The 56780-nt window shown below is 70.9% G+C and carries 51 protein-coding genes and 3 pseudogenes (2 of these 54 cut by a window edge); 26 read left to right on the forward strand and 28 right to left on the reverse strand.

All coding sequences use genetic code 11. From position 1 onward, the window contains the following. On the forward strand, positions 1 to 173 hold the end of the coding sequence (locus PUR26_RS05435) for an alpha/beta hydrolase (RefSeq protein ID WP_329869836.1). 865 nt of this gene lie to the left of the window's left edge; only the last 173 of its 1038 coding nucleotides appear in the window; its start codon lies off the left edge, out of view; it ends in the stop codon at positions 171 to 173. A gap of 318 nt (positions 174 to 491) precedes the next feature. On the opposite strand, the gene PUR26_RS05440 is transcribed toward PUR26_RS05435, so the two are convergent. The 4 genes from PUR26_RS05440 to PUR26_RS05455 form a co-directional block, all read right to left on the reverse strand. Continuing rightward, entirely contained in the window at positions 492 to 1559 is a 1068-nt protein-coding gene (locus tag PUR26_RS05440; protein ID WP_329869728.1) for a BTAD domain-containing putative transcriptional regulator, read from the reverse strand. A gap of 442 nt (positions 1560 to 2001) precedes the next feature. Then, a complete protein-coding gene (locus PUR26_RS05445) occupies positions 2002 to 3549 on the reverse strand; it encodes a serine/threonine-protein kinase (protein ID WP_329869729.1) in 1548 nt (515 codons plus the stop codon). Between the two features lie 24 nt (positions 3550 to 3573). Beyond that, positions 3574 to 4347, reverse strand: a complete 774-nt coding sequence (locus PUR26_RS05450; protein WP_329869731.1) for a serine/threonine protein kinase — start codon at positions 4345 to 4347, stop codon at positions 3574 to 3576. 205 nt (positions 4348 to 4552) lie between these two features. Then, positions 4553 to 4894 carry a YkvA family protein gene (locus PUR26_RS05455; RefSeq protein WP_329869733.1) on the reverse strand — a complete coding sequence of 114 codons (342 nt, stop codon included), beginning with the start codon at positions 4892 to 4894 and terminating at the stop codon, positions 4553 to 4555. Positions 4895 to 5149: 255 nt separating this feature from the next. Between PUR26_RS05455 and PUR26_RS05460 the strand changes: the two genes are divergently transcribed. The 3 genes from PUR26_RS05460 to PUR26_RS05470 all read left to right on the forward strand — a co-directional run bounded on the left by PUR26_RS05460 (position 5150) and on the right by PUR26_RS05470 (position 7430). Then, a complete protein-coding gene (locus PUR26_RS05460; protein WP_329869735.1) occupies positions 5150 to 5779 on the forward strand; it encodes a hypothetical protein in 630 nt (209 codons plus the stop codon). A gap of 203 nt (positions 5780 to 5982) precedes the next feature. Beyond that, complete coding sequence (locus PUR26_RS05465; RefSeq protein ID WP_329869736.1) at positions 5983 to 6561, forward strand: hypothetical protein; 579 nt, start codon at positions 5983 to 5985, stop codon at positions 6559 to 6561. 182 nt (positions 6562 to 6743) lie between these two features. After that, positions 6744 to 7430, forward strand: coding sequence for a DUF4230 domain-containing protein (locus PUR26_RS05470; RefSeq protein ID WP_329869737.1), 687 nt, complete (start codon positions 6744 to 6746; stop codon positions 7428 to 7430). Positions 7431 to 7572: 142 nt separating this feature from the next. Here PUR26_RS05470 and PUR26_RS05475 read toward each other — a convergent pair whose 3' ends face one another. Continuing rightward, positions 7573 to 8649, reverse strand: coding sequence for a lytic polysaccharide monooxygenase auxiliary activity family 9 protein (locus PUR26_RS05475; RefSeq protein WP_329869739.1), 1077 nt, complete (start codon positions 8647 to 8649; stop codon positions 7573 to 7575). Positions 8650 to 8792: 143 nt separating this feature from the next. Then, positions 8793 to 9914 (reverse strand): GH12 family glycosyl hydrolase domain-containing protein, encoded by a 1122-nt coding sequence (locus PUR26_RS05480; RefSeq protein ID WP_329869741.1) that lies wholly within the window; start codon positions 9912 to 9914, stop codon positions 8793 to 8795. Positions 9915 to 10290: 376 nt separating this feature from the next. Between PUR26_RS05480 and PUR26_RS05485 the strand changes: the two genes are divergently transcribed. After that, positions 10291 to 12531 (forward strand): glycoside hydrolase family 9 protein, encoded by a 2241-nt coding sequence (locus tag PUR26_RS05485; protein WP_329869743.1) that lies wholly within the window; start codon positions 10291 to 10293, stop codon positions 12529 to 12531. A 305-nt stretch (positions 12532 to 12836) separates the two neighbouring features. On the opposite strand, the gene PUR26_RS05490 is transcribed toward PUR26_RS05485, so the two are convergent. Together PUR26_RS05490 and PUR26_RS05495 are read right to left on the reverse strand one after the other, a co-directional pair. Further along, complete coding sequence (locus PUR26_RS05490; RefSeq protein WP_329869744.1) at positions 12837 to 13259, reverse strand: hypothetical protein; 423 nt, start codon at positions 13257 to 13259, stop codon at positions 12837 to 12839. A 146-nt stretch (positions 13260 to 13405) separates the two neighbouring features. After that, the gene (locus PUR26_RS05495) at positions 13406 to 14956 is read right to left on the reverse strand and encodes a non-reducing end alpha-L-arabinofuranosidase family hydrolase (protein WP_329869746.1); all 1551 of its coding nucleotides are present in this window, start codon (positions 14954 to 14956) and stop codon (positions 13406 to 13408) included. 1723 nt (positions 14957 to 16679) lie between these two features. On the opposite strand from PUR26_RS05495, the gene PUR26_RS34600 reads away from it, so the two are divergent. Beyond that, positions 16680 to 16982 (forward strand): peptidase inhibitor family I36 protein, encoded by a 303-nt coding sequence (locus tag PUR26_RS34600; RefSeq protein ID WP_443076979.1) that lies wholly within the window; start codon positions 16680 to 16682, stop codon positions 16980 to 16982. A gap of 350 nt (positions 16983 to 17332) precedes the next feature. On the opposite strand, the gene PUR26_RS05505 is transcribed toward PUR26_RS34600, so the two are convergent. The 3 genes from PUR26_RS05505 to PUR26_RS05515 form a co-directional block, all read right to left on the reverse strand. Further along, the gene (locus PUR26_RS05505; RefSeq protein WP_329869748.1) at positions 17333 to 18040 is read right to left on the reverse strand and encodes a class I SAM-dependent methyltransferase; all 708 of its coding nucleotides are present in this window, start codon (positions 18038 to 18040) and stop codon (positions 17333 to 17335) included. 331 nt (positions 18041 to 18371) lie between these two features. After that, positions 18372 to 19025: a response regulator transcription factor gene (locus tag PUR26_RS05510; RefSeq protein ID WP_329869750.1), complete on the reverse strand. Its 654-nt coding sequence runs from the start codon at positions 19023 to 19025 to the stop codon at positions 18372 to 18374. After that, positions 19022 to 20215: a sensor histidine kinase gene (locus PUR26_RS05515; protein ID WP_329869751.1), complete on the reverse strand. Its 1194-nt coding sequence runs from the start codon at positions 20213 to 20215 to the stop codon at positions 19022 to 19024. The genes PUR26_RS05510 and PUR26_RS05515 overlap by 4 nt, the downstream gene beginning before the upstream one ends. Positions 20216 to 20511: 296 nt before the next feature. On the opposite strand from PUR26_RS05515, the gene PUR26_RS05520 reads away from it, so the two are divergent. The 6 genes from PUR26_RS05520 to PUR26_RS05545 all read left to right on the forward strand — a co-directional run bounded on the left by PUR26_RS05520 (position 20512) and on the right by PUR26_RS05545 (position 27822). Beyond that, positions 20512 to 21312: an SDR family NAD(P)-dependent oxidoreductase gene (locus tag PUR26_RS05520; RefSeq protein WP_329869752.1), complete on the forward strand. Its 801-nt coding sequence runs from the start codon at positions 20512 to 20514 to the stop codon at positions 21310 to 21312. Between the two features lie 462 nt (positions 21313 to 21774). Continuing rightward, positions 21775 to 22665: a hypothetical protein gene (locus PUR26_RS05525; RefSeq protein ID WP_329869754.1), complete on the forward strand. Its 891-nt coding sequence runs from the start codon at positions 21775 to 21777 to the stop codon at positions 22663 to 22665. A gap of 397 nt (positions 22666 to 23062) precedes the next feature. Continuing rightward, a complete protein-coding gene (locus PUR26_RS05530) occupies positions 23063 to 23551 on the forward strand; it encodes a MarR family winged helix-turn-helix transcriptional regulator (RefSeq protein ID WP_329869756.1) in 489 nt (162 codons plus the stop codon). Between the two features lie 86 nt (positions 23552 to 23637). Next, positions 23638 to 25143, forward strand: a complete 1506-nt coding sequence (locus PUR26_RS05535) for an MFS transporter (protein ID WP_329869758.1) — start codon at positions 23638 to 23640, stop codon at positions 25141 to 25143. 42 nt (positions 25144 to 25185) lie between these two features. Further along, positions 25186 to 25614, forward strand: a complete 429-nt coding sequence (locus PUR26_RS05540; RefSeq protein WP_329869760.1) for a pyridoxamine 5'-phosphate oxidase family protein — start codon at positions 25186 to 25188, stop codon at positions 25612 to 25614. A gap of 1044 nt (positions 25615 to 26658) precedes the next feature. Next, positions 26659 to 27822, forward strand: coding sequence for a S8 family peptidase (locus PUR26_RS05545; RefSeq protein ID WP_329869761.1), 1164 nt, complete (start codon positions 26659 to 26661; stop codon positions 27820 to 27822). 414 nt (positions 27823 to 28236) lie between these two features. Here PUR26_RS05545 and PUR26_RS05550 read toward each other — a convergent pair whose 3' ends face one another. Beyond that, on the reverse strand, positions 28237 to 28839 hold the full coding sequence (locus PUR26_RS05550; RefSeq protein ID WP_329869763.1) for a TetR/AcrR family transcriptional regulator: 603 nt from the start codon (positions 28837 to 28839) through the stop codon (positions 28237 to 28239). A 76-nt stretch (positions 28840 to 28915) separates the two neighbouring features. On the opposite strand from PUR26_RS05550, the gene PUR26_RS05555 reads away from it, so the two are divergent. Beyond that, positions 28916 to 29365 carry a VOC family protein gene (locus tag PUR26_RS05555; protein WP_329869765.1) on the forward strand — a complete coding sequence of 150 codons (450 nt, stop codon included), beginning with the start codon at positions 28916 to 28918 and terminating at the stop codon, positions 29363 to 29365. A gap of 194 nt (positions 29366 to 29559) precedes the next feature. On the opposite strand, the gene PUR26_RS05560 is transcribed toward PUR26_RS05555, so the two are convergent. The 3 genes from PUR26_RS05560 to PUR26_RS05570 all read right to left on the reverse strand — a co-directional run bounded on the left by PUR26_RS05560 (position 29560) and on the right by PUR26_RS05570 (position 32149). After that, entirely contained in the window at positions 29560 to 30186 is a 627-nt protein-coding gene (locus PUR26_RS05560) for an SMI1/KNR4 family protein (protein WP_329869767.1), read from the reverse strand. Positions 30187 to 30256: 70 nt separating this feature from the next. Further along, positions 30257 to 30421, reverse strand: coding sequence for a hypothetical protein (locus PUR26_RS05565; RefSeq protein WP_329869769.1), 165 nt, complete (start codon positions 30419 to 30421; stop codon positions 30257 to 30259). A 324-nt stretch (positions 30422 to 30745) separates the two neighbouring features. Continuing rightward, positions 30746 to 32149, reverse strand: a complete 1404-nt coding sequence (locus tag PUR26_RS05570) for an FAD-dependent oxidoreductase (RefSeq protein WP_329869770.1) — start codon at positions 32147 to 32149, stop codon at positions 30746 to 30748. A 318-nt stretch (positions 32150 to 32467) separates the two neighbouring features. On the opposite strand from PUR26_RS05570, the gene PUR26_RS05575 reads away from it, so the two are divergent. Both PUR26_RS05575 and PUR26_RS05580 read left to right on the forward strand, forming a co-directional pair. Beyond that, positions 32468 to 32842 carry an ArsR/SmtB family transcription factor gene (locus PUR26_RS05575; RefSeq protein ID WP_329869771.1) on the forward strand — a complete coding sequence of 125 codons (375 nt, stop codon included), beginning with the start codon at positions 32468 to 32470 and terminating at the stop codon, positions 32840 to 32842. Between the two features lie 77 nt (positions 32843 to 32919). Continuing rightward, a pseudogene (locus PUR26_RS05580) lies at positions 32920 to 33390 on the forward strand (GNAT family N-acetyltransferase). On the opposite strand, the gene PUR26_RS05585 reads toward PUR26_RS05580, so the two are convergent. From PUR26_RS05585 to PUR26_RS05595, 3 genes are read right to left on the reverse strand one after another with little or no spacing between them, the layout of a single operon-like run. Further along, positions 33374 to 34432 (reverse strand): ArsO family NAD(P)H-dependent flavin-containing monooxygenase, encoded by a 1059-nt coding sequence (locus PUR26_RS05585; protein WP_329869773.1) that lies wholly within the window; start codon positions 34430 to 34432, stop codon positions 33374 to 33376. The pseudogene PUR26_RS05580 and the gene PUR26_RS05585 overlap by 17 nt on opposite strands. After that, complete coding sequence (arsB, locus tag PUR26_RS05590) at positions 34429 to 35544, reverse strand: ACR3 family arsenite efflux transporter (RefSeq protein WP_329869775.1); 1116 nt, start codon at positions 35542 to 35544, stop codon at positions 34429 to 34431. Before arsB ends, PUR26_RS05585 begins: the two co-directional genes overlap by 4 nt. After that, positions 35541 to 35849: an ArsR/SmtB family transcription factor gene (locus PUR26_RS05595; protein ID WP_329869777.1), complete on the reverse strand. Its 309-nt coding sequence runs from the start codon at positions 35847 to 35849 to the stop codon at positions 35541 to 35543. Before PUR26_RS05595 ends, arsB begins: the two co-directional genes overlap by 4 nt. Before the next feature lie 95 nt (positions 35850 to 35944). On the opposite strand from PUR26_RS05595, the gene PUR26_RS05600 reads away from it, so the two are divergent. The 6 genes from PUR26_RS05600 to PUR26_RS05625 all read left to right on the forward strand — a co-directional run bounded on the left by PUR26_RS05600 (position 35945) and on the right by PUR26_RS05625 (position 42613). Beyond that, a complete protein-coding gene (locus tag PUR26_RS05600; protein ID WP_329869838.1) occupies positions 35945 to 36367 on the forward strand; it encodes an arsenate reductase ArsC in 423 nt (140 codons plus the stop codon). A gap of 1047 nt (positions 36368 to 37414) precedes the next feature. After that, positions 37415 to 38056 carry a Crp/Fnr family transcriptional regulator gene (locus PUR26_RS05605; protein WP_329869779.1) on the forward strand — a complete coding sequence of 214 codons (642 nt, stop codon included), beginning with the start codon at positions 37415 to 37417 and terminating at the stop codon, positions 38054 to 38056. Between the two features lie 129 nt (positions 38057 to 38185). Further along, a complete protein-coding gene (locus tag PUR26_RS05610) occupies positions 38186 to 39085 on the forward strand; it encodes a hypothetical protein (protein ID WP_329869781.1) in 900 nt (299 codons plus the stop codon). Continuing rightward, a complete protein-coding gene (locus PUR26_RS05615; RefSeq protein WP_329869783.1) occupies positions 39082 to 41154 on the forward strand; it encodes a hypothetical protein in 2073 nt (690 codons plus the stop codon). Before PUR26_RS05610 ends, PUR26_RS05615 begins: the two co-directional genes overlap by 4 nt. Continuing rightward, positions 41151 to 42074: a hypothetical protein gene (locus PUR26_RS05620; protein WP_329869784.1), complete on the forward strand. Its 924-nt coding sequence runs from the start codon at positions 41151 to 41153 to the stop codon at positions 42072 to 42074. The genes PUR26_RS05615 and PUR26_RS05620 overlap by 4 nt, the downstream gene beginning before the upstream one ends. Beyond that, on the forward strand, positions 42074 to 42613 hold the full coding sequence (locus PUR26_RS05625; RefSeq protein ID WP_329869840.1) for a Pycsar system effector family protein: 540 nt from the start codon (positions 42074 to 42076) through the stop codon (positions 42611 to 42613). Before PUR26_RS05620 ends, PUR26_RS05625 begins: the two co-directional genes overlap by 1 nt. A gap of 150 nt (positions 42614 to 42763) precedes the next feature. On the opposite strand, the pseudogene PUR26_RS05630 reads toward PUR26_RS05625, so the two are convergent. From PUR26_RS05630 to PUR26_RS05660, 7 genes and pseudogenes are all read right to left on the reverse strand, one after another. Continuing rightward, positions 42764 to 42997 (reverse strand): annotated as a pseudogene (locus tag PUR26_RS05630) (response regulator); the annotation flags it as partial. A gap of 69 nt (positions 42998 to 43066) precedes the next feature. Next, the gene (locus PUR26_RS05635) at positions 43067 to 43747 is read right to left on the reverse strand and encodes a potassium-transporting ATPase subunit C (protein ID WP_329869786.1); all 681 of its coding nucleotides are present in this window, start codon (positions 43745 to 43747) and stop codon (positions 43067 to 43069) included. 6 nt (positions 43748 to 43753) lie between these two features. After that, positions 43754 to 45889: a potassium-transporting ATPase subunit KdpB gene (kdpB, locus tag PUR26_RS05640; RefSeq protein WP_329869788.1), complete on the reverse strand. Its 2136-nt coding sequence runs from the start codon at positions 45887 to 45889 to the stop codon at positions 43754 to 43756. After that, positions 45886 to 47550, reverse strand: coding sequence for a potassium-transporting ATPase subunit KdpA (gene kdpA, locus PUR26_RS05645; RefSeq protein WP_329869790.1), 1665 nt, complete (start codon positions 47548 to 47550; stop codon positions 45886 to 45888). The genes kdpB and kdpA overlap by 4 nt, the downstream gene beginning before the upstream one ends. Positions 47551 to 47558: 8 nt before the next feature. After that, a complete protein-coding gene (kdpF, locus tag PUR26_RS05650) occupies positions 47559 to 47648 on the reverse strand; it encodes a K(+)-transporting ATPase subunit F (RefSeq protein ID WP_329869792.1) in 90 nt (29 codons plus the stop codon). A gap of 284 nt (positions 47649 to 47932) precedes the next feature. Next, entirely contained in the window at positions 47933 to 48448 is a 516-nt protein-coding gene (locus PUR26_RS05655; protein WP_329869841.1) for a recombinase family protein, read from the reverse strand. Between the two features lie 591 nt (positions 48449 to 49039). Beyond that, complete coding sequence (locus PUR26_RS05660; RefSeq protein WP_443076980.1) at positions 49040 to 49240, reverse strand: hypothetical protein; 201 nt, start codon at positions 49238 to 49240, stop codon at positions 49040 to 49042. A gap of 948 nt (positions 49241 to 50188) precedes the next feature. Here PUR26_RS05660 and PUR26_RS05665 point away from each other — a divergent pair. Further along, positions 50189 to 51244, forward strand: a complete 1056-nt coding sequence (locus PUR26_RS05665) for a helix-turn-helix domain-containing protein (RefSeq protein WP_329869794.1) — start codon at positions 50189 to 50191, stop codon at positions 51242 to 51244. Between the two features lie 103 nt (positions 51245 to 51347). Here the strand turns inward: PUR26_RS05665 and PUR26_RS05670 are convergent. The 3 genes and pseudogenes from PUR26_RS05670 to PUR26_RS05680 form a co-directional block, all read right to left on the reverse strand. Next, a pseudogene (locus PUR26_RS05670) lies at positions 51348 to 51626 on the reverse strand (Tn3 family transposase); the annotation flags it as partial. Between the two features lie 48 nt (positions 51627 to 51674). Further along, positions 51675 to 52043 (reverse strand): VOC family protein, encoded by a 369-nt coding sequence (locus PUR26_RS05675; protein ID WP_329869796.1) that lies wholly within the window; start codon positions 52041 to 52043, stop codon positions 51675 to 51677. Positions 52044 to 52098: 55 nt separating this feature from the next. Then, a complete protein-coding gene (locus PUR26_RS05680; RefSeq protein ID WP_329869798.1) occupies positions 52099 to 52272 on the reverse strand; it encodes a hypothetical protein in 174 nt (57 codons plus the stop codon). Between the two features lie 1036 nt (positions 52273 to 53308). On the opposite strand from PUR26_RS05680, the gene PUR26_RS05685 reads away from it, so the two are divergent. The 4 genes from PUR26_RS05685 to PUR26_RS05700 all read left to right on the forward strand — a co-directional run. Continuing rightward, the gene (locus PUR26_RS05685) at positions 53309 to 54064 is read left to right on the forward strand and encodes a (5-formylfuran-3-yl)methyl phosphate synthase (protein WP_329869799.1); all 756 of its coding nucleotides are present in this window, start codon (positions 53309 to 53311) and stop codon (positions 54062 to 54064) included. Between the two features lie 8 nt (positions 54065 to 54072). Continuing rightward, complete coding sequence (locus PUR26_RS05690; protein ID WP_329869801.1) at positions 54073 to 55476, forward strand: aldehyde dehydrogenase family protein; 1404 nt, start codon at positions 54073 to 54075, stop codon at positions 55474 to 55476. 2 nt (positions 55477 to 55478) lie between these two features. Further along, positions 55479 to 56585 carry an NAD(P)-dependent alcohol dehydrogenase gene (locus PUR26_RS05695; protein WP_329869803.1) on the forward strand — a complete coding sequence of 369 codons (1107 nt, stop codon included), beginning with the start codon at positions 55479 to 55481 and terminating at the stop codon, positions 56583 to 56585. Between the two features lie 80 nt (positions 56586 to 56665). Continuing rightward, a protein-coding gene (locus PUR26_RS05700; protein WP_329869804.1) for a class I SAM-dependent methyltransferase crosses the window boundary here: on the forward strand, positions 56666 to 56780 show its beginning. It continues 791 nt past the right edge of the window; only the first 115 of its 906 coding nucleotides appear in the window; it begins with the start codon at positions 56666 to 56668; its stop codon lies off the right edge, out of view.

The raw sequence follows: 56780 nt of genomic DNA on the forward strand, positions 1-56780 counted from the left end.
CGGCCAAGAACGTCAAGGCCCGCATGGACGCTCTGGGCATGCCCTACTACTACGTCAACTACGGCGACGGCGCAGGCTGGGGCACCCGGTGCACCGGCGGCCACACCGCCGGCTGCTGGGAGCAGGATCTCAGGGACCTGATTCCCCGGCTGGAGAGGGCCTTCACCTCCTGACCGTCCCGGAGCGGTCAGAGGCGGTGGCGGCATCCGGCCGGCCCGGCCATGACACTCCGGCCGCCGCACGTCGGACCGCTTCGCCCCGCCGGCCCCCGCCGCCCGGGCCCTCGTGGCGCAGTGGCCCCGACGGCACCGGCGGCACCGGCGGCGGGCTCCGCGCGATGGACCCCGGTCATGCCTGAGCGGCGGCCGGAGGCCTGGCCGCAGGGGGTCGTTCCGGCACGGGGCGGTGGACGTGACGGCTTGCGGGGCATCCGGCTGCTCCGCAAGCCGGTCGTCCTTGTCGCCCGCCGGGCACACCCCGCGTCGGTCCCGTCAGCGGGCTGCCCCGGTGAGGCCGAGGCCGGCTTCGTCCCCGCTCAGAATCATCTGGTGCGTCCGCCGCAGCATCCGGCTCGGAGGAACCCCGAGGTCGTCGGCGAGACGGCGGCGGGCACGGTCGAACACGGTCAGTGCGTCGGCCTGCCGGCCGCTGCGGTACAGCGCCCGCATCAGCATCGCGGCCACCGGCTCGTTCAGGGGGTGCGCCGCGAGCAGGGCGAACAACTCGGCGATCGCTTCGGAGTACTGGCCGAGCCTCAGCTGGTGCTCCAGCTTCCGCTGCACGATGGCCATCCTGCGCTCCGTGAGCCGCAGCCGTTCCATTTCGGCGAGCGGACCGGGCAGGCCGGCCAGGAGCTCCCCGCGAAAGAGGTCCAGGGCCCGGGAACACAGGCGGATCACCTCTGCGGGCTCGCCTGCTCGATCCGCTGTCCCGATGTCGGTGACCAGTTCCTCCATGCGTGCGGCGTCCACGTCGACCGCGCCGGACACCAGCCGGTAGCCGCGCCGGTCGTGCTCGATGACCGGGTCCGGGCCGTCCCCGGCGTGCAGCGTCTTGCGTAATCGGTAGATGTACACCGGCACCACGTTCGCGACCGGCGGCTCCGCGCCCCACACCCCGTCGAGCAGTTCCTGGGGACTGAGCGTCCGTCCCGCGCACAGTGCCAGCGCCGCCAGTACGGCTTGCTGGCGAAGATGCCCCAGGCGCAGCGGCCGCCCGCCCTGCCAAGCCTGCAGCGGCCCGAGCAGGGAGATCCGCACCGTCGCTCCGGCGCCTCGGCCGGCGGTCAGCGGCACCGGGCCCACCGGCCGGGCGCGGGGGCCGCACCCGGGGACGACAAGGCCGCAGTCGAAGGCGTGGACGACGGCGGCGGCCCGGTCGCGCAGACCGAGCTTCACGAGGATCCGCGCCAGGTGTTCGGCCACGGAGTCCTGGGGGACGGCGAGGGCGGCCGCGATCTCGTCGTCCCGCAGGCCGCAGCCGACCGCGGAGAGCACCTCGCGCTCCTGATGCCCGAGCACGGTGACAGTGGGGCGGCCGGTGGTGGCGGGTGTGGGCATCGCTGCTCCCCGGGCTCGGGACCGGTCGGTCCGGCGGACGTCGTCGACAAGGTAGTGGTGGAAGCGTCGGGCCAGGCATCCGGAACCATCCGGAGTGACATCCGCGACGGCCCCCCCGGGGAGCGGGTCCCGGCCGGTTTCCGGAAGTCCCCCCGGCGGAGTCGGACCTCGCCCAGGCCGACGGGGGCGGCCCGCGGGTGCGCGCACCACCATCACGCCGCGCCCGGCTCCCCCTCGGGGCGGCGGGGGTGTACCCGGCCGTCGTACCCCCCTCAGCAGGTCGGCCCCCTGCCCGGGGCGGTCGACCGCCTGCCCGGCCGTTCACATCCGGAGGCGTTACGCGGCGGTGGGGCGGCACAAGGCCGCATGCCACCGGCTGGGGCATGGCGGGGCGTCGCATGTCACCGGCTGGGGCATGACGGGGCTCGTCCTCGCGTCGGCTTCAAGGGGTTCGAAGAGGGGCGCGCACCTGCGGGCTTCCGCCCTGGGCGCACCGGGGCAGGGCCGGACGGTCCCTCGTCCGCACGGCCGGCAGCCAGGCGGTCGCCGCCCCCCGCACGTCCGCGTGCCCCGTGGCCCGGGTGCCCTCCGTACGGTGCGGAGGGGGGACGCGGACCCGGAACCAGAGGGTGGACCTGATGTCCTCCTCGTCGATGATGGGCTGCCCCTCGGGCAGCTGGCAGTCGGCTTCGAGCAGATCGCCGTGCCACACCCGGGTCGTCACGACATTCCGCGCGGTGTACGGGAGCAGCGGGTCGATCGCGAGGCCGAGGCTGCACTGGGGGTCGTGGTCCGCCCGGTCCTGGCAGCCGCGCTCGGCGTTGAACACCCTTACCCGGGCCGGTCCCTCGCCGGCTCCGTCGGCTCCCGCGCCCGGGTAGCACCAGAGCGCTGCCGCGCCGGCCACCGCGCAGGCGGAGAGGGCGAGGAGGGCGATACGGAGGCGGGGGAGCCGGCGCGGGCGGCGCCCGGCCTCGTGGGCGCGGATCCGCGCGAGGAGGCTCTCGGCGGTGTGCGGGCCGCGCGCCGTGTGGGTGGGGGCGAGGCAGTCGGCGGCCAGAGCCCGCCAGAATTCCGGAACGCCGTGGTCCATCCGTAACGCCGTGCGCCCCTCGGCGTACTCCTGCACGGCGGCGCTCCGCGCCGTCGGCGTGGCACCGGGAAAGGGGGAGACTCCGGCGGCGAACACCTCGTGGACCACGATGCCGAGCGCCCAGATGTCGGCGGTGGCCCTGACCCGAACGCCCCGCTCGCCGAGCGGCTCCTTCCACCGCTCGGGCGGGAGATAGTCGAGGGTGCCCATGGGGGGCGAGTAGCCGTGGGTGCCGGTCAGCTCGATGGCGAAGCCGAAGTCGGAGAGACGTACCTCGCCGTCCCGGCCGATGAGGATGTTCTCGGGCTTGAGGTCGGTGTGGACCCAGCCGGCCCGGTGCAGATGGGCGAGGCCCTCGCAGATCCCGGCGATGATCCGGCCGCCCCGGGTTTCGTCCACGCCGGTGTCGAGAAGGTCGCGCAGACTGCATCGGGCCCGCTCCATCACGAGGACGATCGCGCCGTCGAGGGCGGGCCGGTCCGGGGTGCTGAGGACCAGCGTGTCGAGGAGCCGGACAAGCCTCGGGTGCGGGGCGGTGCGGGCCAGTGAGACCTCACGGCGGGCCGCCTCGGCCACGGTGCGGGCCTGGCGGGGGGAGAGGCCGGCGGTCGGCATGATCTTGAGGGCGACCTGGTCGGCGCCGGCCGTCCCGCACGCCAGGCCCCGGCCCGCGCCGTGCGGAGCGGCCCCTCGCGGCACGTGCGGGGCGTTCGGGACGCACTCGTATCCGGCGGGCGGCCCCTGACCAGGCGCGGTCCCGCCCGCGCCCCCCGGGTGCGCCGGGCGGCCGGCGTACACGGTCGCCCAACCGCCCGCGCCGATCGGCTCCTCCACGATCCAGTCGCCGACCCGGTGGCCCGGGGGCAGGAGTTCCCCGCCGTCGCCGGAAGCGGCCACGTCGCCCACCCTCCGCACCAGGCCCTACCGGCCGGGCTCGGTGGGCTCGGAGCGGGGCGGCAGGAGCGCGAGGTGCTCCTCCGACACGATCCCGAACTTCAGCGCGAGCCCGACCACGGCCTCGCGCTTGCCGTTGCGACGGTCCGCCCGGGCGGCCCCGTCCTGGGCGGGCGGGCCGATCCGCAGCTTCTCGTCGGCGAGATAGTCGATGTGCGCACTGACCGCCCGGGCGGTGATCCCGGCGCGGGCGGCGTGGGCGCGCAGCCGCTCGACGACCTGGGGCGTGGTCGGCACGGCGACCGGCGAGCGGTCGCGCAGCCATGGCTCGCAGAGCGCGACGAGGACGAGGAAGTACGTGGCGGTCTCGTCCAGGGAGTACGCCGTGAGAGTACGGCTCTCCCAGGAGCCGCCCGTCGCCCGGGGGTCCAGATAGACGTGGTCGGGCGCGAACACCTGTAAGTACACCGGACTCTCGCGGCGTGAGGGGAGCACCACCCGGGCGAACTCGAACGGGATCGGCGCCCCGACACGGCGCGGGGGGACCCGCAGGTACTCGCCGGCGCCCTCCGGGTTCTCCACGAGATAGCCGTGAGTGGTGCTGAGGTTGCTCAGCTGCCAGTGGTCGTCGGTCGCGCGGATCTCACCGGCCAGCCGAGAGACCGCCTCGTCACCGAGGCGGAGGTCGACCGGTGTGGTGGAGGAACCGCGGCCGAAGCGCACGCGCTCCCCAGGACCTAGCCGCAGGGTCACCGCGTCGCCGCCGACGCCCTCCGGCAGGTGGACCACAATCCCGCTCACAGCGCCCCCGTCCCGTGTGCCGACCGCTGCCCGACACGAAGAACGCTACCGCCCGCACATGGGAATTCACCGTGTGGCATCGGCCACTTCGGGGCGGGCCGCCCGGAGCGGTGGCTCGCCAGGAGGGAACCGGACCGGGGCCACGACCGCACCGTCCGGCGGCCACCGGTGGGCCGGCCGCGCGGACCTCCACCGGAAGCCGCCCTCACAGGGGCGGCGGCACCCTCTTCGGACCCCTGATCGAGGCCTCCGCGGCCGAGGGCAGGTCCTTGCGGCCCGCCCCGCTCCTGGCGGCCGCGGCATGCAGTGCTCGCAGGGCGACCAGGAGTACGCCGACGTCGTCCAGGTACACCGGATCCGGAATGAGGTCGAGCGGCGAGACCGTGTAGACCACCGCCGTCCAGAACAGGGCCTTGGACCGCAGCGGGACGCCGGCGTCGAGCAGCAGCCGACGAGCCCGCAGGACCCGTACGAGCAGAACGGCCGCGCAGCCCGCCACCGCGAGCACGAGGACCACCAACACGATGAGCCAGAGAGCGCTGTCCATGCTGCTCTCCTACCCCGTGAGCGCCCGGCCGTGTCGGCCCCGGCCGTGACGGGCGTCCGCGGCGTTCGACGGGCCGCGATGCCCGGCACGCTCTCCGGCGTCGGCGGCCGTGCCCGTCGGCGGCCCCCCGGCCGGCCGAACCGGTGACACCGGAGTGTTTCTGGTTTGACCGCCCGACAAGCGGCAAGGCGATTCGACGGGCGCCCAGCAAGCAGACCAACAGCCAGCCAGGAGTCACCGTCCAGGAAGGCATCCATGTCGACCCTGACCGTAGTTCTGATCGTCGCGGTGCTGGTCGCCGCGCTGCTGGTGGCCGGAGTCCTGTTCCGGGCCCGCGCGGGCACGGGCAGTGGCACGCGCTCCCTCAAGCGGCGCTTCGGCCCCGAGTACGACCGCACTCTCCAACGGCACGGCGGCGACAGCGAGTCCGCCCACCACGACCTGCGTGAGCGGGTCGAGCAATACGGCCGTATCCGTCCTCTGCCGCTGGAGCCGGCGGTCCGCGAGCACTACGTCGCGCAGTGGACCATGCTCCAGGAGCGCTTCGTCGACGCGCCGCGGCAGGCCGTCGCCGACGCAGACGAGCTCCTCACGCGGATCGCCGCGACCCGGGGCTTCCCGGAGCCCGACCGGCGAGAGGAGCAGCTCGCCGCGCTGTCGGTGCATCATCCGCACCATGTGGAGGGCCTGCGCACGGTACGCCGTGCGGCGCACTCCGGGTCCGCCTCCACCGAAGAGTTGCGGGAGGCCCTGGTCCACGCACGTGCTCTGTTCGAGGACCTGACGGCGGCCGGGCGTCCGGTCGGCGCCGAGGCTGGTGGAACACGCCCGATGTCCGGGCGGAAGAGTGGGCATCTCCTCAACCCGAAGGGAAGTGGCGCGTGATGGCACGCGAGAACCGGGACCAGTGGACACCGGGCGGGGACGACGGAGACGCGCGGAGCGCACCCGTGTCCCCGATGGCCCCGGGCGCGGCGGGTGGTACGAACGGGCCGGCGCCCGCCGGAAGCGGGGAAGTCCCTTCCCAGGCCGTGCCCGGCCAGCGCACCGCACGTCCCGCGACACCACCCCCCGCACCAGCGGTCGGTATGTCCCCGCCGACCGCTCAGCCTCCGACGACGCTGTCGCAGGGGCGACAGTCCGCCGTCCCGTCCGAGGACCCCGGTGCCACGGGCCGGAGTGGCGGGAGCCGTAGAAGCGCTCCCGCCGCGACCCCCGTCGCGCCGCGCGGACGGGACGCGACGGACCGGTCGGGCGAGGGCCACGCTTCCGGCGACGGCCGCGGCCCGGGCAACGGCCACCGTGACGCGCACGACGTCGGCGGTGTGGCCGGCGCCGCGTCCGCCAGGGGACCCCGGCTCTCCGCCGACGGCGACGGCCCGGCCGGGCAACTGCTCGGCGACGGGGAGCGCGACCGCCTCGGCGAGCGTCTGCACCACGCGCTCGCCGGGTTCGTCGACTCGCCCCACGACTCGGTCGCCGAGGCGGCCGAGGTCCTCGCCGAGGCGGAGCAGCAACTCATCGCCTCGCTGAGGGACCGCCGTACCGCGCTGCGGGCGGGCTGGCAGGAGAACGGCCATCCGGATGGCCCGGGCCCCGACACCGAGCAGCTCCGGCTCACCCTGCGGACCTACCGTGAGGTGACGGAACGGCTGCTCCGGGCGTGACCCGGCACCACCCACGCGGAGGACAGAAGCCCCCTGGATCCCAGGGGGCTTCTGTCATGCCGGGCCCCGGGCCGCGCCGGAAGTCGCGCACCCGGCCGGAGACGGCCACTCCGAAGGGCTCAACAGGACTGCTTTCGGGGCGTGTTGCGAGTGGCGACCCGCTCGCGGGGCACCCGCAGCACATGCGAGAACACGCAGAAGAGGCGGCTCCGCGCAGAACGCCGAGCCGTGAACGGGCCCCGCGCGGATGGCCCGCTGTCGTCGCCGTCGTGCTCGTCGCACTGTCCCTGGTCCTGTTCCTCCTGGGGCGGTTCGTCCATCTGCCCTACCTGGACGACGTGTTCGGCGTCGACACGCAGGACCGTTCCGGACCGGCGGTGCTGAAGTCCATCCAGGACATGCACCGGTACGAGGGCGCCGCCGGGAACTACCAGGTGGTGGTCGACCTGGAGAAGGACGCCCGGCTGCTGCCCGACTCGATCCGCGGGACGCGTACGCTCTTCGTCGCGAGCGGCAGCGTGGCCGCCTACGTCGACTTCGGCAGCCTTGGCCAGGGCAGCGTGACCGTCGACGAGAAGCGCACCACCGCCACCCTCCGGCTGCCGCATGCGCGACTCGCCGAGCCGGCCGTGGATCCCAAGCGCTCCTACACCGTCTCGAAGCAGCGCGGGCTGATCGACCGGCTGGGCGACCTGTTCTCCGACAACCCGGCCGACGAGCGCGCCGTCCACGTCCTCGCCGCCGACCGCATCGGCGCCGCCGCCAAGGAGAGCGACCTGACGCTGCGTGCCGAGAAGAACACCACCTCGATGCTCCACGGTCTGCTTCGCGCCCTGGGCTTCGAACAGGTCACCGTCACATACGCATGACACCGGTTCTCACCGGTTCTCACCGGTCCTGGCCGGGAGTCGTGCGTCGAGCGGACGCCGGATCCCTCGCCGAGGGTCCCGCTGAGGCCGGAGAGTCCGGTTCCCCCGCGATACGGGGGAACCGGCGCCCCTTCCTCGGCGATTACGGGTTGACGCAGGTGAGCGAGCCGACCGGGAGGTTGTTGCCGGTCGATGTCGCGGTGAACCCGAAGGTGACGCTGCCGTCCGGCGGGATGGTCCGGTTGTGGTCCACGTTCCGGACCGTGAGCGAGCCGTCGGATCCGGTGCTCAGTCCGCCGTTCCACAGACTGCTGACGCGGGTGCCCGCGCCGGGCGTCCACTTCACGGCCCAGCCGTCACGCGCCGTCGTACCGTGGTTCATGACCTCGACGGAACCCTGGAAGCCACCGCTCCAGGAGCTGGTCACGGTGTAGACGGCCATGCACCCGGTGTGCGGGTCGCTCGGTGTGGGCGTCGGGGTCGGGGCCGGAGTGCCGTTTGAGCCGCGGATGCCGGTCACCTCGCCGTTGCCGCCGTCGAAGACGACGTCGGAGCAGGAGAAGAAGTTCTCCTGACTGTCCGAGCGCACCCACTGGATGAACATCACCGCGTCACCCGAGCGGCCCGAGGGCAGGTTCAGGTTCCAGTAGTAGTGCCCGCCGTCCGTGCCCGGTGAGCCCGACTGCGGTGGATCGGTGACGGTCTGGATCAGTTCCAGGTCGCTCCAGCCCAACGCGGATCCGGGCGAGTAGCCGGGCTTGGACAGATAGACGCGGAAGGAGCCCGGGTGCGCGGCCCAGTTGCTGTGCTTGACCTGGATCGTTTTCCCGGACGTCAGATGGGTTCGGGGCCAGTCGGTGCGGGCGGCGTTGTAACCGGTGAAGTTGTACGGCGACCGGTCACCGGCGCTGCACAGCTTTCCGTCCGGGACGTAACCGGGCCCGCGTCCGCCCGCGTTGGAGTCGAGCACGGCGAACCAGTTGTACAGCGCGGTCGCGCCGCTCTCGCTGAGCGCCGCCTTGCACGCCGGATTGGTCGGGTCCAGGGCGCCGGTGCTGGTCTTCGCGTCCAGCCAGCAGAGGTAGGTGCGTGACCCGGGTGTCATCGTGACGCCGTGCGCCTGCGCGCTGCCCTGGCCCAGCAGGGTCAGGCAGATGCCACCGAGCAGCGTCGCGAGCGCCGCCAGCAGGGAGGCAAGTCGGATCTTGCGTCCAGCCATCGTGTCTCCTGTGCGGTTGTGGGGGCTGTTCTGCGGTGGGTGTGCTCCTCCTGTGGTGAGGTTCCGGTACGGAGCTCCGCTCCCCGCGCACGCGGGGAGGGGAGGGGTGCGGCCGGGGTGACCGGGACCGGTCGCGGATCGGATCATGTGCAGGGGGCACCGTTGAGGCTGAACCCGGCCGGCTCGGCGAACGTGCCGCTGTAGGTGCCCTGGAAACCGAACGTCTGGCCGGTCCCGGTCTCGATCCGCGCGTTGTGTGCGAGGCCGGTCGCCGTCACGGTCCCCGAGGCCGCTGTGACGGCGGCGTTCCACGCCTGGGTGAGGCGTTGCCCGGAGGGCAGGGTGAAGGACAGCGTCCAGGGGGCGACGGGGAGCGAACCCGTGTTGGCGACGGTGACGTCGGCGGTGAAGCCGCCGGACCAGACGTTGGTCGCGTACGTCACCTGGCAGGCCTGTGACGGCCCGGGTCCGCCGGTGCCGGGGGCGCCGAGGTTCACGGCCGAGGAGAAGGAGTTCACCGTGAGCCCGGCGCCGTTCTGCCACGGCTCGAAGCCGGCCTGCACGCTGGTCAGGTACCAGTCGTTCCGGGCCATGCCCCGGGAGACGGTCTCCCGGACGAAGTCCATGACGTCGAAGCTCCAGCCGGGGAGGGCCGACGGGGCGACGAAGGAGATGACGTCGTTGGAGCCGTTGCTCCCCGTCCACACCTGCCAGGGGCGCCCGGCCACGGTGGCGGTGCCGACCGGTGAGCCGATCGGCTGGATCGGCCCGACCTTGTTGAACCAGATCATGATCTCGGTCCGGCTCACCCCGTCGGTCCTCGGCGTGGGGTCCAGCCAGATGTCGTACGAGGCGTTGTACACGGCGTCGGCCGCATAGCCGTACGAGATGCTGCTGGGGGCACTGGAGATGCCGCTGACCCGCGCGGGGAGATTGGTCCCGGGCGAACACCTCGTGTAATGGCAGCCGTTGAAGACCGAGGGGTAGGACTTCGGGGCGCCGTTGGTGGGTACGCCGCCGTCGGCCCGGTCCACCCGGAAGCCCGTGTCGGTGGCGGTGACGCACTGGGTGGCACTGGTGCCCCAGCGGTTGTTCTGGACCACGTAGCGGCCCTGGATCGTGGTCGAGCCGTACTGTTCGCAGATCTGGGTGTCGGCCTGGGCCGCCGGCGCGGCGGCCACGAGGGCCGCGACGGTGGCGAGAGCGATGAGCAGCGCGCCGAGCATGCCGCGCGCGGTTCCGGGGCGGTGCGGTGACGCTCGCATGCGGGGGCCTCTCTGGGAGGGGGACCGAGCGGTGCCGGTTGAATGGGAGCGCTCCCGGACATCCGTCGCTGGGAGCGCTCCCACCTGGTATTGAGGGCACTGTAGGAGCCTGTAGTGCCCCTGACAACCCACCGGACCGAGCAGCCCGAACGACACCCGCGCCGCCAAGGAGGCCGCCCCTCCGGGGGCGGCCTTCCGCGGGTGATCGAGACGCGGGCGCCGGCCCCTCGCCCCCGGGAGGTCCGCGCCGCCTACGTGTCGACGACGTGCTGTCAGGGGCGTTGACGTGTCCGCGGTCCAGCGGCGACTATGGCCAACGCCGGTATGGGAGCGCTCCCATCCGTGAGTCGCTCCGCCCCCACCGAGGAGCCCAGACGTGAACAGACGCAGAACCGCCCTGCTGTCCCTGACGGCCCTGCTGGCGACGGGCCTCACGGCGGTGCCCGTCGGCCCGGCAGGGGCGGACGAGGTCGAGCAGATCAGGAACGGCACCTTCGACACGACGACCGACGGGTGGTGGACGGACAACGTGACCATCGGGCTGTCCGGCGGCAGGGCCTGCGCCGACGTGCCGGGCGGTACGCCGAACCGCTGGGACGCCGCCGTCGGGCAGAACGACATCACGCTCGTCAAGGGAGAGTCGTACCGGTTCAGGTTCAGTGCGACGGGCGCCCCCGAGGGCAACTCCGTCCGCGCGGTCGTGGGCCTGCAGGTGTCGCCGTACGACGCGTATCACGAGGTGACTCCTCAGCTGAGCGTCTCCGGGGACACGTACACCTACACGTTCGTCTCCCCCGTCGACACCGCCCAGGGCCAAGTCGCCTTCCAGCTCGGTGGCGGCGCGGCCCCCTGGAGGTTCTGTCTCGACGACGTGTCCCTGCTGGGCGGCGTGCCGCCGGAGGAGTACAAGCCGGACACCGGCCCCCGGGTCCGGGTCAACCAGGTCGCCTATCTGCCCCGTGGGCCGAAGAACGCCACTCTCGTCACCGACGCGACCGAGCGGCTGCCCTGGAAGCTGAAGAACGCCTCCGGTGCCGTCGTCGCGGGTGGCTGGACCGTGCCGCGCGGTCTGGACCCCTCCTCAGGGCAGAACGTCCACTCGATCCACTTCAGCGACCACCGCGGCGCGGGGGACGGCTTCACCCTGGTCGCCGACGGCGAGACCAGCCGGCCCTTCGACATCGGCACCGCCGCCTACGAGAGGCTCCGCCTGGACGCCGCGAAGTTCTACTACACCCAGCGCAGCGGGATCGGGATTCGCGACGACCTGCGGCCCGGATACGGCCGCAAGGCCGGCCACATCGACGTCGCCCCCAACCAGGGCGACGGGAACGTGCCCTGCCGGCCCGGCGTGCGCGACTACACGCTCGATGTCACCGGCGGCTGGTACGACGCCGGTGACCACGGCAAGTACGTCGTCAACGGCGGCATTTCCGTCTGGCAGCTCCTCAGCACCTACGAGCGCGCCCGGCTCGCCCGCACGGGACAGGCCGAGAAACTGGGTGACGGCACGCTGAACATCCCCGAGAGCGGCAACCAGGTCCCGGACATCCTCGACGAGGCCCGCTGGGAGCTGGAGTTCCTGCTCAGGATGCAGGTGCCGGACGGTACACCCCTCGCCGGCATGGTCCACCACAAGATCCATGACGAGCAGTGGACCGGCCTGCCGCTGATGCCCTCCGACGATCCGCAGAAGCGTGAGCTGCACCCACCGACCACCGCGGCCACCCTGAACCTCGCGGCGACCGCCGCCCAGGCGGCCCGGCTGTACAAGCCGTACGACCCGCGGTTCGCCACCGGCGCGCTCGCGGCGGCCCGCAAGGCATGGGCCGCGGCCCTCGCCCACCCCGACGTCCTCGCCTCCGAGAGCGACGGCATCGGCGGCGGCGCCTACGCCGATCGCGACGTCACCGACGAGTTCTACTGGGCGGCCACCGAGCTGTACCTGACCACGGGCGGGAAGGAGTTCCAGGACCACATCCTGAACTCGCCGGTCCACAGCGCCGACATCTTCGGGCCGATCAGCTTCGACTGGGCGCGCACGGCCGTCCCCGCCCGGCTCGACCTGGCCACCGTCCCCAGCCGACTGCCCGGCCGGGACCAGGTCCGTCAGTCCGTACGCAAGGGAGCCGACCGCTACCTGGCCACGCTGGAAGCCCATGCCTACGGCATGCCGTACGCCCCGGAGGGCCACAGGTACGACTGGGGCTCCACCCATCAGATCCTCAACAACGCCGTCGTCCTGGCCACCGCCTACGACATCACCGGCGGCGCGAAGTACCGCGACGGGGCCGTCCAGGGCATGGACGCCATCCTGGGCCGCAACGCCCTGAACATCTCGTACGTCACGGGCTTCGGCGAGGTCAGCTCGCAGAACCAGCACAGCCGCTGGTACGCCCACCAGCTGGACCCGAAGCTGCCCCGCCCGCCGGCCGGCTCGCTGTCCGGCGGTCCGAACTCGAGCATCCAGGACCCGCTCGCCCAGAGCAAGCTCCAGGGATGCACCGGTCAGTTCTGCTACATCGACGACATCCAGTCCTGGTCGACCAACGAGCTCACGATCAACTGGAACTCCGCCCTCACCTGGATGGCCTCCTTCGTGGCCGACCAGGGCTGATCCGGCTCACCCGGAAGGGGCACGGAACAGCAGCGGGTCGGGCGCCGGGTTCCGGCGGGCGAGACCGGGAACCACTCTCGCGGCTGCGGCTGCGGCTGCGGCTGCCGGTGCCGGTGCCGGTGGGGGGCAGTCCCTTCGGGACGGTGGTCCTCGGGCCGATGGCCGAGCAGGGCTGGGCGGCCGGGCAGGGCTCGGCGCCCCGTCGTGGGGTCACCGGTGACGACCTGGTCGGCCAACCGGGGCGCGTCCGCCGGGGAACGCATGGTCGACCCGGCGGCCCGGACGTCCACCACCTGCCCTGGGCGTCAGCGGCGATGTGCGAGGTAGTGGTGCAGGACAGGGCCCAGCTCCGCCAGCCACTGGTGGAGCCGGGCCTTGCGCTTGGCGTCGATCCTGCACTCGTAGAGCATCCCGCCGGGATGGGCGACGGCCACCATGAGGATGGCGCCGCCGTGCGGGGAGGGGGCGTGGTGCACGGTGGCGACGGCGGCCCACGGGAAGTCCATGGTGTGGCCGTTGATCTCCAGGGACACCCCGGACGGGTCCACGATCACGGAGCTGCGCCGGTCGTGCGCCACGAACTCCGGCCCGTCGCCCGGCGGCGGGGCCCCGTACGGTCCCGGCGCGGGGCTTCCGTACGGGGCCGGGGGCGCCATGTACAGCGGCGGGGGCGTTCCGTACGGCGGCTGCGTCGGTATCGGGGGCCCGAACCCCGGAGGCGTTGTCATGTCCCCAGTATGGCCGTCCGGCCGTGCCCGGCGCCGGTCGGCCCGTCCGCTCCCGTACGGGGTTCCCGCAGCTCCCGGGTCCTGCCGGGCCCGGGAGCGGGGCGTGCTCCTGGCCGGTGCGGCGGCCGCTCCTGCTGCTGTTCGGGTCAGCAGGGGGAGTTGGCCTGGGTGAGCAGGCCCATGCGGTAAGGCAGTTGTGAGTAGTCACCGCTGGAGCGCGGGTCGCGTCCTTGGTAGACGTACTGCAGATGGCAGGGGTCGATCGGCAGTGTCTGGTCGTTGCCCGAACGGATCATTTCGCCGTGGCTGATGTCGTCGGTCCAGGCGGTGCCGTTGAAGGAGACGTTGGCCTTGCCCGCGAACGGGGCGCTCTCGGTGGACGCGAGCGGGGTCCATGTGCCGGTGAGGCTGCTGGAGGTCCAGGAGCGGAAGTAGCGGCCGCCCGTCCCGATGGCCTCCACCAGCAGCACGTACTGGTTCTTCCCGGACACCTTGTAGACGTTGGAGGCCTCGAAAAGGGCGAACTTGGAGTCGGACATGACGATGGTGGTGTTGCCGAACCCGTTGGGGAAGTTCGCCAGCGTGGTCTGGGCGCGGTAGAGGTGCCCGTTGTCGTCACTGAAGAAGAGGTAGCAGTTCGCGGTGTCGCAGATGGTCCAGAAGTCGATCCACTGCCCGTCACCCTTGTTCTGGGTCACGATGGGCGGTTCCGAGGAGATGAAGGTCTTCGGGGCGGACCAGGAGGAAGGGTTGCCGGGGTCGGTCGTCGTGGAGTAGGTGGGTGGCCCGGTCTGGTAGACCATGTACCAGAGGTTCCGCGGGGCGAAGTAGAACACCTGGGGCGCGGCCCGGTAGCCGGTGCCGATGCCGGAGGAGTCCAGGTGGTGCTGGGTCGCCGATGAGGCGTTCGCCCACTTGTCGAAGCTGAAGTACTCCAGGTTCCAGCCCCCGGACGTGCTCGCCGTGGTGGCGTAGACGTGGTACTTGCCGTTGTGCCGGACGACCGAGTAGTCCTTGATCGACACCAGGTTGTGCGAGGAGTCCGACTGCGGTTCGGCCAGTACCCCTGTGGACACCCAGGAGAACGAGGAGGGCAGGGAGTTCGACACGGTCCCGACCCTGACCAGCTGCCACTGCTGGGAGGTTCCGTCGTGGTCCGTGTACTGCCCGACGGCGGCACCGTCGCTCGTGGAGGCGCCCGCGACGCCGACGGCCTTGCCGCTGTTGCGGTTGATCAGCCGTATGTACCCGCCCGTGGAATCCGCCAGGCCGAAATGCTGGTTGGTCGCGTTGGCGTCGTCCCACTGCTGGATGCGGGCTCCGTCGGCCGTCGACTGGGCGGACACGTCGAGCACCTTGCCGGTGAAACGGGAGCGTAACCGGTAGTGGCCGCTTCCGGAGTCGATGAATCGCCACTGCTGCCACGCCCCGTTGTTACGGGTGTACTGCTGCAGGCCCACTCCGTTGTCGGCGTCCCGGCCGGTGACGTCCAGCGCCTTGCCGCTGTTGCGGTTGACCAGGACGTACCAGGCACTGGTGTCGACCGAGGCGGCCGACGCCGGCGTTGTGGTGAGGGCGAGGCACAGGCCGGCGAGCAGTGCCGTCAGCGCGATCCCTCCTACGCTTCGCCGCCAGCGCCACAGCGTGCCGTGGCGTTTCCTCGTGGCCGTGTCCACTGGGTGATCAGTCCATGACATATGCGTGCTCCTCGCTGCGTCGAAGGTCGTCGGGCAGGGGCAGATCTGTGGGCCGCACGTTCGGGAAGTCGAACATGTTTCGACTTCCCGAACGACAAGAATCGGGGACAGCGCCGGGGGCGCGTCAAGCCCCCTGCGTCATTCGGTTGGCTCATCGAAACTGTTTCGCCCACAGGGGCACCTGCCGTGACCCCGCCCCCTCGGCCGTGGACTGCCCGGCCTTTGCGCCTTTTCCCCAGCTCAACGACCCAATGGGCAGGCGGTGAACGCGCCGGACGGTGTATCGCCGCTGCCGCTGGGATCCGATGCGCCCCTCGCCAGGCCACTTCGTCCTCTGGTCACCGAGGGGCGTAACTTTCGCTCTTCAAAACGATTCTTTCGCGGCTGGGGCGCGCGGGCAGAGGTCCGCTCGACTGCCGGAACTCATCCCCGGTCGTGGTGCCCTGCGGTCCGTGCCCACCGGGCGGCACCGTGGCGCCCCCCTCTTGCCCTCCACCCTGTGGTGGCGGAACTGGGCGCGGACGGGCCGACGGCTCGGCGGAGTGACGGCGGCAGGCAGCGGTGGTGGTGAGGGGGAGTGGTGGTGGCGGCCGGGCTGTTCCCGGGTGGGCCCGGCCGTCGACGCTGCGCGTGGCGTTTCACAAGGACGTATGGCCCGTGCCGCACCTGCTGACGCCCTTGTGGCAGAGGCACGCCACTTATCGGATGTGCAGGGAACAGTCCCACCGGCGTCCGTGCGGTCCACCGGTGACCCTGGACCGGCACGGCCGCCACCGCGGAACGCAGTGGTAATCCGTGGTCCTCGGTGTGAGCCGTCGGCGCGGAAGACGAGCACCGTGCCGACCTGGCATATGAAGACCGGTACGTCGAGACGGACGCATGCGTGGTTCTCGCCGCCTTGCCGGAATCACCCGAGCCTGGCAGGTCTATGCCACACATAAGTTCGTACGACGACACCGCGCGGTCGCTCGCACCCGCGATGGGGTACATCCTCCTGGGCTGCTGCCCGCCGGGGTACACCGTCAGCAGCGGATCCCTGCCTCCGGCCGAGCAGGCCGCCGGGAGGAGCCCGGTTCACCGGCTCGCACGTCGTGGCCGCGCTGGGGGCCGAGGGGTAAGAGGCGGTGGTCTTCGACGCGTTGCTGCGCCGCGCATCCCACGCCCCCCGATCCGGCACCGGCACCGAGTTCGTACGCGGGGATCCGCGGGACGCCGCCCAGTTCCGCGATGGCTCTGGTCGGCGGGACGGCGAAGCTGCCGGCCACACCGAAGGCACGGGCGGCCCGCGCGAGGTCCCGGCTCCGGGCGACACCCCAGCGGGCCAGGTCGTCCTCGATCTCGGCCCGCAACCGGCGGACGTGGACGGCGACGGTGGACAGGTCCCCGAACTCCCCCCACGTCCCGCATCAGTTCCTCGCGGCTGTGCGCACGGCCGGGGTGCGCGAGGAGTGCGCCTGACCGGACGGGGCCGACCGGTCGCCGCACGTGCCCGGCTCACCACCACCCGGACCGTGATCACGACGTGCCGTCGCCGACCAGGCACGTCGCGCAGATCGGGGCATCGGCAACGGTCCGGCGGGGGGCGACGTATCAGCCGACGCCGGACCGTCGCAATGAGCACAAGCCTCCGGTCGCCGGGCCCGGGGTGGTGCGTCCCTGGCGAAGGCCCGAAGATCCGGGAGTGACGAACCCACGGCCGATCCGGGCGTATCAAGCGGGTTCGATGACGAACACTTCGGCGTCCGCCCGGACCGCGACGGCATCGGCATACGACTGTCCGGACGGCTGGATGTGCCTTTACAGCCAGACGGGCGGATACGGAGACAGGCTCCAGTACCAGAATCCCGGTTACTGGCAGAATCTCCGGTTCACGGCGCGGTCCTTCTACAACAACCGTGGGAATGACGCCGCGATCGCCCTAGGAACGGGCGGTTCCGGCGGTCAGTACTGTGTCCCGTCCGAACATAAGAACGGCAACACTCAGGCAAAGTCGGTCTACTTGGCGTACACCGATGACAACTGCTGAATTTGGCGCGTTCGGTTCCTCCCACGGTCGGTACTGACTGGCCGGGCCATCGGGTGGGACGACAGCCCCGTGGCCGGGCTGGAGAAACCCGGCCACGGCGGTTGGAGGCAAGTCCTGCCCCCGGTGCGCCGGCTCACGGCCGAGACCCGGGAAGGGGCGGCTTCGGCGTTCAGCAACTGCTCGTCCTCTGGCGGCAACAGCCAGGCCCTGGCCCGGCTCGCCGCACAGCACGAGGAGATCGTCCGGCCCTGCGAGGCCGCCGCCGCAACAAGCCGGGTCAGCCGCCGCCCAGCACGGCGAACCACAGTGATCGGGAGGTGCAGTTGCGGCGGGCGCGGGCAGAGGTCCCGTCAGCCGCTGTTGCGGAAGACGAGCAGATAGCGCCAGAAGAGGAGCCTGCGGATGCTGCACCCGGGCAGCAGGGCCGCAGCCTCCTGACGGATCTGCGGCAGCGGAAGGGTCGGCTGCCTCACCGGCGCCTTCACCCGTGCTCGACCAGTCGAAGCAGCGGCAGGGCGCAGCCTGTCGTTCAAAGCGACGGCCACTCTGGCGACAGCGTTGACGGGTACAGCCACCAGGCTCCACACCCGGTCGAGCCGGGTCTTCTCCGGATAGCAGCCCAAGATCACGAGGACGCCGCCGGGCGCCAGTGCGTCACGCAATGCGGCGACGGTGTCGAACGGCATGTGATGGATGCTGGCGAGGCACGAGATGAAGTCGTAGTGGGCCTGCGGCAGTTCGACATCGGTGACGTCCGCGTGCTGGAAGAGTGGTCTCCGGTCACCGGACATCCGCCCCGACAGCGCGCGGGCCTCCGCGATGGCCTCCTCCGAAGGGTCGATCGCATCGACCTCTATGCCCAGGTGAGCGAGCTGACGAGCGAACCGACCGGTCCCACAGCCGACGTCCAGGGCCGCACCGCAATTCCGCGGCACCTGGCGCAACAGCAGACGGTGATAGTGGTCGTTGTGATCGAAGGGCATGGTCCGACCCTGCCACGGCGGACGCGCACGGCCCGGCGGATCCACGATCAGGACTCCGGCGGTGAACTGCGTCATACCGGCGGGGCTGGAATACACCACGCGCCGCTGTCACCGTCCCGAACGCGGTTCCGACAGAGGCCCCGGTAACGGCACACGGCTCACTCTCTGACCAGTCCGCACAGATGAAGTCGGCACCACGTGAAACAGCTGGGGCGCTCCGGACGGCTGCGCGTTGACGCAGGGCACGTCCACGGCATCCGCAGAGGGACCGGCGGGATATCGAGTCGAGCGGGATCGGCGAGCAGTCCGCGGGTGTGGGGGATGCGGTGGGCGAGGACCTTGCCGGGCTCGCCGCCCTCCTCCAGGACGCGCCCGTCTCAGGGCGGCACTCGGAACAGGGACGGGGTCATGGTGGAGTGATACCGGTGAGGACGGCGAGAACGGCGAGACGGATGCGGTTGTCCCGGCCCGTCTTCGCCATGAGGCTCGCCACGTGTGTCTTCACCGTGGTGACCCCGAGGTTCAGCCGGTCTGCGATCTCCTTGTTGGACAGGCCCACACCGAGCAGGCCCAGTACCTCCCGCTCGCGCGGGGTAATGGCCGGCACCGGGATGTCCGTAGGGGCGTCGGAGGAGGGACGGGTGTGGAGAGCCCGGGCGACGAGGCGGTCAAGGACGTCCCGGCTGAAGGGGGCCTCTCCGTTGGCCGCCCGGCGTACGGCCTCGAGCAGTTCGGTCGGTGAGGTGTCCTTGACGAGAAAGCCGCAGGCGCCGGCTGCGAGCGCCGGATACAGATGGTCGTCGTCGTCGAACGTGGTGAGGGCGACGACACGGGTGGCGGGTCGCGCGGCAAGGATGCGGCGGGTCGCTGTGATGCCGTCCATGCCGGGCATTCTCAGGTCCATGAGGACGACGTCGGGAGTGAGGCGTTCAGCCAGTCGTACCGCCTCCGCGCCGTTGTCCGCCTCGCCCTGGATCTCGATGTCCTGAGCCTGCTCGAAGAGCATGCGCAATCCCATGCGGACAAGGTGCTGGTCGTCGACGACAAGGATGCGGATCACAGCTGGGGCTCCGTTTCGGGCGCCGGGGCGGGCAGTTCGGCCGTCAGCCGCCAACCCTGAGCCGCGGGGCCTGCATCCAGTCGGCCGCCGAGCAGGTCCACGCGTTCGCGCATGCCGATCAAGCCGTGTCCGGAAGGCCCCGGGGCCGGTGGCCGGGCCCTTCCGGCCCCGTCATCGTGGACCGTCACATGGATGACATCATCGGCCACCCTCACGGCCAGCTCGGCGTGTGTGCCGGGCCCGCCGTGCTTGGCCGCGTTGGCCAGGCTCTCCTGGGCCAGGCGGAGGACCGCGAGGCCGCGCACCGCGTCAAGCCGCGCGACACCGGGATCCACGGAGGCGGTGACGGACAGGCCGGTCTGGCGGCTGAGTTCCACCACCGCCTCCAATGCCGCCGGCAGTGCCCCTGGCGTGACCAGGGAGCCGGTGTCGGGACCGTTCCGATCCGGGGCCCGCAGGAGAGCCACCAGGCGCCGCAGATCGGTCAGGGCCGTGCTGGCACTGGAGTGCAGGTCGTCAAGGACTTCGGTGATCCGCGGGTCGGTGGTGCTGGTGGCGGCGATGACATGCCGGGCGACACCCACGCGCAGCACCATGGAGGAGACGTGGTGGGCCACCAGGTCGTGCAACTCGCGCGCGATGGTGGTGCGCTCCGCCGCGCGGGCGGCCAGCAACTGTTGTTCGCCGCGGAGCTCCCGCTGCTCCGCGTACTGACGGGCATGGACCGCGGCATCGCGGGTCACGCGTACGTACGCGCCCAGGAGCAGCGGCAGACCTGCGACGACACCCATTTTGTACAGCACCGGGAGGAGTTCGCCCGGCAGGTCCTCAAGGCGGTTCACGGCGACGGCAAGCGCCAGTGCCGTCGCCCCGGCGGCCGAGCGGCGCCCGGCCTGCCGAACCGCCAGCTCGAAGAGAGTCACGGCGGCCAGCACCTTCAGCGAAGAAACGGTGCTCGCGCCCAGCGCGTGCGCGGCGACGAGCAGGGCCGACTGCGCCAGGAGCGCGCCGAACACCCACTTACCCGCGGCCAGGCACAGCAGGAGCCCGGTTGCGGCAAGGCCCCACTCCCCGGCCCCGGACGGCCGGTTCCGCAGCAGGAGATCACCGATCAGGACGCCGGCGAGCGCCAGGACCCGTATGCCGGCGAATCTCCCGTCGAACGCAAGCTCGATCCAAGGTCGGTTCACACGGCCCACGATAGGCGGAGGCCCATGCCCACGGGCTCCTGCCACAGGAGGAGACAACTCCTCCCACCGGCCGCTATGTCCGGCCCGAGGACGGAGGTGCGCGACCGGGAGCAACCGCGAGTGTGATCGCCATGCATACGAATGCGAACACGGACACGGACCCGGGTACCCACGCAAACGCGAAGTCCGGCGCCCCGGGGCGGCGGTCCCTCCTCGGTGGCGCTGCCGCCCTGGGCCTGGCGAGCACGGTTCTCGGCACCGCCGCCCATGCGGTCGGCGCCCCCTCCAGGTCCCGCATGGCCGGCCGCTTCAGAGGAAAGTCGGTGCTCATCACGGGGGCCACATCGGGTATTGGCAGGGCGGCGGCGAAGGCGTTCGCCGGGGAGGGAGCCCATGTCGGCTTCTGTGGCAGGCGAGCCGAGCTGGGGCGCCAGGTGGAACGGGAGATTCGCGAAGCGGGTGGCGAAGCCACGTACATCCAGGCTGATGTACGCGTAGACGCCCAGGTGCGCAGCTTCGTGGACCAGGTCGCGAGCCGTTATGGCGGCATCGACGTGGCCTTCAACAACGCCGGCATCGGCAGTGGCAAACTGCCCCATGAGATGAGCGTCGAGGAGTGGGATGACGTCCAGGCCACGAACGCCCGGGGTGTGTTCCTCGCGATCAAGTACGAGATCCCGCACATGCTCAGGGCACAGCGCGGTGTCATCATCTGCACCTCGTCGTCAGCGGCGGAACAGGCACGTCCGAACGGCGCCGCGTACACCGCGAGCAAGCGGGCGGTGCAGGGAATTGTGAAGTCCGCAGCGCTCGCGTACGGGCCCAGGGGAATCAGGCTCAACGCCCTGCTGCCCGGCACCACCGATACCCCCTTCGTCCGCCCCCCGGGAATCCCGGACGCAGCATGGGCCACGTACAAGCAGGCGTGGGGGCCGCTCAACGTCGAGGGTCTCGAACGGATGGCCGATGCGGAGGAGATCGCCCGTGCGGTGCTCGGGCTCGCGTCCGACGACTTCCCGTATATGACGGGGGCGTCGGTCAGCGTGGACGGCGGAGGCACCGCGGGCCGGAAAATGATCCAGCCGAGTGGCGCCTGACCTGGTCCTTGACACCTGGGCGATTCGCCGACCCCGACGTACCAGGGCCCGTTCGTCCGGCCGAGGAGCTGCCCGGACCGGGCAACCGGGTGTCTTCGACGGGACTCGTTTCACTCCTCGTGGCTTCTCCGCGTCGTGAGGGGGGCACGGGTTCCTGACCCGATCTCTCCTCGCCCCGCTGACGCGACAGCGAGGTTGTCACGGATCACGCCGCGCCGGCCGGGGGCGACGGGCCATCGCAGGAGGAACGGCCGGTCGCAGCGCGTTGACGTGAGCCGGCCAGAAGGCATGGTGCCGGTCTCGGGGACCTCGTGCCGGGCTGCGCGGCCTGCCTGCCTTGAGGCGGAGAGGGTACGTCGCAAGGCGGAGTCCGCTGTCGGCGGCGGCGGTCACATGGGCGTCGGGGCGGTCCCTTGGGCCGGTACCTGGGACGTGCGGCCGCCCAGTCCGTAGGATCCGCCCATGTCGAGTCGAGGATCCTTGAGCAACGCTCCGGAGACGGTGCTGACCGGCGGCGGCACAACGGCCCGCTTCGACGGGCAGCGCTTGCTGGTCGTCCGCGGGCGTACGACGTGGACGTTGCCTGTCCGCGCCATCGCCTCAGCGGCGGCAGGCTCGGGCGGCACCGTCCGTGTCGAGATCAGCGGGGATCCCGGCCGGGCCCAGCACGGTCTGGGCCGGGTGCTGGACCTGCCCGCCGCCAACGCCCGCGCCGCGGAGGCGTTCCTGGGGCAGTTGACGGCCGCCCTCGCCACAACGGTGCCCGCCGCGAGCGGCCATGCGCTGATACGGACGCACACACAGCCACCATCCTCGTACGCCCTGGGCCCCGGGGGCCGGCGGGCGCTGCGGGTCGGCTTCTACACGGCCGGGTACGCGCTGCTGCTGTCCCTGCTGGGGTGGGTCAGCCCGCTGGAGGGCACCCTGGCCGCGGTCTCACTGAGCGTCGCGGGCCTCCTCGGTCTGGTCGCAGGAGCCGCGGTGTGGCGGATCGCCCGTCGCGTGCGCTCACTGTGGCTGCTGCGGCGGCGCGGTGTGGGCGTGGTCGGCAAGGCCAACGGCTTCGTACGCATCTGGGACAAGGGAGCCCACCTCTGGATCTTCTCCAAACTGACCTTCACCACGGTCGAGGGCCGGGAGATGCGGGATGTCCCCTCGGTCGTATCCGTCTGGGGTCTCTCCGGCGAGGCTGTCACCGGCCGCGTCGACCTCGTTTACGACCCCGAGGACCCTGCCCGCGCGAGCCGCCCTCTGACGGTCGCCTTCGCCCTGCGTACCGCACTGCTCACCGCGGTAGGCCTCGTCCCGCTGGCGGGCGCGGCTGTCTGCGTCATCCCCAACCTGCCGCTCTGACAGGGGCGAGTGTCATGGCCCTGGTGCCCCGGCGTGTGTGGTGCGGCCGTCGTCGGGTTCGCGGGAGCGTGAGCGGTAAGAGGCGGCACGACACGGCAGCGAGCGGCTGGAGGTCCGGGCGCAGTCCACGCGGCTCTTTGTCTGCGGCGTTCCCCGGTTGTCGGCGATCAGAAGAAGCCGGTCCTCGCCGGCGCCGGGGCACACGAGCCCGGCGGGATCCGAACGAGAGGCCCCGAGTGCTCGGCCTGGGATCCCGCGGTGAGCAGCGAGGTGTAGGGGACCATCCTCGGTCCGCGGGACGCGGTGGCGTGCTGCTCGCCGGTTCCGGTCCGCCCGGGTGCCATTAGGTCCCTTCTGGATAATCCGCCTCGGATCGATTTGCTCTACGCTGGCGGGCATGACCGCCACGACGCCCGCGCGCACCGAACCGGACCTGTCGTTCCTCCTCGACCACACCAGTCACGTCCTGCGCAGCAAGATGTCCGCCGCTCTGGACGAGATCGGCCTCACGGCGCGGATGCACTGTGTACTCGTTCACGCCTTGGAGGAGGAGCGCACGCAGATCCAGCTCGCCGAGATCGGCGACATGGACAAGACCACGATGGTGGTGACGGTGGACGCCCTGGAAAAGGCGGGTCTGGCCGAGCGCCGCCCTTCGAGTACGGACCGGCGGGCCCGGATCATCGCCGTCACCGAGGAGGGCGCGCGCATCGCCGGGCGGAGTCAGCAGATCGTCGACCGTGTGCATCGTGAAGCCCTGGACACGCTGCCCGAAGCGGACCGGGACGCCCTTCTGCGGGCCCTGAATTGCCTGGTCGGCAACGGCCTGGCGACTCCCGTCGAGGCCCCTCGCGCCGCCCGCCGGGCACGTCAGGCGAGGAAGTAGCCCAAGAAGCGATCCGAAATAGATCGTCTACAACAAAACTATCTGCTACGGTCCTTCCTGTCGCCCCGACTGACAGGAGAGACCGCATGCTTGCCACGTCCCCCTCCGTGCCGCCGCCCGCTCCTCCCGTCGGGCCGCGCTCGCGCCGCCTCGCCCTCGGGGCCATCGCCACCGGGACGCTGATGATCGTTCTGGACGGCTCCATCGTGACCGTGGCGATGCCGGCCCTGCAGAACGACCTGGGCTTCACCCCCGCCGGGCTCAGCTGGGTCGTCAACGCCTACCTCATCGCCTTCGGCAGCCTGCTCCTGCTGGCCGGCCGGCTCGGTGACCTCATCGGCCGCAAGCGCATGTTCCTGGCCGGCACCGCCGTCTTCACCGCCGCCTCGCTGCTGGCCGGCATGGCCACCTCGCCCGCCGTGCTGATCGCCGCCCGCTTCCTCCAGGGCATCGGCAGCGCGGCGGCCTCCGCCGTCAGCCTGGGCATCCTCGTGACGCTCTTCACCGAGCCTCACCAACGCGCCAGGGCCATCGCCGTCTTCAGCTTCACCGGCGCGGCGGGCGCGTCCATCGGCCAAGTCCTCGGCGGCGTACTCACCGACGCGCTCAACTGGCACTGGATCTTCTTCATCAACCTGCCGATCGGCGTCGCCACCCTCGCGATCGCCGTACGCGTCCTGCCCGGTGACGGCGGCCCCGGCCTCAAGGCGGGAACGGACGCCCTCAGCGCCGTCCTGGTCACCGCCGGCCTGATGCTCGGCATCCACACCGTCGTCAAGGCCGAGGAGTACGGCTGGACCTCGGCCCGCACCCTCGGCTCCGGCGCCCTCGCCGCCGTACTGCTCGCCGCGTTCCTCGTCCGCCAGGCCACCGCGGGGAACCCGCTCATGCCACTGCGGATCCTGCGCTCCCGCAACGTCCGCGCTGCCAACCTGGTCCAGATCCTGATGGTCGCAGCGCTCTTCTCCTTCCAGATCCTCGTCGCCCTCTACCTCCAGAAGGTGCTCGGATACGGCGCCGCCGGGACCGGCCTCGCGATGCTCCCGGCAGCCGCCGTCATCGGCGCCGTCTCCCTCGGGGTCTCCGCCCGCCTCAACGCCCGCTTCGGCGAGCGCACCGTCCTGCTGGCGGGCATCGTGCTCCTCATCGGTGTCCTCGCCCTCCTCACCCGCCTGCCCGTGCGGGCGAGTTACGCCGTCGACCTCCTCCCGGTCATGCTGCTGGCCGCCGGCTTCGGCCTCGCGCTCCCCGCACTGACCACACTCGGCATGTCCGGGGCGAGCGAGAGGGACGCCGGCCTGGCGTCCGGCCTGTTCGGCACCACCCAGCAGATCGGCATGGCACTGGGCGTCGCGGTACTGTCCACCCTGGCGGCCTCCCGCACCGAAAGCCTCACGGCGGACGGCATGAGCCGGGCCGAGGCCCTCACCGGTGGCTACCGCCTCGCCTTCGCGGTGGGTGCGGGGCTCCTGGTCACCGCCCTCGCGGTCGCCTTCACGATGCTGCGCCGCCCGGAGCGGCCCGAAGCCCACCGGCCGGCCGCAGACACACCGGCTTCCGCCCATGCCGCGACCGTCCGACCCGCCCCCTGATCCGTCCCGCCCCCGGCCCCGACCACCGAAAGGCTCACCCTCATGAGCGAGAACACCACCACCGGCACCACCAGGAACGACGGCCCGGCTCCCCGGGCGCTCACCGACCAGGAACTCTCCGAGCTCTTGGACCGGCAGCAGTTCGGCGTCCTGGCGAGCGTCAGGAGCACCGGCCACCCGCACCTGTCGACCGTCCTTTACGACTGGAACGCCGAGGAGCGCGTACTGCGTGTCTCCTCCACCGCCGACCGCCTCAAGGTCCGTCAGCTGCGCCGCGACCCGCACACCTCACTGCATGTCAGCGGTCCGGACATCTGGTCGTTCGCAGTGGCGGAGGGCGAGGCGGAGATCGTGGACCCGGCCGACGGGGCGGCCCCGGGCGAGCAGCCGCTGCCCGACCGGCGCGTCACGATCCAGATCCGGGTCTCGCGTCTGTACGGGACCGCTCTGGACATCCCCGCCCAGGACTGAGCACGCGGCGCCTGCGCCCGGACCGGGCGTGAACGGCTTCCGGGAGCGGGAGCCCGAGCGCCCGTCATGCCAGCACAGAACGCTCATTTGACACTCCAACAGACGCTCGGCTTATGTCGTGGTCCGGGGCGCGGCCGCTCCCGCCGTTTGTTGCCCTGTGGGAGAGAAGAAGATGTCATACCCGTCGCAGCCCCATCCCAGCAGCCCGAATCCGTATGCCCAGCAGCCCCTGCCGGCCGCCCCCTTCGCACCACCGGGCAGCCCGCCTCCCGGCCCTCCGCAGTGGATGCCCCAGGGTGAGGCTCCCCGCGGTGGCCGTGCCCGGAAGGTATTCGGCACCGTGCTCGGCGTCTTCGGGGCGATGCTGCTCCTTGGCGGCGGTGCGCTGACCGCGCATGCCTACAGCAACACCCGGCAAGAGCTTCCGAATGCCGCGTACGGCAGTGTGATGTGGCGGGACGAGCGGGTCGACAAGGTCTTCCCGCTCACGATCGGCGGCCGCGGAGGCTACAACGGCGGTCTGTACGACCGCGACAAGGCCCTGTGGCACCGGCTGGGCATCTCACCGGAGACCGACTGCGCCAAGGGCCTGACCCGCGCCATCCTGGCGGCCGCCCAGGACAACGGCTGCAAGGCGGTCCTGCGGGCCACCTACGTCGACCCCACCGCCAACATGGTGACGACCGTCGCCGTCGTCGTGCTCCCCGAGGGGCCGCGCGGCGCGGGGCCGAAGGAGAAGGTCGCCGAGGTGTATCAGGACAACCGTGCCACCGAGGGGGCCGTCGCCGCGTACGCGGTACCGGGGACCGCCGCTGCCCGGTGGAAGGACCGCAACGGCGCCTATCTGATGGCCGTTCCCGGGGAGCACATGCCGTACGTCCTCGGAGCCAGCATCGGTTCGGTGGACGGCCACGTCGCCGGTGAACTGCCGGGTGAGTTCGGCGAGGACAACGACACCGACCGGGAATCCTGGCACGCCGACGCCCAGGACCTCGTCGAGCTCTTCGTCTCCCACTTCAACAACCTGCAGAACGGGGAGCTGCGATGGACAGCGGCCGCTTCGTACGCACCACCGCCGTCACCGGCACCGCCCTCGCCTCGCTCCTGGGAACAGCTCTCTCCTGGGGTGCCCCGACCGCCGCGGCCGCCGAGAACGCCCCCTCCGGCTGGGAGTCGGCCGCGCTCGGTCTGCCCGCCGCCCATCGGACCACCCAGGGCGCGGGCGTCACCGTGGCGGTGCTGGACAGCGGCATCGACCCCGAGCACCCGGCACTGAAGGGACGTGTCGCGAAGATCGGCCCCGACTTCTACAACAGCGACGGTCTGGGCCCCGGCGACGAGGACTACGGCGTGCACGGCACCGCCATGGTCTCCGGCGTCCTCAAGGCCGCCCCCAAGGCGACGATCATCACCGCCCGCGTCATCGACGACAGCGAGGAGGAGAAGCTGGAGCGCCTCAAGGACGGCGTCAGTCCGCTCGCCAAGGGCATCGACTACGCGGTGGCCAACGGCGCCGACGTGATATCCCTGTCCCTCGGCGGCGGCATGTTCTCCGACCTGGACGGCAGTGAACTGGGCGCCATGTCCCGGGCCGTGCACAAGGGCGTGACCGTCCTCGCCGCGGCCGGCAACAGCGGTGACGAACTGAACGACGGCAACTTCCCCGCCGGGTACCCGACGGTGATCTCCGTCGCCGCGACGCAGCCCGGTGGCAGTCGCGCCGGGTTCAGCACCGTACGCACGCACAACACCATCGCCGCGCCCGGTGTGGACATCACCAGCGCCCGCAAGTCGGGTGGCTACCACAAGGTCAGCGGCACCTCGCCGGCCACCGCGCTGGCCGCCGGCGTGACCGCGCTCATGCTCGCCGAGAACCCGGACCTGACACCGGCCCAGACCCGCGCGATCCTCATGCGCACGGCACACGCACCCGAAGGCGGCCACGACCCGCTCGTCGGCGCCGGACGGATCGATGCCGCTGCCGCGGTCCGCGAAGCCGCCGACCCGCCCCGCGTCGACACCGCCCCGAAGCCCTACCAGGGCGGAAAGGAGCACTTCGCGTCCCCCACGGGAACCAGCAGGATCAGCCACCCGCCGATCGAGCGAGACCTCCTCAACATCGGTCTCGGTGCAGCGGGCGGTGGCCTGCTGTTCGTCGTCGTGGGCCTGCTGCTGGCGCTCCGCAAGAGGCAACGGGCCACCGCCTGAAACAGACCGTCCCTCGCATCCGCCAGCTGCCGCCGCACCCGGGCATGAAGGCCGCCGCCCGGATGCCGGCCCGGATCGCCGGCCCCGGCGCCGCCCCTCACCCATAGGCGTCCCGGGCCGCCGGCCGGCCGCCGCCGGCGGATCCGGGCGGACCGACCACGCGGTGCGACGGCCACTGGACGCCGGCCCCCCCACGGGTGCCGGGGCCTGTCCCGGGCACCCCGTCCGGCGCACGCCGGAATCAGGTCCCCCCTGTCCAGGCAGGCATGGGGCCCGCCATCCGTATCGCGGGAGGAGCAGCCGGGGGCGCAGGAGGATTCCCGTGACGCCGCCGCTCACCGCTCCGGCGGTCACATCGGCCGTGCACCATCCGTGCACCGACGCGCAAGGGCCCTGACGCGTGTGTGCAAGAGGTCAAGCCGGGACGCGCAGACCCGTCAGGAGCCGGTCGAGCGCCTGCTCCGCAGCCTGCGGATCCCCGCCCCGCGCGATCCAGAGCGCGGCTTCGTTCATTGCCCCCGAGAGCAGCCGAGCCAGGGGTTCCACCGGCTGGCCGGCGATGATCCCGGCTTCGGCAAGCGCCGCCAGGGCCTCTGAGAGGTGCCTCGCGGAGGACTCCTCGTCCAGGGTCCGCCACTCGTCCCAGCCCAGCACGGTAGGCGCGTCCACCAGCAGGATCCGCCGCACCACCGGATCCGTCCCCGCGGCCAGGAACGCCCGGCAGCCGGCCCGGAGCTGCTCCCAGAGGTCCTCGTACCGCTCGGCCGCGGCCGCGACCCGCTCGCCCAGTTCCTGCTGGACCTCGGAGACGACGGCCCGGAAGAGCCCCGCCTTGCTGTCGAAGTGGTGGTAGGCGGCCCCTTTGGTGACCCCGGCGGCCCGCGCCACTTCGGCCAGGACCACGTGGTGGTACCCGTCCGCGGCGAACCGTCGCCGCCCTTCGGCCAGCAGCGCTCGCCGCGTGGCCGCCCGCTGCTCCGCCCGGTTGACCGCCATCACCCGCACCGCCCTTTCCATTTCGCGTACCGGGGGTATGCTAGCGCCGATATTCGCATACCTAAGGTATGCGAAACGGAGCTGGAGGACCGCTGTCATGACGAACGGACCCACGACCACCCCCGCGCCCGGACTCGGCGGCTTCTACCCGGTGCTCGCCACCCGGGACGTGGCCGCCTCCCGTGACTTCTACACCCGCCACCTCGGGTTCGAGGTGACCTTCGAGGCGGACTGGTACGTCAGTCTGCGCCGCCCCGACGCCCCGCAGTACGAGCTGGCCCTTCTCGACCACGCCCACCCGACGATCCCCGACGGCCACCGGGATGCGCTCCGGGGCGGCCTGCTGCTGAACTTCGAGGTGGACGACGTGGACTTTGAGCACCAGCGGCTCGTGGCACAGGCGGGCCTGCCCGAGGTGCTGTCCCTGCGTACGGAGGAGTTCGGCCAGCGCCACTTCATCGTCGCCGCCCCCGACGGGGTACTGATCGACGTCATCACCGTCGTCCCGCCCAGCGAGGAGTTCGCCGCCCAGTACACCCACGTCTGATCCCGGGGACGGGCCGGACATCAACGGCAGGGGCGGCTCGCGGCCCAGGGCTCTGCCCCGCGGGGCCGCAAAGCGCAGGTCTGACGACCTGCCCCGCGACTGGCCCGGCTGAGAGTCCTGATCGGCGGGCGGGTCCGGGATTTCTGTTGCCGGGCTGCCGCCACCGTCCGAGAGGAAGGTCGGCCCGGCGGCGTTCACCAGTCGACCAGGTCCATGGACCTCCGCGCGAGCCAGTCCGTGAAGGACACGGGCTGATCATCCAGGTGCAGAGGCAGGATCCGGTCGCAGGTGGCCCGGCCGTCGAGCCACAGTGAGCCGTGGTAGGGACCGGTGACAACGAGCAGGGTCGAGAAGCCGCAGCCGTTTCCCTGGATGAATACGGCTCCAGACGTCTTGCGCTCCTGGAACACCTCGTACTCGGCGTCCCACTGCTCCCACGCCGCCCGGTAGGCAGTGTGGTCCGGGAAGTCCTCCGGTACCGGCTCGCGCGCGATCAGCTCGTCCTCGGAGGCACGGTAGGAGTCGGGATGCGGGAAGGCGGTGGTGAGCAGGTCGTAGTTGGTGTCCGCGTCCCCGTGCCAGCCCCAGCCTGCGGCGCATCGGCACAGACGCTTCACCGCGTCGCCGGCGTCCTGCCGGAGCAAGTACGCGCGGTACTGGTCCGGGAACGCGATGCCCAGCTCCGCCTCCGCTTCGCAGATCTCCGCCTCGGACAGCGGCGCCGCCGGGCAGGCACCCTGCCGCGAGGGGGGAGAGCCGCACTCGTCAAAGCGCCGCCCCCGGGCAACGCGTTGTGCTTCCGCTGTCCAGTCGGTCGTCATACGGGTGAGATGAGACCGAGCGACCCGTCGAGACTCTGCCGCGACGTGGGAACGGAGTACGAACTCGTCTTCACCGGCCGGGCACGGCGGTTCCGCCCTGCGGGCCGCGCAGCTCGGCCTGTCGGCGGTGCTCGCCGGAGCTGGTCCGGGCCGACTCCCTGAAGCTGGTGCGCAGGTCGGCGGGGAGCCTGCCCCGGCGGTGAGGGGGTGTGGCCGGTTGTGCGCCACTGTTCATGCTGGGGCCGGTCCTGTTGTCCGGGCGAGTGACGGCGCGGGCGGACCGTGCGGCCCAGGCGGCGGCCGTCCGTCCTTCATATGAGCCGCCCTGACGTTCGACCGCCGAAGGCTCGCTGCCGTGACGCGCGCAGGTACGAACACCTCCCGGTCCGCCAGGATCCTGGCGACAGCGGTACCCCGGCGAGCACGAGGCAGGTGTGGCGCCAGGACAGATGGCCGGCGAGGGCCGCGGTCTCGCGCAGAGGGCGGGCAGGGCGGCGCGGGGCCGCGACCGGTCCCCTGTTCCGGTCGCGGCCCCGCGCGGGGGGAGGGTCCAGGTCGGTCACGAGCCGCAGCAGCCGCCCGCCGGGGTCTGCTCGGCAGCCGCCCCGACCGCGGCGGGGGCGCCGAGCTGGACGAGCTGCGGCGCGGGCGCGCAGCAGCCGCCACCGTCGGCCTGCTGGGCGTCGGGCGCGTCGAACAGTCCCGCGCCGCCGCAGACTCCGGTCTCGGGCAGGGTGAGTTCCACCCGGTCGGCGGAGTCGAGGTCGCCGGCGATCGCGGCGGCCACGGACCGCACCTGCTCGTAGCCGGTCATCGCCAGGAACGTCGGCGCGCGGCCGTAGGACTTCATGCCGACCAGGTACACGCCCTGCTCGGGGTGGGAGAGCTCGCGGTGGCCGTGCGGGTAGACGGTGCCGCAGGAGTGCTGGTTCGGGTCGATCAGCGGCGCCAGCTCGACGGGTGCCTGGAGGCGCTCGTCCAGGCCCAGGCGCAGCTCGTCCAGGAAGGTGAGGTCGGGGCGGAAACCGGTCAGCACGATGACCTCGTCCACCGGGTCCAGGCGGCGTCCGTCCTCGCCGACCAGGACCAGGCGGCCGTCGGTGTCGCGCTCGATCGCCTCGGTACGGAAGCCGGTGACCGCGTCCGCGTGGCCCTCGTCGACGGCCGCCTTCGCCGCCAGGCCCAACGCTCCGCGCGCCGGGAGCTGGTCGGCCTCGCCACCGCCGAAGGTCGAGCCCGAGATGCCCCGGCGCAGGATCCACACGCCCTTCGTGCCCCCGCCGTCCTCGGACCCGGCGAGGTCGGCGAGGTGGGCGAGAGCGGTGAAGGCGGAGGCGCCGGAGCCGATCACGGCGGTGCGCCTGCCGGCGTACCGGGTGCGGACGGCCGGGTCCTTCAGGTCCGGGACGCGGTAGGTGATCCGGTCCGCGGCGGCCTTCTCGCCGAGCGCGGCAAGGCCGCTGCCACCGGCCGGGCTGGGCGTTGCCCAGGTGCCGGAGGCGTCGATGACGGCGCGGGCGAAGACGCGCTCCTCACGGCCGTCGGCGTAAGCGACGTGCACGACGAACGGCTGCTGCTCCCGGTCGGCGTCCACGATGCGGTCCCGGCCGGTGCGCGAGACGCCGGTGACCGTGGCGCCGAGGCGGACGCGGTCGCCGAGGACGTCGGCGAGCGGCTGCAGGTAGAGGTCGGCCCAGTCGCCGCCGGACGGGTAGGTGGCCGGGTCGGGCCGCGTCCAGCCGGTGGGGGCCAGCAGCTTCTCGGCGGCCGGGTCGACAACCTCGCCCCAGGTCGAGAACAGGCGCACGTGCGACCACTCGCGCACCGCCGCGCCGGCAACAGGGCCGGCTTCCAGGACCAGGGGTTCGATGTCCTGGCCGAGCAGGTGGGCGGCGGCGGCCAGGCCGGCGGGCCCGGCCCCGATCACGAGGACGGGCGACTCGGTGGTGGCGGGCGCGTTCACGGCGACTCCTTGCGTGATTCGACATCTGTCGATGGCTTGCGCGGCCCAGCATGGCACCTGTATCGACAAGCGTCAACATAGACATTCATCGAATTCAGGGTTCGCTGATGGAACACATCGGCGTCGCCGTGCTCGGCGGCGGCCAGTCCGGCCTCGTACCGCCCACGCGCCACCGCGGTACGGGTTGCGGCCGGGGGGCTGGAGGTGTTCCATCGCGCGGCCGGGTCGGGCCGCGCGACTACGACCGTCACCGGCGGGCGAGGGGAGCGGCCAGGCGGCGCCTCCCCGCTCTGGTTCGACGTGTGTCAACATAGACGCATGTCGAATGTGAAGGTGCTGCCGCTGCTCGAGTCCACCGACGGTCAGGGTGTGGCGCCGTGCTGCCCGCCGCTGACCGAGCGCCCGATGACCGCCGAGGAGGCCGAGAGCGCGGCGCGGATGTTCAAGGCGCTGGGCGACCCGGTTCGGCTGAGGCTTTTTTCCGCGGTGGCCTCGCACGATGGTGGCGAGGCGTGCGTGTGCGACATCTCCGACGTCGGCGTATCCCAGCCCACCGTCTCCCACCACCTGAAGAAGCTGAAGGAGGCCGGGCTGCTCACCTCCGAGCGGCGCGGCACCTGGGTGTACTACCGGGTCGAGCCGTCGGTGCTCGCCGCCATGGGAAAGCTGCTGGTCACGCCCGCCTCCGCGTGACGACCGGACGGGCGGAAGGGGAGAAGCGGTGAGCGGGCGCTGAGTGCGGTGGTCGTGCCGCCGGCGGTGGAGCCACCGTGCAGGTGCCGGCGATCCACCAGGCGGGCATCGGCGAGGGCAGCGCCGGCTTCGAGACCGGCCCACCGTCCTGGCCGGGAGGTGTTCGACGATTCGAAGCTGCCCGAGCCCCGCTTCGCCGCCCGCGACGAGAACGGGGCGGTACGGGGGTGGGTCGCGGCGAGCCCGGGACTCCGACCGGTGCGCGTACGCCGGCGTGGCCGAGCACTCCGGCTACGTCCACCCCGCCCCCGCGGCATCGCCTCCGCCCTCTTCCAGGCGCTGATCGACTCCACCGAGCGGGCCGTGATCTGGACCATCCGGTCCGGGAACTCTCCCGAGAGCACCGTCGGCCTCGCCGTCACCACCGGGCCGGCTTCCGGGGCACCGGCACGCGGGAGCAGGTCGGGCGCCATCACGGCGTCCGGCGCGACGTCCTCCTCGTCGAGCGCCGCAGCGCGCGTCACCTGATCGTCAGCTCAGCTGTGTGATCTCGCGTACGGCGTCACGGGCGGTGCGCCCGACGCCGATGAGGGTGGCCGACGCCGGGCCGGTCCAGTCGCCGTAGCCGAGCAGGTGCAGCCGCGGCTCGCCGAGGGCGCGGGTGCCGTCGGTGGGGATGAGACCGCGCGGGCCGCGCAGGTTCAGCGGGGCGAGGTGGGTCAGGGCCGGGCGGAAGCCGGTGCACCAGATCACCGCGTCCGCACCGCTCCGGCTGCCGTCGTCCCACTGGGCGCCGTCGGCGGCGAGCCGGGCGAACATCGGCTTCGCGGTCAGGAGCCCGGCGTCGCGGGCGGCGCGGACGGGCGGCACGGCGACGATGTCGCCGAGCGAGGCCACCCCACCGGGGTCGTCGCGGCCGATGTCGAGGGCGCGGCGGCGGGCGGTGGCGACGTCGAACAGGGCGCGGCCGTCGATGTCGTCGGCGAGGAACCGCGGCGGCCGCTGGGTCACCCACGTCACCTCGACCCGTCCGTCCAGGGCGAGGTCGGCGGCGATCTGGGCGCCGGAGTTGCCGCCGCCGACCACGATGACGCGCTGTCCGGCGAACTGGGCGGGGGAGCGGTAGTTCACGGTGTGCGACTGCCGTCCGGTGAAGAGACCGCGACCGGGGACGGCGGGGAGGAAGGGCCGGGACCATCTGCCGGTGGAGCTGATGACCGCCCGGGCCCGCCAGGTGCCGGTGTCCGTCTCGACCAGGAGCCGGCCTGCGGCGCGGCGTACGGCGTCCACGTGGGTGTCGTGCCGGACGGGCAGGCCGTAGCGCTTCTCGTAGTCGGCGAGGTAGTCCACTACGTGCCCGGCATCCGGGTAGGTCTCGCCCGCTTGGGCGGGCATGAGCCGTCCGGGCAGGGAGGAGTGCTCGGCCGGGGAGAACAGGTGCAGGGAGTCCCACATGTGCTGCCAGGACCCGCCCGGCGCCGCCTCGGCGTCAAGGATCACGTGGTCGAGGCCCTGGCGGCGCAGGTGGTAGCCGGCGGCGAGCCCTGCCTGTCCGCCGCCGACCACCACCACATCCGTGTGCTGCGTCACGGGGCCGTCGTCACCGCGTCGGCGGCGAACTTCCGGCGCCGGGCGAGCGCGACGTGGACCAGGCCGATCAGCACGGGGACTTCGATGAGCGGGCCGACGACGCCGGACAGGGCCTGGCCGGAGGTGACGCCGAAGGTGGCGATGGCGACCGCGATGGCCAGCTCGAAGTTGTTGCCGGCCGCGGTGAAGGCGAGGGTCGTGGTGCGGTCGTAGGCGAGGCCGAGGCTCTTGCCGAGGAGGAAGGTGCCGAAGAACATGACCGCGAAGTAGACCAGCAGCGGCAGCGCGATCCGGGCCACGTCCAGCGGCTGGGAGGTGATCGTCCCTCCTTGGAGGGCGAAGAGGACGACGATCGTGAACAGCAGCCCGTACAGGGCCCACGGGCCGATTTTCGGCAGGAACGTCGCCTCGTAGTTTCCGCGTCCCATCTTCCGCTCGCCGATGCGGCGGGTGAGGAACCCGGCCAGCAGCGGGATGCCGAGGAAGATGACGACGTTCAGCGCGATGTGCCAGACGGACACGTCCAGGCCCTGGCCGTCGCCGAGGTTCATCCAGCGCGGCAGCAGGTCGAGGTAGAACCAGCCCAGCAGGCCGAACGCCAGGACCTGGAACACCGAGTTCAGCGCGACCAGGACGGCTGCGGCCTCACGGTCGCCGCAGGCGAGGTCGTTCCAGATGATGACCATGGCGATGCAACGCGCGAGCCCGACGATGATCAGACCGGTGCGGTACTCGGGCAGGTCCGACAGGAAGATCCAGGCCAGCGCGAACATCACCGCCGGTCCGACGATCCAGTTGATGACCAGCGAAGAGATCAGCAGCTTGCGGTCGCTGGTGACGCGGTCGAGCTTGTCGTAGCGGACCTTGGCGAGGACCGGGTACATCATGACCAGCAGGCCGAGCGCGATCGGCAGGGAGATCCCGCCGACCTCGATCTTCGCGAGCGCGTCGTTCATGCCCGGGACCAGGCGTCCCAGGCCGAGGCCGACGGCCATGGCGAGCAGGATCCACACCGCGAGGTAGCGGTCGAGGGTGGAGAGCTTCTTGACGATCGAGTCGTCTCCACCGGCTGATGACGTGCCTGCGGCGGTGGTGGGCTCGGTGGAGGTCACGGGCAGGCCCTCTTGTTCTCGGAAGCGGTACGAGCGGAGTCGGCCAGCGCGGCGAACTGCTCGGACAGCCCGGCCAGGACCTCGGGCTTCAGCTTGTAATAGGTGAAGCGGCCGCACGGCTCGGTCTCCACGACCCCGGCCTCGCGCAGCACCTTCATGTGGTTGGACAGGTTGGTCTGCTTGGCTCCGGTCTCCTCGACCAGGTGCGTCGTGCACAGCGTCTCGCGTGCCAGCAGGGTCACGATCTTGAGGCGAAGAGGATCGCCCAGCACCCGGATCACATCAGGATCGACTGAAGTCAGCATGCGCTGATACTGTCACATCGTCGTCCGCTGATACCAGCGGGGGCTGAAGTCATTGGCGGCTGGGTTCCGCCATGCGACGGGAGAGAACGATCACCATGGCCGACAAGCCGTCCGTCCTGTTCGTCTGTGTCCACAACGCCGGCCGCTCCCAGATGGCCGCCGCGTGGCTGGCCCATCTGGCCGGTGACCGCGTCGAGGTCCGCTCCGCCGGCTCCAACCCGGGTCCGGCCGTCAACCCGGCCGCCGTGGAGGCCATGGCCGAGGTCGGCATCGACATCTCCGCCGAGACGCCGAAGATCCTCACTGTCGACGCGGTCCGCGAGTCGGACGTCTGCATCACCATGGGCTGCGGCGACACCTGCCCCGTCTTCCCCGGCAAGCGCTACCTGGACTGGCAGCTGGAGGACCCGGCCGGACAGGGCGTCGAAGCCGTCCGTCCGATCCGCGACGAGATCAGGACCCTGGTCGAGGGCCTGATCGCCGAGATCGCGCCGGAGAAGCCGGAGGTGACGGCGTGAGCGAGATGCGCGAGGTGGTCACCATCGGCTCCGGCCCTGACGGATGCACCGTCGCCCCTACACCGCTCGCGCCCAGCTGAAGCCCCGGCCGAGGCGGAGCCGAGCAGGCGAAGCCACGGCATCACCCCGGCACGGTCACAGCCACTGGCTTGCCGTCGCCGAGATGCAGCCGGCCCCGGCCCGGGGCGATGGGCCGGCCGATGACGGAGTCGCCGACCCTGACGCTTATCACATCGCCGATGCTCCGTTCCTGTGGGGACAGTGGGGACAACAGAAGGCCGCGATGGGCTTTCACCGCTTCTCCGAACCAGCCGAGACGGAGATGGCGTGTGTCTTCGCGGAGGCGTGCGAAGCGAGGCCAGTGCGACGCGGGTGCCAGCGGCGAGCAGTGAGAGTGCGACGTTCACCAGCGCAGTCGGGGCGTGTAGGTGTTTCTGGCACACGTTGCCAGGAACAGCCTTGGACGAACACTGCGGTCCGCCACCTGGCGAAGGTGACGTCGGCACGGCGCCGCGGCACCCCAGGGCTGGGCAGGTTCACGCTGTCGGAAGCCCCATGCGGGCAGGGCGCGCCTCAAGGCGAGCTCCGGCCCGTGTCTCGGCTGCGCTGGGCCACCAGCACCTTCCGCGCATTGGCGTCGTGCGGTGCCGGCACGCCCATGCGACTCTCTTGGATCCTCACCTGCAGACAACTGCTGAGCGATCGATCAGGGCCCCAGTCGTCGTCCGGCGCCACCGGCGGTCCGTCAGGAACAGACTTGCCTGGCCGCCGCGCCGGCACTGTGGTGCCAGGCTTGATGTGGGGAGATTCGGCGCACGGCCGAAGCTCCCTCTCGAGAAGGACAGCGGGTCGCCGATGGACGACGGCGGGCCGTTTTCGGCCTTTACCAAGAGCAGGTGCCGGTGCTCGCGGCCGAGCAGCGAGCTGAGCTGGACCGCCACGATCGCTTTCGGCCAACGTCACCTGATCGTCGATGCCGCCCGCATTATCGACGTACAACTCGTGGGTCCGATGTGCACCGTTGTGGGCGTGATGGGAAGGTGACACGTGCTGTCTGATGAAGTCTGGCGCGACCTGCGCAGCCAAGGCGTGACCAGGATGTTTCCGGAGCGCAGCGTGATGCTGCGGCAAGGTTCTCCCGGGACACACCGCCTGGCCCTCACCTCCGGGTTGGCCAAAGTGGTGTGCCGCGAGCCGAACGGTGCCAAGACCTGGCTCGCGTTCCGAGGGCCGAGGGACCTCCTCGGAGAGGTATCGGTCTTCAACGGCACGTCACGCACGGCAGATGTTGTCGCCTTGACGCCCTGTGTTGCGGTCGTCCTGGATGCCGAGCGCTTCGTGCGGTTCGTCGAGGAGCGCGGACTGGTCATCCATCTGATGCGCCAGGCACTCGCCAGGATGCGCGAGTCAGACATACACCGAGCCGAACTGCAGACGTTGCCTTTGGTCGTACGGCTGGCACGCACGTTGCTGAGGCTGGCCGTGCTCACGGATCAGATGGCACAGAGCAACGCCGTTCGGCTGACGGGGCTGAACCAGGAAGAGGTCGCGCAGGCGATCGGCGTCACACGCAATGCGGTCATCAGCGGGTTGGGGCAGCTGCGGGCCGTCGGGCTGGTCGAAACGGCGCGGCGGGTGATCGTCATCAGGGACGTGGAGGCCCTGCAGCGCTGGGCGGCGGCCGACTGAGAGCGGCGACCTGTGACCCGGGCCACACCCCATGCGCCCAGCGCTGTGCACTCGGCGGAGCGGCGCGGATGGAACCTCGAAGCAGCCCGACCACGGCTACTTACCGGACCATCCGTGAGGAGATTCCGCATGTCTGTACCCATGCCTGTTCCGTACGCCGAAAGCCGGCCGCTCCCGCCCTACCGCGCCCTGTTCGCCGTTGACGCAAAGGACTTCACCGGCCTGCCGGCCGTCCAGCATGGACCGGTCAGCCAGCTCATTCCCCAGCTGGTGGACCAGGCCCTGGAGCGGGCCGGCCTGCACCAGTTGCGCGATGCCCAGCGGTTTCCCGCCAATACGGGGGACGGTGTCGTCTTCGGGTTCGATCCGGTGCACCTGCCCTTCGTGCTCTGGCCCTTCCTGGGCGTTCTGGACGACGTGCTCGGTTCGTACAACCGTCAGGCCGTCGGCCCCCGGATCAGGCTCCGGGCCAGCGTCCACGTCGGCCCGCTGCCCGACGGGGGTGAGCCCGGGGACGGCAACGGCACGGCCCGCAACGACACGCACCGGCTCCTGGATTCGCGTCCGGTCAAGGCGATCCTCGCCGCGGCGAGCGAGGAGGTGACTCACCTCGCCGCAGTCTTCTCGGACCGGGTCCACGAGGACGTCGTGGTGGGCGCCTACACAGGGCTCCACCCCGACCGGTGTGTCGAAGTGTCGGCCACCGTCGAAGGGAAGAACTTCTCGCAGCGGGCCTGGCTGTACGTTCCTTCGCCTTCCGGGAACCTCGTGCGGGCGGGCATCGAGCCGCGTGAGGAACCCGTAGGTGCGCTGCCGACGGCGCCCGCCGTGGCACCGGACAAGGGTTCCGGCACGGAGTACAGCGGAAACTCCCAGCACGTCGGGGAAGGCGCCGCGGTGATGGGCAACGTCAGTCGTGACTTCACCTATACCGCGCCGGCGACCACGTACCGCGGAACCAACCAGCACTGGGGCAGCGGGGACAACGTTGCGGGTGACAAGCGGGCCGGCGACAGGGACCAGCGGTGATCGCCGGACCCGGCCCGGCCGCCGAGCCGGACATCGAGCCGAACACCGACCGGCCTGATCCGTCCGTTGGCCCGGGGGCCGGTCCGCACACGTCCCTCCGTGAGGGACACCAAAGGGTCGACAGCGGGGTCGCGTTGATGGGGAACGTCGGCGGCGACTTCACGTATCTGAATATCAGTGCGTGGAACGACGAAGCCACTGAGCGAATCCTCAAGCCGCGCCTGCGCGAGGGGCCTTATCCGGCGGAAGAGGTGCGCGGCCGGCTATACGGATTCGTCGAACCGCCGTCGTACGCACGCTGCCGGAAGGCGCTGGACAGCCGGATCGTGCTGCTCAGGGCGAGGGCCGGAACGGGCGTCGGCACGGCGGCGTTTGCCCTTCTCGTCGAACGGCACGGCGAGGGCGGTGTCACGGGTCTGGACGCGATGGCGGATCTGTCGGCATGGCGGCCGAAGGCCGGCCGTGGTTACCTCCTGCAGGGCCTGCCGGCGGCATCCGCCCGGTCGCTCGACGACGTGCGGCTGGCGGGTCTGGCCGAGGCCTTGCGCGGCGCGGGGGCTCATCTGGTCGTCACCATGGCGCAAGATGCCCGGTTGCCGTCCGACACCGGCCGGTGGGAAGAGGCGCATGCCGCACCCGGACCGCACGAGGTCGCAGAGAGGCGACTGCGGCTCGCGGCCGCTGAGGGGAGGCTCGACAGCTCACAACTGGATGCCGCACTGGGGCATCTGGCCTCCCCCGAGTTCACCGACTATCTCTCGACGCATTCGCTGCCCGGCGACGCCGTCGACCTCTCTGACGGGTTGCGGCAGTCCGCGGAGACGTCGGCATCGACCGGGTCCGTACTCGAGGACCTCCTGACCGGTACCGAGGCCGCCGCCCGGTCCGCGCTCGCTCAGGCCCGGCACAGTGCCGACAAGGTCTCCTTGATGGCGGCCGTCGCTCTGCTCCCGGGACAGGACCGGACGGTGATCGAGCAGTTCGCCACAGCAATGCGCCCTCTGCTCGGTGCGCGTGCTGCCAAGACGGGTCAGGACGGGGCCCCGGAGGATCAGTCGCCGGACGTCCTCGGCCCCTCGTTCGAGGACCGGCTCGAAGCCATCGGCGCACGCCCGCTGGCACCTCGTAGTTCTCCCGCAGACCGGTACCGCTACCCCGTGCAGCCGGTCGTCTTCTCCGGCAGGCACCGCTCCGCGACACTCCTGCGCCACCTGTGGCTGGACTTCGAAGGCATGCCAGAAGCGCTGTGGGGGGCGCTGGAGCAGCTGCGCTATCAGCCGGGCCTGGATGTGGCCGCCGGAGAGGCGATCGGCCGGGTGCTCGCACATGCCACCGGCCCCGGCGCGCTGACTCAGCTGCACCGCTTCGCCTCCTCGGGTGACCGCTGGCGCCGACGTCTGGTCGCGGTCGCGCTGGGAGAGATCGTCCAGCACCCCCTGGTATCCGGTGCGGTCAAGGAGCAGATGCGCAGGTGGAGCCGGTCATCCGCCGTTCTCCGCTGCACGGTCGCCGAGACCTGTGCGGGCAGCTACGGTCTCGCCCGGCCGGCCGCGGCCCTCAAGCTTCTGGACGCCGTCCTCGACGGCTCCTCTCCGGAGTTGGACGCGAGACTGCGTTCCGCCGTCTCCTTCGCGCTGGGCGCCCTCCTCACCGAGGAGGAGAACCACATCGAGGTCCTGGACACAGTGACGAGGTGGCTGGAAGCCGGCCGGGGAACACCCCGTCACACGCTGGCGGTGCACGTGATCCACTCCATGTGCCTCTCGACGTTCCCACAGCCGGGCGCACCTGGCGCCGTCCGTGTGAGCCTGGCCGGGACTCTGGAGCGCCACCCGGCGCAGGGCTTCGCCCTCGTCGTGCTGGGCCTTGACGACCCGGCCACGTACGAAGCGGTGGCCCAAGTGCTTGGGCGGATCGAAGCCGACCCCGACATGTTCCAGAGGGCTGCCCTCGATCATGTGTTGAGCGAGCTCTCCCGTACCGCTCGCCATCGTCGGGGAGTCATCCGCTTCCTACTGGGGCGCCACCGAGATCACACGAACGTATCGCGAAGGAGGAACGTGTCATGAGTAGGCCACTGTTCACATTGGTCAGGTCTTCAGCGGTTCGCCAGTTGCTGCGGCAACGGTTCGGGCCGTCTTCAGATCGCGCGCTCGTCTTCCTCTCGGATCAGGGAGCGGACCGCCTTGAGCCGTCCCGAGGCGGAGACATCTGGGGATACCCCCGACCGTCGATCGGGGCGGCCTTCCGACGGGATTTCGACTCGATCGGGTGGGTTTCGCTGTCGGAACGCCGGACCGTGGTGGAGGTGCCACGCCGGGGCCCTGCGACATCAACGCCTTCGCGGGCACGCTACGAAGTCGCCTGGAACGTCAGCAACCCGGTGGTCGCGGCGCGCAGCGGCCTCACCGAGGACACCGCGCACCGACTGATCGACCAGGCCATCCGTGGATGTGCCGGAGCGCCAGGTGCTTCCGATCCCCTTCGACAGCCGCCGATCCTGTACGGGACCGCTCAGGTCGAGCCCCCCGGCCAGCCACGGAGCATCGACGGGACGGGCCTGACCTACTGGTTCCTGGACCCTCCAGCAGGCATTCTGCCGGCTTCAAGCCATCCTGCCGAACTCCTCCTTCCGCCGGGCTTCGGCGAGGCCCACCGCGAGGCGTACCGCTTCTACCGCGAGGTGGTTGCCGGTGGGCCGGTCGGTCTGGCGGCGCTCTGGCTGCTTCACCATCCCGACCAGGCCAGGGAGGTGCTCGACTGGACTGTCACACACGGCGACCTGCTCACCGAGCGGGACGGATGGGAGCGAACGCTGGCGGCAACGCTTCAGGGACTGACAAATGAGGACCGTGGCTTCGTCGGTGTGAACCTGGCGCGCCTCCTCAGCGAAGTCGGCGTACCCCAGGGCGATGAGGTCTTGCGCAGGATAGGTGACGCGGGTGTACCGCACAGCGGCATGAACGGCTTCCACGGAGGGGCGCCGTGATGTGGGCTCAACGATCTCGCCTCGCCCAGTTGAGAACCCGGCCCGAACGCCATGCCTCGGACGCGGACCACGTGGTGGTTCTGTCGCGAGAACTCATCGCGCAGAACTACGTGGAGATCGGCAGGGCTGACGGCAAGGCGGCCATTCTTCTGGCTACTGGGGGAACACTCTTCGGGCTCCTCTTCGTACGGCGTCCCTTCGATGCCCTGTGGGCCGTCCCTTTGTGGTGGACAGCAGCGGCCACCACGACCGGGGCGTTGGTCTTCCTGCTCCTGGCTCTCGCCCCGCGCCGTGGGGCACGAGCCGGCGAGAGGCACGGCCTCCTCGCATACTACGAAGACGTGGTGCGTGCGGAGAAGCGCGCCGATTTGTCGGCTGGGCTCAGGCGGGACGGCTCAGATCCCCAGCCCCGGCTATTCCGTGCGCTGAGGGAAACCAGCAGGATCGCCCGAGCCAAGAACCGCTGCGTGCGGTACGCCATTCTCATGCTGCTACCGGCGATCACCGCGGCCTTCCTCACTGTTGCGCTCGGTCGCTGACCAGCCTTGGATGGGAGGTTCGGTGCTGTCGTACCTGGACCCGCAAGGCGTTGTTCGGCTACGTCGTGCGCCATCGCCGTGATTGCGCTGCGGGGGACTGTAGAGCGGCCCGCCAAGGGACTTGGCTGGAAGAGCAGAGCGGCTCTGCGCCTTGATGACGCCGAGGCCGTCCATGTCGGGCAGCCCGAGGTCGAGAAGGATCATGTCCGGTTGTTCGGCGGCCACGAGCCGGAGGGCGGTCGCGCCGTCGGGTGCCGCGTCCACCACGTACGAGCGTGTCTGCGGGTTGAGCACCAAGGCTCGTGCGAGCTGCGCGTCGTCCTCCACGACCGGCGCCCGGGTCGTCGGCGTGCCGCCTGCCTTCCTCTTGTCCTGTCGTCCCACGTGCGGCGGAGACGGCGGGCCCCGGTCGTTCCGGGGCCCGCCGACACCTGCTCCGAGGCCATAGGACCATCAGCCCTTGGTCAATTCCTTGAGCGCGATGTTGAGTTCGAGGACGTTGACGCGGGGCTCACCGATGAAGCCGAGGATCCGGTCGTCGGTGTGGTCGGCGACGAGCTCGTCGACCCGGGCGACGGTGAGCTTGTTCCTCTCCGCGATCCGGTGAACCTGCAGTCGGGCGTACTCGGGGGAGATGTGAGGGTCCACACCGGAGCCGGAGGAGGTGACGGCGTCGGCCGGCACGTCCTCGGGCCTGACCTGGTGGTCCGCCGTGGAATTGTCCTTGATCACCGCCGCCTTGGCGTCCTTGACCCACTGGATCAGATCGGCGTTGTCGCCGGACCGGTTGGTCGCGCCGGAGAGGATGATCGAGTACTGGGTGTTGACGCTGTTGTCGCCGAGGCCGTTGGACGGACGCGGCTGGAACCACTTCAGGTCCGGGACCACCGCCTCCTCGGCGTCGTCCGCGTTCTTCTTCGGCAGGTCGTAGCTCTGGCCGATGAGTCCGGAGCCGACGACCTTGCCGCTCGCGTCCTTGATCTCGGAGCCGTTCGCCTTGCCGGGGAAGGCCACTTGGGCGATGCCGGTGACGGTGAGCGGGTAGAGGACGCCGGTGATCACGGTGAGGACGAGGAGGGCGCGCAGGCCCGCCCAGAGCAGACGCCCCGCGTTTCCTACGGAGTTGTTGGTCATCGTGGATCAGCCGATTCCGGGGATGAGGGAGAGGAGCAGGTCGATGAGTTTGATGCCGATGAACGGGGCGATCAGGCCGCCGATGCCATAGATCCCGAGGTTGCGGCGGAGCATCGAGTCGGCGCTCGTGGGCCGGTAGCGGACGCCCTTGAGGGCGAGCGGGACCAGCGCGATGATGATCAGCGCGTTGAAGACGACCGCGGAGAGGATCGCGGACTCCGGCGAGGCCAGGCCCATGATGTTGAGCTTGTCGAGCGACGGGTAGGCCACGGCGAACATCGCGGGGATGATCGCGAAGTACTTGGCCACGTCGTTGGCGATGGAGAACGTGGTCAGCGCGCCTCGGGTGATGAGGAGTTGTTTGCCGATCTCGACGATCTCGATGAGCTTGGTCGGGTTGGAGTCGAGGTCGACCATGTTGCCGGCCTCCTTGGCGGCCGACGTGCCGGTGTTCATGGCCACGCCGACGTCCGCCTGGGCGAGGGCCGGGGCGTCGTTCGTACCGTCGCCGGTCATCGCGACGAGTTTGCCGCCGGCCTGCTCGCGCTTGATGAGGGCCATCTTGTCCTCGGGCGTGGCCTCGGCGAGGAAGTCGTCGACGCCCGCCTCTTCGGCGATGGCCTTCGCGGTCAGCGGGTTGTCGCCCGTGATCATGACCGTCTTGATGCCCATACGGCGCAGCTCGTCGAACCGCTCCCGCATGCCCGCCTTCACGACGTCCTTGAGGTGGACGACGCCGAGGACCCGCGCGCCCTGGTCGTCCTCCACAGCCACCAGCAGCGGCGTACCACCAAGCTGGGAGATCCGGTCCGTGAGCGCCTGCGCGTCATCGGAGACACTCCCGCCCCGCTCCTTCACCCACGATACGACCGAACCTGCCGCCCCCTTCCGGACCTTGCGCCCGTCCACGTCCACACCAGACATGCGGGTCTGGGCTGTGAACGCGACCCAGTCGGCGTGCGCCGGCTCGCCCTGGTGCAGCTCGCGCAGCCCGTACACCTCCTTGGCGAGGACGACGATCGAGCGACCCTCCGGGGTCTCGTCGGCGAGCGAGGACAGCTGGGCGGCGTCGGCCAGTTCGGCCTCGGTGGTGCCCATGACCGGGACGAACTCCGACGCCTGCCGGTTGCCGAGCGTGATCGTTCCGGTCTTGTCCAGGAGCAGGGTGGAGACGTCGCCGGCGGCCTCGACCGCGCGGCCGGACATGGCGAGGACGTTGCGCTGCACGAGGCGGTCCATGCCGGCGATGCCGATCGCCGACAGCAGAGCGCCGATCGTCGTCGGGATCAGGCAGACCAGGAGCGCGGTCAGGACGATCATCGACGTCTGCTTGTCGGCGCCCGCGTAGATCGCGAACGGCTTGAGCGTGACGACGGCGAGCAGGAAGACGATGGTGAGAGACGCCAGGAGGATGTTGAGGGCGATCTCGTTCGGTGTCTTCTGGCGGGCGGCTCCTTCGACCAGGTTGATCATCCGGTCGATGAAGGTCTCCCCGGGCCTCGTCGTGATCTTGACGACGATCCGGTCGGACAGCACCTTCGTGCCACCGGTCACCGCCGAGCGGTCACCGCCCGACTCACGGATGACGGGAGCCGATTCGCCGGTGATCGCGGACTCGTCGACGCTCGCGACACCTTCGACGACGTCGCCGTCGCCCGGGATGATGTCGCCGGCCTCGCAGACCACCAGGTCACCGATGCGCAGCTCCGTCCCCGGAACGCGCTCCTCGCTCTCGCCGGCGAGGCGGCGCGCGACCGTGTCGGTCTTGGCCTTGCGGAGCGTGTCGGCCTGGGCCTTGCCGCGGCCCTCGGCCACCGCCTCGGCCAGGTTGGCGAAGATCGTGGTGAGCCAGAGCCAGGCGGTGATCGCCCAGCCGAACCAGTCGCTCGGGTTCGTGATCGCCAGCGCGGTGGTGACCACCGAGCCGATCAGGACGACGAACATGACGGGGGACTTGACCATCACGCGCGGGTCCAGCTTCTTGATCGCGTCCGGGAAGGACTTGATCAGCTGCTTGGGGTCGAACAGACCCCCGCCGACGCGTCCGGCCGGCCGGTGTCCGCCGGACAGGTCGCCGTGCGGCGCCTTTGCCGGAGTCGTGGTGGACACGTTGTCCTCGCGCTTCTCTACGTCGATGGTCATGCCGCGAGCCCCTCGGCGAGCGGGCCCAGCGCGAGGGCCGGGAAGTAGGTCAGACCGGTGATGATCATGATCGTGCCGACGAGGAGGCCCGTGAACAGCGGCTTCTCGGTCCGCAGCGTGCCTGCGGTCTCGGGGACGGGCTTCTGCTCGGCAAGCGAGCCGGCCAGTGCGAGCACGAACACCATCGGCAGGAACCGGCCGAGCAGCATCGCGACGCCGATCGTCGAGTTGAACCACTGTGTGTCGGCGTTCAGACCGGCGAACGCGGAGCCGTTGTTGTTCGCACCCGACGTGTAGGCGTAGAGGATCTCGGAGAACCCGTGTGCGCCGGAGTTCGTCATCGAGTTCGCCGGAGTGTCCAGCGCCATCGCCGCGGCGGTGAAGCAGAGCACCAGCGCGGGGGTGACGAGGATGTAGCAGGCCGCGAACTTGATCTGGCGGGTGCCGATCTTCTTGCCCAGGTACTCCGGCGTGCGACCGACCATCAGGCCGGCGATGAACACCGCGATGATCGCCATGATCAGCATGCCGTAGAGGCCGGAGCCGACACCGCCCGGGGCGATCTCGCCGAGCTGCATACCCAGCAGGGTGATGCCGCCGCCGAACCCGGTGAAGGACGAGTGGAAGGAGTTGACCGCACCGGTGGAGGTGAGCGTGGTTGCCACGGCGAAGATCGACGAGCCGCTGATACCGAACCGGGTCTCCTTGCCCTCCATGGCGCCGCCGGCGAGGTCGAAGGCCGGGCCGCCGTGGTGGAACTCGGTCCACATCATCAGACCGGTGAAACCGAGCCAGATGGCGGCCATCGTCGCCAGGATGGCGTAACCCTGCCGGAGTGAGCCGACCATCCGCCCGAAGGTCCGCGTCAGCGCGAACGGGATCACCAGGATCAGGAAGATCTCGAAGAGGTTCGACAGCCCGTTGGGGTTCTCGAAGGGGTGCGCCGAGTTGGCGTTGAAGTAACCGCCGCCGTTCGTGCCCAGTTCCTTGATGACCTCCTGCGAGGCGACCGCGCCGCCGTTCCACTGCTGCGAGCCGCCCATGAACCGACCGACCTCATGGATGCCGGAGAAGTTCTGGATCGCACCGCAGGCGACCAGGACCAGGGCGCCCACGACCGAGATCGGCAGCAGGATCCGGACGACACCGCGGACCAGGTCGGCCCAGAAGTTGCCCAGCTCACCGGTACGGGAGCGGGCGAAGCCGCGGACCAGTGCCACCGCCACCGCCATCCCGACGGCCGCTGAGACGAAGTTCTGCACGGCCAGCCCGCCGGTCTGCACGACATGGCCCATGGCCTGCTCGCCGTAGTACGACTGCCAGTTGGTGTTCGCGACGAACGACGCGGCCGTGTTGAACGCCTGGTCCGGGTCGATCGAGGCGAAGCCCAGCGAACCCGGCAGGGATCCCTGCACCCGTTGGAGCAGGTACAGGAAGAGCACGCCGACCGCGGAGAAGGCCAGTACCCCGCGCAGATAGGCGGGCCAGCGCATCGCGACGTTCGGGTTGGCACCGATGCCCTTGTAGATCCACTTCTCGGCCCGGAGGTGCTGCTCGCAGGAGTAGACCCGGGCCATGTGGTCACCCAGAGGGCGATGGGTGAGCCCGAGTGCGACGACCAGGGCGAGGAGCTGGAGCACACCAGCAAGAACGGGACTCATATCCGTACTCAGAACCTCTCCGGTTTGACGAGGGCGAGGACGAGATAGCCCAGCAAGGCGGCGGCCACGATCAGGCCGACGATGTTCTCGGCGTTCACAGCTTTGCCACCCCCTTGGCGATGAAGGCCACCAGCGCGAACACCGCGACCGTGGTGACGACGAAGGCCAGATCGGCCATCGTGAGCTCCTGGATGAAGAACGGATTCTCGGACCAGATGAGGAAAGCGCTTTTCGGCCACCGCGTGGCTCTCGTTGACGGCCCTCTTACGCCCCGCAGCGCCCTCTTGACGCGTCTCCTACGGCGTGACCCGGTGTGAGCAGTTGCGGTACGGAAGGCGCCGTTGAGCTTGGTCGTGGGCCCGCTGGCGTCGGGGGGAACGGATCACCCGGTCGCCGGATGCGGAATCGGCGGGGGCGAGGGATGTCGTCGGTGTCCTGGAGATCGGCGAAGTCGGCGCGCGTCTGGGCGACGGCTTCGGGGTACGCCTCCTGCTTCTCGTGCTCGGCGAGCGCCCGGTGGATGCCCGCGACGCCGGGGCCTGCCCCTTGCGCTCGCCGGTCGGGATGACCCGGTCGGGCTGGATCCGCTGACCGACTGGCCGTTCGCACGGCGCCGCGGCACGGTGCTCAGGGTGTCCTCGATGATGACGGGCGGCCGGCCGGCGTGCCTGCCCTTGCGGGCCGCCGCGTCAAGCCCTTCGAGGGTCGACTCCCGGATGTTCTCCCGCTCGGTCTCCGCCATGGCCGCGAAGAACGCGAACAGCAGCAGCCGGCCGGGCCCGCTGGGGTCGTACGTCCCGGGCGGGGGTCCGGCGAGCATCTCCAGGACCAGGCCGCGGGCGGTGAGGTGGTCGGCGAGCGCGGTGAGTTCCGCGGCGTCGCGGCCGAGGCGCTTCATCTCGTACACACGGCCGGTGTGGTGGGTGCCGGCGACCGCGCCGGAACGCGAACGGCACGGTGAGCCGGGTTCGGCCCGGCGGCGCGGGCAGGGGGCGGCGCTCGACGCGTCCGCGTCGCCCGGGGATGTGGCGACCCGAGTGCTGCGGGGGGCCGATTGCGGCTGGTGACCAAGTCGGGCCGCGAAGCCGGACAGCGGATCGGTGTCGCAGCCCCTGCCGACGATGCCCAGGGGAGTGCCGTGAGTGATCGTGGTCGCTAGAGGCCGTACGGGGGCAGCGTGAAGGTGTCGGCAGGCGGCACGAGGAAGCGGTTGAGGGCTTTGGCGATACGGGGCTGGGAGGCAGCGCGCAGGACGGTGCTGAGGGCGTGGATGCCGGCCCGGGTGCGGGGGGAGGCGATGGCCGTCGAAGGCGCCGCTGGCGAAGGCGGCTTTGGTGCGGTTCGCCGCGTCGACGAAGCGGATCCCTTCTTCGCGGGTGGCATGGGCCCGAAGGGTGCGTTCCAGGCCCATCTTGCGGGCGACGGACCGGCGCGGGACTCGTCCGGGCCGGCCGGGGGCCGCTTGCCGCGCATGGTCCCTGGCCGGGGCTCAGACGGGGAGGCGCTGCTTGGTGCCGGAGCCGTCGGCAGTCGCCTCGGGGGTGGTGCCGTGCTGCTCCTCTTCGGGGCGGCCCTTTTTGGGCAGCAGGAAGGTGATCGCGAGGAAGACCACCAGCAGACATGCCTGGACGATCAGCGCGCGGCGGAAGCCGCCGATGAAGTCACCGGTCTTGGCCTGGGCGAAGAACACCGAGCCGAAGACCGCGACGCCGATGGAGACCGCTTTGACGAGGTATTGACGTCGATGCCCAACGGACGTCAGAGAGCCGTTGATTCGGGCGTTCAGCCCCTCCCGGGACCTCCGCGGTCGGCCAGTTTTCTCCGCGGGGTCGCTCACCAGACCGTGGACGTCAGTGGCCTGATCGTTCCCCGGGCCGGGACACGGTGGCCCTCCCTGTTCCGCCGCCGTGCCCTCGCTCCGCGAGCGTCACTGTCCGTCCACAGCCGGCGTGCGGATGCCGGGATGCCCCGCGCACCCACAAACCATGGGCGGCCGTTGTGTCCCGACCGCTTCTCCCAGTCGTCTCTCCCCGGCGTCCGCCGCCGTGCGGGCTGTGGGCCGAAGAGATGGTCCTTCGCGATGCGTCCCGCCGTCCCCCAACGGGTGCCCTCGGTCCCTCCCGCCCCGCAGGCCCCCACTCCGGCCGGCGCACCGGCCCACCCCTGTGGATTCGAGGGCGGACAGCCGTGCGGGGACCGACCGAAGGCGAGGTGATGGCGGGACGGGCCGGTGGCGCGGCGGCCGAGGCGGGGGCGGATCAGTGCGCCGGGTGGTTGCTGAACGTGCCGGAGGTTGACCACCGTGACGTGGATGCGGGCCGCCCTCCCCTCGCACAGAACGGCCTTGGGCGGCGATGCCCGGGGACCGCTTCGGGTCGTCCTCCTGCCGGAACGTCTCCCCAGTAGCGGGCGAGGTGCCGCAGCATGTCGTCGGCCCGGTCGATCACAACCATCGGCCGCGCCACACCGTCGAGGTCGTTGCCGCGTTTTGTTCGGGGCATCACCGGACGGCAAATTACATGGTCACAATCCGTTTTCGCGGTCACCGGATCCGGCGGCATGGCGCGTGATCAGCATCGGGAGCTCCATGCCAATCTGCTGGCGCACGAAGAGGTGTGGAGCCGGAGGTGAACCGACCGTGGCGGCGAACAACAATCCCACCGTCAGGGGACGGCGCCTGGGAGCGCAGCTGCGCCGGCTGCGTCTGGCCCGTGGCATGACCGGGGTCCAGGTGGCGGCGCATCTGCTGATCTCCCAGGCCAAGGTCAGTCACATGGAGACCGGCCGTCGTGCCGCCAGCCCCCGCGATGTGCGCGAGCTGTGCAAGCTTTACGGTGTCACCGACCAGCATGTCATCGACTCCCTGATGGAGCTGGCCAGGGAATCGAACCGTCAGGGCTGGTGGTGCGCCTACGGTGACATCCCCCACAGCGTGTATGTGGGTATGGAGACGGACGCCACCTCCATCCATGCCTACGAGCCCCTCATGGTCCCCGACCTGCTGCAGACCCCGGCCTACGCGGCCGCGGTCATCGAGGAAACGATCCCCCTGGTCACTGTCGAACAGGCCGCGGCCCGTCTGAAGGTGCGGCTGCGCCGACAGCACCGCATCTACGCCCCGGCCCGCCCCCTGCGCCTGTGGTTCATCCTCGACGAGTCCGTCCTACGGCGCGTCGTCGGCAGCCGGGAGATCATGCGCGAGCAGGTGGAGCACCTGTGCGCCCTGAGCACCGAGCCGCACATCACTGTGCAGGTCATCCCCCATACGGCCGGTGCCCACCCGGGCCTGGCAGGACAGTTCTCACTTCTGCAGCTCCCGGACAGCCGCCAGCCGGTGGTCTACCTGGAAAGGTTCACCAGCGACCTCTACCTGGAAAAACCATCCGACGTGCGGCACTACAGCGCGATGTACGCGCGCCTGCAGACCCAGGCCCTCAGCCCGGCCCACACCCGACACTTCATCACCACGGCCCTCAAGCTCTATACATCGTCAGCACCGGGAGACCAGCCACACTGCGGCCGCGGGCCCGTCGAGGAGGAGGCGGGCACGGGCGTCGCCGGACCAGGCGACCGACAGCAGGCCGCCGGGGACGTGGCCGGCGACGACGGCCGCAGCGGCGGGATTCCCATGACCACCCACCAGGTACCCGGAGCAGTAAGTGGTTGTTTCGAAGCTGCTCTTAAGCGCACGTAGGCTTTGGCCATGACTTCGGATGCCGTAGAGAAGCTGCTTGCTGATGTGTGCGGGACATTGGCCCGTGCCGGCTCCGATGTGGCGTCGGCCGGTGATGAGGGCAGCCCTGGCCTGCGGATCGGGTCCCCAGCGGGGTGGGGCATCTCTCGCGGCCGAACATGCGCAACAGGCCATAGGCGCGGACCTGGTCGGTGACCGGGGAACTGGCGGCCTTCAGCATGTCCGGCCAGTGCGGGATCACCTTGTTCAGGTTTACGCGATTGCGGGCCAGGTCTCCCAGCGCGCCGTACCTGCCGGTCTCCACGCCGGGCATCGTGGCCCGCCAGAACCGATGGTCGTCCAGGTCGCGGAACCGGGCGCTGAAGTTGTGGCCGAGAACCTTGATCTCTCTTGCAGGTAGCCCACGATCTCACGTGCCCCCTGGACGGCGTCACCGGGCCGGGATCGACTGAGTGAGGTTCACCGGGTTGCCGTCGGGGTCCTGGATGTGGGCGACGCGCTGTCCCCACGGCATGTCCTCGGGGCCGCCGCGGACCGATCCGCCCAGCGCCTCCACCCGGCCGAGCGTCTCGTCGACGTCGTCGACATCGATGCTGAGCAGGATCCGCGACGCCGCCCCGTTCCCCGGGTTCGCCTTGGCCACCAGCCCGAGGTCGGTGTCACCGATGCGCAAGCCGAGGTAGAAGGGCGGGCCTTCCGCCGGTACCCGGAAGACCTCCTCGGCGCCGAACAATTCCGTATAGAAGCCGAGCAGAACGTCCTGGTCGGCAGTCACGATCACTGGCTGGATGGTGGACATGGCACTCCTGTCGAGAACGGCTGTGTCGCTGGTGGACCGTTCGAGGACGGTGAACTCATCGGCACCACCACCCCGCCGCGCGGACGGTCCAGCCGGTGAGGCCGATCCGGGGGCTGATCTTGTAGAGGCCGGTGGTCGGCTCGGATGCCATCGTCCCGGCCGGGACCTTCACCTTGATCCACTCGACATCGGTCGGGGTGCCGCTCTGCCGGGCAACCGAGATGACCACCTCCCGATCTCCTCGGGCGCCGACCAGGATGCGGGTACGGCGGACGGCCTCCAGTGCGGCGCGGCCGGGCTTTGCGGGTTATTTGTGTGTGCTCCACCGATGAGGCTTACATCCTCCTTTGGAGGCTTTCGCCCTGAGGTTCACCGAGCCTCGCGGCAACGCGCCCAGTGACCACACAAACGGATTCGTCCGGGCTGGCAGCCTGTTCGAATCCCAGTCGGGTTGCGACACGGCCGTCGCCGACACGATCAATGCGCCGGAGCGCGATAGCTGTCACCTGAACACGACGCCTGTCACCACCGAGCCCGCGAGTGAGTCACAGCAGCAGGAAAGGGCAGGTCCCCACGGGGAACAGCCCGCTACGTCGTTGGTGGGTGTGGCTCAGGTGTGGTTCAGCGGATTGATGCGCGTGCCCGCATGCGGCTCGGGGCCTGTGAGTGGAAGGCGACCCTGTCCATCTCGGCGCGGTGCGCCCGGGCGTCATCGACCTCGCGTCGGACCTCCTCGGTACCGACAGGAGACCAGTGAGCGCACCGAGCTGATCTTCGACCGGAAGACCTTCACCTACCGCGGCAGCCGCGGCGTCCAGATCGAGCAGAAACGGGACCATCAAGCCCGGCACCGTCGTCGAACGCACCGCCGTCCTCGAACGCGCCATCGTCGACGCCCAGAAGGAACGCCCGGGCACCCGGGGCTCCGCCCGACAGCACCGGGCCGACGGCGGAGCCACCTGCTGCGTGGTGGGCTTACGCCGACGCCGGCGCGGCCGGCCGGGAACCGGAGAGCGGTGTCGAGTCGAAGCCCTGGCCTTCCCTGGGGCGCCAGGAGTTGGAGCCCCGGGTTCCCGCGCCCGCAGCGTCCCGGTTCTCCCCGGTATACACGGCGCACTGCACGTGAGCGTGAGCGCCCCATGAATACTGTGTGCGCCCTACCGGTGACCGCAGGTGATGGAAATGATGAGCGCACCGCATACGGACCAGGTGATCCGCACCCCTGTCCCTCGGCCAGGTGGACATGCCGACAGAAGGAGCTCACGGTGTTGCTTCTCATCTCCCCGGACAGCGTCGAGGAAGCCCTCGATTGCGCGAAGGCGGCGGAGCACCTCGACATCGTCGATGTCAAGAAGCCCGACGAGGGCTCGCTGGGTGCCAACTTCCCCTGGGTCATCCGGGAGATCCGCGACGCGGTGCCGGCGGACAAGCCCGTGTCCGCCACCGTGGGTGATGTTCCGTACAAACCCGGCACGGTGGCGCAGGCCGCACTCGGCGCTGTCGTCTCCGGCGCCACGTACATCAAGGTCGGCCTCTACGGATGCACGACGCCCGATCAGGGCATCGAGGTCATGCGCGCGGTCGTCCGAGCGGTGAAGGATCACCGCCCCGACGCGCTCGTCGTCGCCTCCGGCTACGCCGACGCCCACCGCATCGGCTGCGTCAACCCGCTCGCCGTGCCCGACATCGCCGCCCGCTCCGGCGCCGACGCGGCCATGCTCGACACCGCCATCAAGGACGGGACGCGGCTGTTCGACCACGTTCCTCCTGAGGTCTGTGCCGAGTTCGTACGGCTGGCCCACATCTCAGGTCTGCTCGCGGCTCTCGCGGGCAGTGTCACGCAGGCCGACCTCGGTCCGCTGACCCGCATGGGTACGGACATCGTCGGCGTGCGGGGAGCGGTCTGCGAGGGCGGCGACCGCAACGCCGGACGGATTCAGCCGCATCTGGTGGCCGCCTTCCGGGCGGAGATGGACCGGCATGCCCGGGAGCACGCCGTCGGCGTTCCCGCCGTGAACTGACGGCCGGCATGCCGACGCCTGAGGCAGGCAGCGTCTCCGGACGCAAGGCCGTACATTTCCCAGTCGTCGACCCGGCCACCGGGGAGACCTTCGACGAGGCCCCCGACCAGCAGCCGGGCGAGCTGGACGACGTGGTCGCCCGCGCCCAGCGAGCCTGGCACGGCTGGCGCGCCGACCCCGCCGCCCGCACCGCCGCGTTGCGCGGCGCGGCCGACGCCGTGGAGACGGCCGGCGACGACCTCGCCCGGTTGCTCACCCGGGAACAGGGCAAGCCCCTTGCCGAGTCGTACGCGGAGGTCGTCCGTACCGCGGCACGGCTGCGCTACTTCGCCGACCTGGCCCCCCGGACCCGCCGGATCGACGACGGCCGGCCCGTACACAGCGAGGTCCGCTGGCGACCCGTCGGGCCCGTCGCCGCGATCGTGCCGTGGAACTTTCCCCTCCAGCTCGCGGCGGCGAAGTTCGCGCCCGCGCTCGCGGCAGGCAACACCGTGGTCCTCAAACCGTCGCCGTTCACTCCGCTCGCCACCCGGATGCTCGGCTCCGTCCTCGCCACCGCCCTGCCCGAGGACGTGCTGACCGTCGTCACAGGCCGCGAACCCCTCGGTGCCCGCCTCGCGTCCCACCTGGGCATCCGCCACGTCACCTTCACGGGTTCGGTGTCCACCGGGCGGGCCGTGGCCGGAGCGGCGGCGGCCTCGCTGGCCCGGGTCACCCTGGAGCTGGGCGGCAACGACGCCGCCGTCCTGCTGGACGACATCGACGTGGACCGGATAGCGGACAGGCTGTTCTGGGCGGCGTTCCGCAACTGCGGGCAGGTCTGCATGGCGGTCAAACGCGTCTACGTGCCGGTCCGCCTCCACGCCGAGGTCGTCGAAGCCCTGGCCCAGCGCGCGAAGACCGTCGCCGTCGGGCCCGGTCTCGACCCCGGAACCCGGCTGGGGCCGGTCAACAACGCCCCGCAGCTGGCCCGGGTGGAACAGGTCACGGAGCAGGCCGTGGCGGACGGCGCCCGGGCGGCGTGGGGCGGCCACCGGTTGGACGGGCCGGGATACTTCTTCGCTCCCACGATCCTCACCGACGTCCCGCCCGGCAGTCCGGTGGTGACCGAGGAACAGTTCGGGCCGGTTCTGCCAGTGCTGCCGTACCGGAGCCTCGACGAAGCCGTCGACGCGGCCAACAGCACCGGCTTCGGCCTTGGCGGCTCCGTCTGGGGCACCGATCTCGACCAGGCCGAGGCGGTGGCCGACCGGCTCGAATGCGGCACGGCCTGGATCAACCATCATGCCGAACTGTCCCTCGCCCAGCCCTTCGCAGGGGTCAAGGACAGCGGAGTCGGCGTCGCGGGGGGACCGTGGGGGCTCTACGGCAACCTCCGGCCGTTCGTCGTCCACCGCCCGCGGGAGGCGTGACGATGAGGTTCCAGGCGGCCGTACTGCACTCGTACGAGGACCCGTTCACGGTCGAGGAGGTGACCCTGCGGACGGAACCCGCCGCCGGCGAGGTCCTGGTCGAGATCGCGGGCACCGGGATGTGCCGGACCGATCTCGCGGTCCGGCGATCCGCTGGCCGCAGCCCCCTGCCTGCCGTCCTGGGCCACGAGGGCGCCGGGGTCGTGGTGCGGACGGGTAGCGGCCCTGACAGCACGGTCAACGTGGGTGACCATGTGGTGCTGAGCTTCGACTCCTGCGGGCACTGCCGGAACTGCCGCGGCGCGGCCCCCGCCTACTGCGACTCCTTCGCCTCCCTCAACCTCTTCGGAGGACGCGAGGAGGAACCGCCGCGTCTCACGGACACGACCGGGAAGGCGCTGGCGCCCCGATGGTTCGGCCAGTCCTCGTTCGCCGAGTACGCGCTCGTCTCGTCCCGCAACGTCGTCCGGGTCGACCCCGCACTCCCGATCGAACTGCTCGGGCCCCTCGGATGCGGTTTCCTCACCGGCGCCGGAGCCGTGCTGAACACCTTCGGCGCAGGCCCCGGCGACACCCTGGTGGTCCTCGGTGCCGGAGCTGTGGGCCTGGCCGCGGTGATGGCGGCCACCGCCGCCGGCGCACTGATCGTGGCCGTCGACCGGAATCCCCAACGGCTCGCCCTGGCCGAACGCTTCGGCGCGATCCCACTGCCCGCCGGAACAGCCGGACTGCCCGAACGGATCCGACGGCTGACCGACGGCGGCGCACAGTACGCCCTGGACACCACGGCCTCGGCCCCGCTCATCAACAACGCGCTTCAAGCACTGCGCCCCACCGGCAGCCTCGGCTTGGTGGCACGCCTCCCCACCGTGCTGCCGCTCGAACCCGGCACGCTCGACCGAGGCCGCAGCATCCGCCACATCTGCGAGGGGGACGCCGTACCCGGACTGCTGATACCCCGGCTGACCGCGCTCTGGCAGGCCGGCCGCTTCCCCTTCGATCAGCTGATCCGCACCTACCCGCTGGCCGACATCAACGAGGCCGAGCGCGACTGCGATGCCGGCCGCGTGGTCAAACCCGTCCTGCTCCCGGAAGGAACAAGCCGATGAGCGAGGCGCGCGGCGCAGCGGACCCGTCCCATCCGACAAGCAGACACCTCGTACTCCCCACTCCCGCCAACGGAGGAAACATGGCCGGCGCGGCGCCGCAGCAGACAGACGTGGAAGGCGTGGACGGAGGTGTGGGTCTGACCGCCCTTCTGGTCGCCGCGGCACGGGCGATCGAGACCTACCGCCACGACAGCC

Source organism: Streptomyces sp. SP18CS02 (assembly GCF_036322365.1).
Lineage (GTDB): Bacteria > Actinomycetota > Actinomycetes > Streptomycetales > Streptomycetaceae > Streptomyces.

Bases quoted from the DNA above. Each gene is read 5' to 3' on its own strand.
- PUR26_RS05600 (WP_329869838.1), top strand. From the start codon at position 35,945: ATGGCCGACAAGCCGTCCGTCCTGTTCGTCTGTGTCCACAACGCCGGC.
- PUR26_RS05690 (WP_329869801.1), top strand. From the start codon at position 54,073: ATGCCGACGCCTGAGGCAGGCAGCGTCTCCGGACGCAAGGCCGTACAT.
- PUR26_RS05535 (WP_329869758.1), top strand. From the start codon at position 23,638: ATGCTTGCCACGTCCCCCTCCGTGCCGCCGCCCGCTCCTCCCGTCGGG.
- PUR26_RS05610 (WP_329869781.1), top strand. From the start codon at position 38,186: ATGTCTGTACCCATGCCTGTTCCGTACGCCGAAAGCCGGCCGCTCCCG.
- PUR26_RS05465 (WP_329869736.1), top strand. From the start codon at position 5,983: ATGTCCCCGCCGACCGCTCAGCCTCCGACGACGCTGTCGCAGGGGCGA.
- PUR26_RS05695 (WP_329869803.1), top strand. From the start codon at position 55,479: ATGAGGTTCCAGGCGGCCGTACTGCACTCGTACGAGGACCCGTTCACG.
- PUR26_RS05545 (WP_329869761.1), top strand. From the start codon at position 26,659: ATGGACAGCGGCCGCTTCGTACGCACCACCGCCGTCACCGGCACCGCC.
- PUR26_RS05505 (WP_329869748.1), bottom strand. From the start codon at position 18,040: ATGACGCAGTTCACCGCCGGAGTCCTGATCGTGGATCCGCCGGGCCGT.
- PUR26_RS05565 (WP_329869769.1), bottom strand. From the start codon at position 30,421: ATGAACAGTGGCGCACAACCGGCCACACCCCCTCACCGCCGGGGCAGG.
- PUR26_RS05440 (WP_329869728.1), bottom strand. From the start codon at position 1,559: ATGCCCACACCCGCCACCACCGGCCGCCCCACTGTCACCGTGCTCGGG.
- PUR26_RS05635 (WP_329869786.1), bottom strand. From the start codon at position 43,747: ATGACCAACAACTCCGTAGGAAACGCGGGGCGTCTGCTCTGGGCGGGC.
- PUR26_RS34600 (WP_443076979.1), top strand. From the start codon at position 16,680: ATGACGAACACTTCGGCGTCCGCCCGGACCGCGACGGCATCGGCATAC.
- PUR26_RS05555 (WP_329869765.1), top strand. From the start codon at position 28,916: ATGACGAACGGACCCACGACCACCCCCGCGCCCGGACTCGGCGGCTTC.
- PUR26_RS05625 (WP_329869840.1), top strand. From the start codon at position 42,074: ATGTGGGCTCAACGATCTCGCCTCGCCCAGTTGAGAACCCGGCCCGAA.
- PUR26_RS05560 (WP_329869767.1), bottom strand. From the start codon at position 30,186: ATGACGACCGACTGGACAGCGGAAGCACAACGCGTTGCCCGGGGGCGG.
- PUR26_RS05460 (WP_329869735.1), top strand. From the start codon at position 5,150: ATGTCGACCCTGACCGTAGTTCTGATCGTCGCGGTGCTGGTCGCCGCG.
- PUR26_RS05620 (WP_329869784.1), top strand. From the start codon at position 41,151: ATGAGTAGGCCACTGTTCACATTGGTCAGGTCTTCAGCGGTTCGCCAG.
- PUR26_RS05675 (WP_329869796.1), bottom strand. From the start codon at position 52,043: ATGTCCACCATCCAGCCAGTGATCGTGACTGCCGACCAGGACGTTCTG.
- kdpA (WP_329869790.1), bottom strand. From the start codon at position 47,550: ATGAGTCCCGTTCTTGCTGGTGTGCTCCAGCTCCTCGCCCTGGTCGTC.
- PUR26_RS05470 (WP_329869737.1), top strand. From the start codon at position 6,744: ATGCGAGAACACGCAGAAGAGGCGGCTCCGCGCAGAACGCCGAGCCGT.
- PUR26_RS05550 (WP_329869763.1), bottom strand. From the start codon at position 28,839: ATGGAAAGGGCGGTGCGGGTGATGGCGGTCAACCGGGCGGAGCAGCGG.
- PUR26_RS05655 (WP_329869841.1), bottom strand. From the start codon at position 48,448: ATGAAGCGCCTCGGCCGCGACGCCGCGGAACTCACCGCGCTCGCCGAC.
- PUR26_RS05475 (WP_329869739.1), bottom strand. From the start codon at position 8,649: ATGGCTGGACGCAAGATCCGACTTGCCTCCCTGCTGGCGGCGCTCGCG.
- PUR26_RS05520 (WP_329869752.1), top strand. From the start codon at position 20,512: ATGGCCGGCCGCTTCAGAGGAAAGTCGGTGCTCATCACGGGGGCCACA.
- PUR26_RS05480 (WP_329869741.1), bottom strand. From the start codon at position 9,914: ATGCGAGCGTCACCGCACCGCCCCGGAACCGCGCGCGGCATGCTCGGC.
- PUR26_RS05595 (WP_329869777.1), bottom strand. From the start codon at position 35,849: ATGCTGACTTCAGTCGATCCTGATGTGATCCGGGTGCTGGGCGATCCT.
- PUR26_RS05530 (WP_329869756.1), top strand. From the start codon at position 23,063: ATGACCGCCACGACGCCCGCGCGCACCGAACCGGACCTGTCGTTCCTC.
- kdpB (WP_329869788.1), bottom strand. From the start codon at position 45,889: ATGACCATCGACGTAGAGAAGCGCGAGGACAACGTGTCCACCACGACT.
- PUR26_RS05525 (WP_329869754.1), top strand. From the start codon at position 21,775: ATGTCGAGTCGAGGATCCTTGAGCAACGCTCCGGAGACGGTGCTGACC.
- PUR26_RS05575 (WP_329869771.1), top strand. From the start codon at position 32,468: ATGTCGAATGTGAAGGTGCTGCCGCTGCTCGAGTCCACCGACGGTCAG.
- PUR26_RS05495 (WP_329869746.1), bottom strand. From the start codon at position 14,956: ATGTCATGGACTGATCACCCAGTGGACACGGCCACGAGGAAACGCCAC.
- PUR26_RS05490 (WP_329869744.1), bottom strand. From the start codon at position 13,259: ATGACAACGCCTCCGGGGTTCGGGCCCCCGATACCGACGCAGCCGCCG.
- PUR26_RS05540 (WP_329869760.1), top strand. From the start codon at position 25,186: ATGAGCGAGAACACCACCACCGGCACCACCAGGAACGACGGCCCGGCT.
- PUR26_RS05455 (WP_329869733.1), bottom strand. From the start codon at position 4,894: ATGGACAGCGCTCTCTGGCTCATCGTGTTGGTGGTCCTCGTGCTCGCG.